The following is a 50,762-nucleotide window of genomic DNA, read 5'->3' on the forward strand; positions in this document are numbered from 1 at the left end:
TAGCAAGCAAGACCCGCCCCAGCAGGTGGTACGGGTCGGCCTTGTCAGCCACCTGGCGCATGCCTTTGCGAATACCCAGCAGGATGCAGACGAAGAAGCCCATGAACAGCCCCAACCCCACCAAGCCGACCCGCAGGGCCAGGCCGACGTAAGTGTTGACGATGTCGATGATGCCTTCGCCCTGGATCATCGATTGCATTTCCGGGGTATTGCGAAAATCGAAAGAGCCGAACAACGGATTGCGCTGGATGACGATCCAGGAATTTTCCAGCAGCCGCTCGCGGTAGGTGATGTTCTCGGCCTCGACCTTGCCGATGAAGGGCAGTAGATCGAGCACCTTGTCACCGCCCGGCAGCACGCTCAGCAGCGGGATGCTCAGCACCCCGGCCAGCGCCAGCAGCGCCAGGCGCGGCACTGCGCGTCGGCCGAGCGCGATGAACACCACGATGATGATGACCGCACCGATCCATGGGCCGCGCGACACCGGCGCAAATAAACCGGCAGCCAGCAGCAGGGCGCCCATATAGCGGTGTGCAGGTTTGCCCACGAAGTGCTGGACGAACAGGAACAGGCCGATGGCGACCGCCATCACGTAGCCGAGTACGATGGCCTGGCCGGTGGTTACGCTGGCGCGCAACGAGCCGCCACGGCTCAGATAGCCGCGCAGGTCCCACTGCAGGCCCAAGGCATCGAGCACGGCGTTATACAGCAGCCAATGGCGCACGTATTCGGTCACCCCCAGTAGCGCCAGGACGAACGCTACCAGCACGAAGGCAAGCAGCACGTCCTTGAAGTCAGCGAGCTCGCGCACGCCCCGGCTGGCCACGTAGTACGGCAACAGCACGTCGATGTACAGGCTGAGCATCTGGCGCAGCGTATCGGTCACAGTGGTTTCGCGCAGCGCCAGTGCACTGGTCAGCGCCAGGCCAGCGAGCAGCAGCTTGTCCGGCAGCAACCGCCCCAGGGGAACACGCCCAGGCTGCTTGCGCAGCGCCAGTGCTGCCGGTAGCAGCACGCACAAGGTCAACAGGCGTTGATGGTTGATGTCGAACAGGTAGTTGATCACGCCGAAGCCAGGAATGGCGGCAGTGGCTGGCGGGATCAGGAACAGCAACATGAAGAATAGCGCCAGCGGGTTGTGCTCGCGGCGCTGGGCGACCAGCAGGATGAGCGTTGCAGCAGCCGCATACAGCCAGAAACTGTGGGCCAGAAAAGCCACCAGGGTCAGGGCGAACCAAAGGTTACGACGCCGCTTGAAGTCCGCCAGTGGAATCAGGTCGGTTGCCGGGCGGCGGGCCATGAAAAAAACCGCGCTGGCCACAACCACGATGACGACCAGGGCTCTAAGATGTTCGGGCATGGAGTATTGGCACCTATCCCTCGGTGGGGTGGATGAAGGCTAGCATCATGGCTAAATGAAACTATAGTGACTTCTATCGATTCGGTCAGCGTTAAATGGCGTGCAGACGATTGAAGCCGTGGCACGGCAAAATTTCCAGCAAAAGCGCGTTGTAGTGCTACGCCTAAGCGTGCCGGACAGGCATTATGTGCCGTGCCGTCGATGCGCCTGGCGCTGGGCCCAGATGGTCTCCCGACAAAGCCCGCAGTGCATCGCAGGGGTATAAGAACATAATTGGTATGGGGCTGTGATCATGGGGAAGTTGCGGTTGTGCGCTCCGCTGGTGGGACGCAGGGGATTCATGCGCAATTGTGTTCTGCTGGGAGCCGGGCTGGCAGCGTTCGGCGCCGGCGCCAGCCCCACGCGCAAGCCGCCAGTGCCCACGGGTTTCGTCCTGATCAATGGCTGGGTATTGCCGGTCGAGTACTTCCAGGATGACAAGGCATGATCAAGGACTACCAGCGCGATAAATCGCTGCGCAGTGCTTATGATCTGTGCATCGTTGGCGCAGGGCCGGCCGGCATCACCCTGGCCTTGCGCCTGGCCCAGGCCGGCTGGCGCGTGGCCTTGCTCGAGGGCGGCGGGCATGAGTTCACGCCGCGCTCGCAACAGCTGTACACCTGCACCTCGACTGGGCTTGAAATGTACGCCCACGAAACCCGCCTGCGCTATCTGGGCGGCACCTCCAATCATTGGGCGGGGCGTTGCCGGCCATTCACTGCCTCGGATTTCGCCGTGCCGCCGCCGGTCGATGTACCTGGCTGGCCCATCAGCTACAGCGACATCGAGCCTTATCTGGCGGGCGCCATGGACATCGTCGACTTGCCGCAGGGGGCGCAGTTTCACGCCATCAATGAGGGTCTGGACGGTGGCGAGTTCGAGGCTGACCGCTTCTTGCTCAGCCCGCCGACGCGTTTTGCGCAAAAGTACGCCTCGGCGCTGGAGGATACCCCTGGTCTGGACGTGTTCATCAATTGCAACTGCGTCGACCTGCTGTTCGATGAGGGCGCGGGCCGCTTGCAGGCGGTGCTGGTCAGCGATTACGACGGCAAGCGCCAGCAGGTGAAAGCACGTAACTACATCCTGGCCATGGGCGCCATCGAGAATGCCCGGCAGTTGCTCAACAGTGGCTCGCTGGCCGCCGCAGGTGTGATGCGCAAGGATGGCCTGACCGGGCGCTGCTTCATGGAACACCTGAACATCGACATGGGTACGTTCATCCTCAAGAGTGGTGAAGGCACCGATCCACGCCAGTACTTCACCACCGATGCTTTCGTAGCCGAGTATCAGGCCGGCAAGGGCAATGTGCAGGCGGCAGTGTTGGCCGATGTGCAGACCTACGGCCGCACCGCCGAGGTGAAGCATTTTCTGGAAAATCTCGCCTGCGAGATGGGTGTATCGAGCAAGATCGAATTCGTCGCCAAGTTCAGCTGCCCGGGCGATGGCGTCATCAGTACCCTGATCGAGCAGTTCCCCAATGCGCAGAGCCGCATCTCGCTGCTCGATGAGCGCGACGAGCTGGGCGTGGCCAAGGTCAACGTGAACTGGGTGCTGAGCGATCACGACCGCCATACCATCAAGTGCATTGGCAGCGAACTGGCCAAGCAGTTCGCGGCCACGGGCCTGGGTTTCGTCAAGCTCAACGATTTCGTCTACGACACCAGCCTGCCGCTCAAACTGTCGCCGCACGCTCATCACATGGGCACCACGCGCATGGCGGCATCTGCAGAAACAGGCGTGGTGGACGCTGATTGCAAGGTCTTCGGCACCGATAACCTGTATGTCGCCGGCAGCAGTGTCTTCGCCACCGGAGGGGCTTCCAACCCGACCATGCCTTTGCTGCAGTTCGCCTTGCGCCTGGCCGAGCACCTCGACCAGAAGCTGCGACTGCAGCACGGTGCGGCGGCGTGATGGGGCAGGGCAGTGGTAGCGCTGTGAAAGAGTGAGTGCGACAGGGTCAGCATCAACAAGAACGAGACCGTGTTCGGCTCAGGGATAGTCCAAGGTCGCTTGAATTGCGAGGCTTGCCATATGTTTGGATGGATACGCAGTGCGATGGCGCATTACGCCAACACGACCGGGCGTGGGGTTTCTGCCTACAAGAAGATCTGCAACCCGACGCCCCGGCAGTGGGGTGAGTACCAGAGCCGCTGGGGACGGTTTTATTCGGTGGGCAACAACTTTCACATGAACGTCGGCTGCAACGTCACCGACCCGGCCCTGGTGCGCATCGGCAGCAACGTCGGTCTGTCCGACTGCACGCTGATCGGCCACGACGGCGTGGTGGCGTTGATCGAGCTGTGCTACGGCACACGCCTAGACTCAGTCGGCGTGATCGATATTCGTGACAACAGTTTCGTCGGCCACGGCGCGATCGTCATGCCGCGGGTGACCATCGGCCCTGATTCGATCGTCGCCGCAGGCGCCGTGGTGACCAAGGATGTGCCGCCTGGCACGGTGGTCGGCGGCAATCCGGCGAAATTCATCTGCACCACCGAGGACCTGATCAAGCGCGTCGAAGAGCGCTGCAACGCCTATCCTTGGATGGACCTGATCAAGCAGCGCCAGGGCTCGTTCGACCCCACCCTGGAACCGACCCTGGCCATGCACCGGCGCCGCTATTTCTTCGGAGACGGCAGCAATGGCTGATAAACCGGTGGATGTGATGGTCGTCAATTTCAACACCGCCTCCTTGCTGCAGCCGATGTTCGACGCGCTGCGTGCGGCCGGCGGTGAGACTTTGGCCAGTTATCTGGTGGTCGACAACGCCTCGAAGGATGATTCGGTGCAGCGTCTGGGCGAGGTGTGCCCGCAGGCGCTGTTGGTCAGCAATACCCTCAATGTCGGTTTTGGCCGAGCCAACAATCAGCTACTGTCGCACCTGACGGGCAAGTACGCGCTGCTGCTCAACACCGACGCCTTCGTCGCCACCGACAGCCTGCAAAAAACCCTCGACTACATGGACGCGCACCCCGAGTGCGGCATCCTCGGCGTGCGCCTGGTGGGCCGTGATGGCGATTTGCAGCCCAGTTGCCGGTACTTTCCCACGCCGGTGAACGTGTTCGTCGCACGCACCGGGCTGCGGCGCTTGTTCCCTGGCGTGAAGATGGTCGATGACATGGACTGGGACCACGCCTCGGTGCGCGAATGTGACTGGTTGCCGGGCTGTTTCTATCTGGTGCGCCGCGAAGTGCTCGAACAGGTGGGTTTGTTCGATCCGCGTTACTTTCTCTATTACGAAGAGGTCGACCACTGCAAGCGGGTCAAGGCAGCCGGTTGGAAAGTAGTGTTCTACCCCGATACCACCGTGGTGCATATCGGCGGGGAAAGCTCCAAGTCGGTGGCCGAGCTCGAAGCTGCAAGCCGGCAGATCTCCGCTTACCAGATCGAAAGCGAGCTGCTGTATTTTCGCAAGCACCACGGGCTCGCGGGCCTGGCCTTGCACATGCTGCTGGTGAGCGTGGGCGACCTGGTGCTGGCGCTCAAGGCGCTGCTCAAGGGCCGCGGCCTGGGGGCGATCACGGCCTGCTGGCGGCACACCCGTGCGACCTGGTCGTTGTTGTTCAAGACCCGATTGGCCCGCCAACCCACACGCTAGGTGAAATCATGTTCGATAACATCCGTGCCGATCTGCGCGCCCATGGCGGCGATTGGGGCGCCCAGGGCTTCTGGGTGCTGCTGGTCTACCGCTTCGGCCGCTGGCGCTACGGCGTGCGCCCGGCGTTGCTGCGCAAGCTGCTGTCGGTGATCTACAAGGTGTTGTTCAAGTTCGTGCAGATCATCACCGGGGTCGAGTTGCCCTGCGAAGTGGTGATTGGTCGCAATTTCGTCATCGACCATTTCGGCGGGATCGTCATCAGCGGCTATGCTCGGTTTGGCGATAACTGTCGGATCCGTAACGGTGTGGTGGTGGGCCTGAAGAACGTCGAAGAACCTATCGCACCGGTGTTCGGCGACAACGTCGACATCGGCGCAGGCGCCAAGGTATTGGGCAACATCCGCATCGGCAACAACGTGGCCATTGGCTCGAATGCCGTAGTGTTGATCGACGTGCCGGACGATTGCCTGGCCGTTGGGGTGCCGGCGACGGTCAAGCCGCGCAAGCGCGCACAGCCCATCGACACCCCTGTAGCAGCACAAGCCGCCGAGTGAGGCCCATGGAAACAGGCATTGGAGTGGTGGTGATCGGCCGCAATGAAGGGCAACGGCTGGAGCGCTGTCTGCGCTCGCTGTTGGGGCGGGCAGACCAGTTGGTCTATGTGGACTCCGGCTCCACCGACGGTTCGGTGCAGTTGGCGCACGCGCTTGGCGTCGAGGTTCTGGCGCTGGACATGACCTTGCCGTTTACCGCAGCGCGTGCGCGCAACGAGGGCTTCACCTGCCTGCAGGGCGTCTGCGCAGGTGTGCGGCATGTGCAGTTCGTCGACGGCGACTGCGAGGTGGACCCGGCTTGGCTGAGCAAGGCCCAGGCGTTTCTCGATCAGCACCCGCAGGTGGCGGTCGTCTGCGGGCGCCGCCGCGAGCGCTTCCCGGAGCGTTCGGTGTACAACCTGCTGTGTGACCTGGAGTGGGACACACCGATTGGCGAGACCAAGTCCTGCGGCGGCGATGCGCTGATGCGCGTGGATGCATTCATGGCGGTGTCTGGCTTTCGCCCGGATCTGATCGCAGGCGAAGAGCCTGAGATGTGCGTGCGCCTGCGTGCCCGCGGCTGGAAAATCTGGCGCCTGGCGGAGGAAATGACTCTGCATGATGCAGCCATCACCCGCTTCGGCCAATGGTGGCGGCGCAGCCTGCGCGCCGGCTATGCCTACGCCGAGGGCGCCTACCTGCACGGCGCCACGCCGGAGCGGCATTGGCTGCGCGAGTCGCGCCGCGCCTGGCTGTGGGGCCTGAACCTGCCGTTGGCGATCCTCGTCGTGAGCCTGGTGAGCGGCGGCTGGGGGTTGTGGTTGTTGCTGATCTACCCCCTTCAGGTCGTCCGCCTGGCGCGCCGTGGCACGCGTTCGGCGCGGGAAAACTGGTGGCAGGCGATATTTCTGGTGCTGGGCAAATTTCCCGAGATGCTTGGCCAGGCTCGGTTCCTGCTGAACCGGCGTGCAGCCGGCAAGCCGATGCTGATTGAGTACAAATGACATGTCGATGACGTTGAAGGCGCTGAGCAAGAGCGTGTTGACCCTGCAACCGGGCTATTCACCGCGCGCGCTCAACAACAAATTCAAGCTGTCGCTGGCGATGGCCAGGCAGTGGCCCGAGCTGCAGGCGTTCGCGCGGCGCATGACTGAGGCGCTTGGCCCTGTGCGCTTCGAGCGGCTGGGCGTCGATTGCATCGGCGTGGTGCAGTGGCCCTACATCAGCAAGACCTGGAGCGCAGTGCAGCGCTTGCAAGCGGTGGCTTCGCATTACGAAATCGTCACTGCCCTGTGCGCGCCGCTGCTGTTGCTGGGGCGTGAGGAGCAGCGCCTGCTGTGCGACCTGTCCGCTTACAGTGGCGGCTGTAGCCTGGTACTCGACCGGCCGATCTGGTTCAAGCGCGAAGGGGAGTTGGTGATCAACCTGTTTCAAGGAGATCTTCGCGTTGCTTCGCTGGCGTTCACCTTGTCTCGCGAGGACACCGGCGTGTGCCTGTTCATCGGCGCCGTGCAGGGCATTCACAAAGGCATCGACAGCGACACATCGCTGAACATCTACCGCGAGTTGACCAAAGATTTCGAAGGCTTGCGCCCGCGCAGTCTGCTGATCGAGGCCATCAAATGCGTGGCGCGCTGCCTGGGTGCCGTGAGCATCTATGCCGTGGGCGATGCACATCGCCATCACCGCCATGCCTACTTCGGCGCCGACAAGCACCAGGATCTGGCTGCCAACTACGATGTCATCTGGCAGGAGAACGGCGCCGTAGCGTCGCAGCGCGCGGACTTCTTCAGCATCCCGCTGGCGCCCGCGCAGCGCGCTGCCGAGCAGATCGCGGCGAAGAAGCGCGCCATGTACCGCCGGCGCCATGCCTTGCTCGACGATGTGTTCGACCAGATACACACCGCCCTTGCCGGTCGCCCGCTGCCCTCTGGCACGGCCGAGCTGGCCCTTCAGTAAACGGACACCGATTCGGGGCTTTATGCGTATCGCTTATTTCGTCAATCAATACCCCAAGGTCAGCCACAGTTTCATCCGCCGCGAAATCCTCGCGCTGGAGCGCCAGGGCCTGGAGGTGCAACGCATCGCCTTGCGCGGTTGGGACGCCGAGCTGCACGACCCGGAAGACCTCGCCGAGCGCGGCAAGACCCGCTACGTGCTGCAGGCGGGGATCAAGGGTTTGCTCGCGCCGACGCTGCAGGCGCTGCGCGCGCAACCCGGGCGGTTCTTCAAAGCGTTGAAGCTGGCACTGCGCCTAGGGCGTCGCGCCGATCGTTCCTGGCCTTACCACTTGGTGTATCTGGCCGAAGCGTGCCAGGTGCTGCAGTGGTTGCAAGCCTCGGCAGCCGAGCACGTACATGCGCATTTCGGCACCAATTCGGCTGAAGTCGTCATGCTCGCCCAGGCGCTCGGCGGGCCTGGCTACAGCTTCACCGTGCATGGCCCGGAAGAGTTCGACAAGGCGCAGGCACTGCACCTGGGCCACAAGGCGAGTCAGGCAGCTTTCGTCGTTGCGGTCAGTTCATATGGGCGCAGCCAGCTGTTTCGCTGGGTCGACCCTGCGCATTGGCCGAAGGTCAAGGTGGTGCACTGCGGTCTGGAGCGCAATTTTCATGAAGGCCAGGGATCGCTGGTGGCCCATGCCCCGCGGTTGGTGTGCGTGGGCCGCTTGTGCGAACAGAAGGGCCAGTTGCTGCTGATCGAGGCAGCCCATGCCTTGGCCAGCACAGGCGTGGATTTCGAGTTGGTCCTGGCAGGTGACGGCGAAATGCGCGGCCCGGTCGAGGCCCTGATCGCCCGTTACGGCTTGCAGCGCCAGGTGCGAATCACCGGCTGGATCGGCAGCGCGCAGGTGCGCGACGAAATCCTGGCCGCGCGGGCGCTGGTGTTGCCCAGCTTCGCCGAGGGCCTGCCGGTGGTGATCATGGAGGCCATGGCCCTGCGCCGGCCGGTGCTGTCGACCTATGTGGCCGGCATTCCTGAACTGCTGCGCCACGGCGAGAACGGCTGGTTGTTCCCGGCCGGCTGCGTTACGGCGCTGACCCAAGCCATGCGCGAATGCCTGCAACAGCCCGTGACAGTGTTGCAGGCGATGGGCGAGGCGGCTCATGCGCGGGTGTTGCAACGCCATGATATCGACCACGAAGCGGCCAAGCTGATCAGCCTGTTCAAGGGGGCGGCATGAGCACGTTGCTGAGCCTGTTGCTGGGCCTGGCGGCGCTGCTGGTGCTGTTGCCAGCAGCAGTGCTGTGCGCCCAGGTGGTCTTGGCCTGTCTACCGCCCAAGACCGGTCCCGGTGGACGGTTGCAACGAGCGCGGATCGCCGTGCTGGTGCCTGCTCAAAACGAAGCGTCGCTGATCGTTTCGACGCTCGCCAGCATTGCTGCGCAACTGCGCGACGGTGACCGCTTGCTGGTAGTTGCCGACAACTGCACCGACCAGACCGCGGCCTTGGCCCGCAGCGCTGGCGCCGAGGTGGTCGAACGTCAGGACCAACAACGGCGCGGCAAAGGCTATGCATTGGACTTCGGCGTGCGTCATCTGCAGCAGTCGCCGCCCGAGGTGCTGATCATCATCGATGCCGATTGCCAGGTCGGCGCCGCCGCTGTCGAGCATCTGGCGGCGACGGCGCTCGCCAACGCCAGGCCTGCGCAAGCGCTGTACCTGATGAATGCTCCGGCCGCTGCCGGGTTGAAGGTGCAGGTCGCGGCATTCGCCTGGCGCATGAAGAACCTGGTGCGCCCTACGGGCTGGGCGCGAGCAGGCCTGCCTTGTCAATTGATGGGCGCCGGCATGGCCTTCACCTGGGATGACCTGACCAGGGTTGACCTGGCCACCGCTCACCTTGTCGAGGACCTCAAGCTGGGGTTGGAATTCGCGGCCTTGGGCAAGGCGCCGCTGTTCTGCCCGCAGGCAGTGATCACCAGCCAGTTTCCCAGTAGCCAGGAGGGCCTGAACAGTCAGCGCAAACGCTGGGAGCATGGGCACCTGGGCATGGTCCTGGCCGAAGGGCCACGGCTGCTGGGACGCGCCGTGCTGCGGCGCAACTGGCCCTTGTTGGGCATGGCGGTAGACTTGATGATTCCGCCGCTGGCGTTGTTGACCTTGCTGAGCGTGGCGGTGTTCGCGATCAACCTGCTGGCCGGCGCCGTGTTCGGGCTGCTGTGGCCTGCGCTGCTGGCGGGCTTGGCGTTGTGCTTGCTGGGGGCGGCGGTGCTGTTGGCCTGGGCGCGCTTTGCTCGGGCGTCGATGCCGTTTTCGGTGCTGCTTTACGCCCCTTTCTATGCGGCCCGGAAGATCCCCCTGTACCTGGGGTTTCTTCTCAAGCGCCAGGTCGACTGGGTACGCTCCAAACGGGATGACAACTGATGGCTAACCGGGCTTGGCTTCACCGCTGGAAAACCCTCTTGGCCACGCTGCGAACCGTCGAGAATGATGCTGACGCACAGCGCTTGCTGCTGACCCTGAGCAACCCCCAGCGCAGCACCGTCCTGGGTTTCGTCAACGCCCATGCCATGAACCTGGCCGCGGTCGAGCCCGACTACTGCCAGGCACTGGCGAGCGCCGATGTGCTGCTGCGCGACGGCGCGGGCATGGCCATTCTGCTGCGCCGTCTGGGGCGCCAGCCAGGCCTCAACATGAACGGCACCGACTTCATTCCCCAGCTGTTGCACGCCTACAAGGGCAGGCCCGTGGCGTTTTGGGGAACGCGTGAACCATACCTGGCACAGGCTGCCCAGCACTGCGAGGCGGTGTACGGCGTGCGCATGGTGTCCCAGCATGAAGGTTTCGCCGACTTCCAGACCTACCTTGACCTGGCGCAGGCCCAGCGGCCGGCGTTGATCGTGCTGGGCATGGGCATGCCCAAGCAGGAACGACTGGCCGCACAGCTGGCGCAACTGCCGACCCCGTGTCTGATCATCTGCGGCGGAGCGATTCTCGACTTCCTCGGTGGCAAGGTGACCCGCGCCCCGCATTGGCTGCGGCGGTTGAACGCGGAGTGGCTGTTCAGGTTGCTCAAGGAGCCCAGGCGTCTGTTCGTGCGTTACGTCATCGGTAATCCGTTGTTCATCCTGCGCACGCTGTTGTATATCAGAGCAGGGCAGCACCGCGTCTGAGGTTGATGCCGGATGCAGGTGGTCGGCACGCGTGATCTGCTCCGCAGCGACCGTCCAGTGCTGCTACAGTGATATCAATTGCTTCAGCGCGCTGTACGAACGAAATTCAAGTGTTATCAGGTATCTGGGGCGAGTTGCTGGCGCCCCGCGGTGATCATCTGGCAGTTGGCATACACCTCGTGAGGCCTTACGCATGGTTTTTGAGCCCAGAAGCAGTCGGTCGTTGCTCCAACGAAGAAGTAGCGTGAGTAACGCCGTTCAAGCGGGCCTCGATGGAGTCGCAGTTACCGGTGTGGCGTGGTACCTGATTTACGATCAGTTCGGCTACATCACCTCCGACTACGTGATCATGCTCTTGTTGTTGATTGGCGCGTTGGCGGTGATCTACGACCACTACGCGATCTATCGCAGCAATGTCGGGCTGTCGGTCAAGGCGTTTCGCTTGTTCAAGGCCTGGTCTGCGACCTTCTGCTTTCTGGTGGTCATCGCCTTCCTGACCAAGCAGAGCGAGACCTACTCGCGGCTATTGGTGGTGCAGCTCTATGTCATTGGCTATGTCGTGCAGCTGTTCCTGCACGTGGCCATGCGTGAGTTGCAAAAGCGCTTCACTGCCCACGCGCGTTTGGACAATGCGCTGATTATCGGCAATGGCGACCTGGCCAACTTCCTCTACCAGAAAATCAGCAGCAACCCGTGGTTCGGCGAGCGGGTGGTGGGTTGCATCTGGGTCGACCAGGAGGAGGACCAGAGCCGCGATGGCTTGCGCATGCTTGGCAGCATCGCTGACCTTGACCGCATCATCGCCGAACATGGCATCCGTACCGTTTACCTGGTGACGCCGCTGGGCGGCTCGGCGGTGATTCAGGATGTTTACCTCAAGCTGCTGGACAAGTGCATCGCGGTCAATTGGGTGCCGGACATCTTCTCGCTGCGTCTGATCAACCACAGCGTGCGAGAAATCGCCGGCATCCCGGTACTGACCTTGTCGGAAACACCCCTGACCGGCACCAGCCTGTTTCTCAAGAACCTCGAGGACCGGGTGCTGGCTGCGCTGATTCTGCTCCTGGCCTCCCCGGTGCTGCTGCTGGTGGCCGTGGTGATCAAGCTCGACAGCCCAGGGCCGGTGTTCTTTCGTCAGGACCGCACCGGCTGGACCGGGGAATCGTTTCGGATCTGGAAGTTTCGCAGCATGCACGTGCATCAGCCCGAAGGCGGGGTGGTGGCCCAGGCCCAGCGCAACGACCCGCGCTTGACCCGCGTCGGCGCTTTCATTCGGCGGACCAGCCTGGATGAGCTGCCGCAGTTGTTCAACGTGCTGACCGGCGACATGTCACTGGTCGGGCCGCGGCCGCATGCCTTGCAGCATGACACCCTGTATTCCCAAGACATCGTCGATTACTTCGCCCGCCACAACATCAAGCCCGGCATGACCGGCCTTGCCCAGGTACGCGGTTACCGTGGCGAAACCAAGGACATCGAACAGATGATCCAGCGCGTCAACTCCGACATCGAGTACATCAACAACTGGTCGTTGTGGCTCGACTTCGTGATCCTGGTGCGCACGCTCAATGCCTTCACGGGCAAGCAGGCGTACTGAGCGCGGGGCGCAGCGGCCCGATCAGCTGGCCAGCGCCAGCGGGTGCAGCGCCCTGAAGCTCTGCGCTTCTTCGACCAGCCAATCATGCACGGCGCGGGCGCCAGGTTGGTTCAAGCCGCCAGGCGGGTAGTGCAGCATGTAGCGCTTGTGGTTGGCGATGGGATGGCCGAACGGCACGATCAGGGCGCCACGCTCGAGTTCATCGTTGAGCAGCGTGCGCCGGGCGATGGCCACGCCAACACCCGCGATGGCCGCCTCGATGGTCAGGTGGTTGCGGTTGAAGGTATGCCCCCGGCGCACGTCCAGGCCGCTTGCGCCGATGCCCTCCAGGTAGAACTCCCATTCTGCGTATTCCGAACTGCCGCGCCAGGCGGTGATGTCGTGCAGCAACGGATAATGCGCAAGGTCCGCAGGCCCGTGCAGGGGCGGACGGCCGCGCAACAGCCCCGGGGAGCACACCGGAAAGATCTGCTCGTCCAGCAAGGGCGTGGACAGCATGCCTGGGTAGCTGCCGTCATTGAGGTCGATGGCCAAGTCGAAATCGTGCGGGTCCAGTGCGTGGGCACTGTCCTCGGCCACCAGGCGCAGTTCGATGTCCGGGTAGCGCTGCTGAAAACGCGGCAAGCGGGGCGTCAACCATTTGGCCAGAAACGATGGGATCGAGCGCAGGCGCAAGGTACCGCGGATCTCCCCGGCATCCAGGCGCAGCAGCTCGGCTTCGATGCTGGCGTATGCCTCGGTCACCGTTTGCGCCAGGCGTTGGCCCTCGGCGCTCAGCTCCACCCCGCGCGCGCGGCGCAGGAACAGTCGATAGCCCAGGCGCTCTTCCAGCTGGCGCATTTGCTGGCTGACCGCTCCCGGCGTGATGTGCAGTTCTTCAGCGCAGCGGGTGAATGACAGGTGGCGCGCTGCGCAGGAAAACACGTGCAACCAGACGAACATCTGGCCGTTGAGCTGACGCATCGTTTAGCTCCGCTAAAGGCTTGCTTAGGAAGTTTCGTTGGTCATACCCGGATGACGGCGTCAGTATCGCGCCAATCGGCATTCCCGTACAAATTCTCCAGACAACCGTGCGACCGCTGCAAGCGTCGACGCGGTCAGGCATTAGCATGGCTATCAGTGTTTTCGACCTTTTCAAAATTGGTATTGGTCCCTCGAGTTCCCACACCGTCGGGCCGATGCGCGCCGCCGCGACCTTTGCCCAGGCCCTGCGCGAACAGGGGCTGCTGGCGCAGGTGAGGCGTATCGAGGTGCGCCTGTATGGCTCGCTGTCCGCCACCGGCGTCGGTCATGCCACTGACCGCGCCTGCTTGCTGGGCTTGATGGGGCAGTGGCCTGACCGCATCGACCCTGCCACGATCGAGCCGCGTATCGCGCAAGTGTTGCAGGAGCAGTGCCTGATCCTCGACGGCAGCCAGCCGCTGGCCTTCGACTACGCCCGCGACATGCTGCTGCTCGACGAAAGCCTGCCCTATCATCCCAATGCCATGGGCCTGGAGGCGCTGAGTGAGCAGGGCAGTTTGCTGCAGCAAACCTACTACTCGGTCGGTGGCGGCTTTATCGTCGAGCAGGGTGAGCTGGATGCGCCGCCAGCGGACAGCCATGCGGTTAGCCTGCCTTACGAATTTTCCAGCGCCGCCGAGTTGCTTGCCCTGTGCAAGGCCCATCAACTCAGTGTTGCCGAGCTGATGATGGCCAATGAGCGCGCCTGGCGTCCCGAAGCGGAAATACGCGAAGGGCTGCTGCGCATCTGGGCGGCCATGCGCGACTGCGTCGAAAACGGCTTGCGTCACGAAGGCGTGCTGCCTGGTGGCCTCAATGTGCGCCGCCGCGCTGCGCGCTTGCACCGCAGCCTGCAGGAAATCGGCAAACCCAACGTGATTGGCTCGACCCTGAGCGCCATGGAATGGGTCAACCTGTTCGCCCTGGCGGTGAACGAGGAAAACGCCGCAGGCGGGCGCATGGTCACCGCGCCCACCAACGGGGCTGCCGGCATCATTCCCGCCGTGCTGCACTACTACATGAAGTTCGATCCCGGCGCCTGTGACGACGATGTCGTGGCATTCCTGCTGGCAGCCGCTGCGGTGGGTATCCTGTGCAAGAAGAACGCCTCGATTTCCGGTGCCGAGGTTGGCTGTCAGGGCGAGGTGGGTTCAGCCTGTTCGATGGCTGCCGCGGGCCTGGCTCAGGTCCTTGGCGCAACGCCCCCACAGCTGGAAAACGCCGCCGAGATCGCCCTTGAGCATAACCTGGGGCTGACCTGCGACCCCGTGGGCGGGCTGGTGCAGGTGCCCTGCATCGAGCGCAACGCCGTCGCCGCGGTCAAGGCTATCAACGCCGTGCAGATGGCCCTGCGCGGCGACGGCGAGCATTTCATCTCCTTAGACCGGGTCATCCGCACCATGCGCGACACCGGTGCCGATATGCACGCCAACTACAAGGAAACTTCGCGCGCAGGGCTGGCGGTTGCGTTCGTTGAATGTTGAATTCGCTCATCCTCAAGCGCCTGCTTAGCCCAACTTCTCGCGCAGTCGATACCACAGCATGCCCAGCGCCAGCAGCGGTGAGCGCAGGGCCTTGCCGCCTGGAAAGGTCAGGTGCGGCACGGCACTGAAAATGTCCAGCCCCTGGCTTTGGCCAAGGGCGATGCCCTCGGCCAGCAACTTGGCCGTCCAGTGGGTCACATTCAGGCCATGGCCCGAGTAGCCTTGGGCATAGAAGACGTTCGGCTGCTGGCTGAGTCGACCCACCTGGGGAAAGCGGTTGGCCGTGATGCCAATCATGCCGCCCCAGTGGTAGTCGATGCGTACATCGCGCAGTTGCGGGAACACCTTGAGCAGTTTGGGCCGCATGTAGGCAGCGATGTCCTGAGGGTCACGCCCGGAGTAGTGACAAGCACCACCGAACAGCAAGCGGCGGTCGGCCGTCAGCCGGTAATAATCCAGGCCGACCTTCTGATCGCATAACGCCATGTTTTGCGGGATGAGCGTTTCTGCCAGGGCCTGTGGCAGGGGTTCGGTGGCCACAACGTAGCTGCCGGCAGGCAACACCTTGCCGCTCAGCCGTGGCTCCAGCTCATCGAGGTGCGCATTGCAGCCCAGCACCAAGTTGTGCGCACGTACTTTGCCCCGGGCCGTATGCAGCGTCACGCGGGGACCGTGTTCGATTCGCACGACCGGGCTTTGTTCGAAGATGCGTGCCCCCAGGCGCTGGGCAACGGCGGCCTCGCCTTGCACCAGATCCAGCGGATGCAGATGCCCCGAGCCCATGTCCACCAGACCGCCCACGTACTGGTCGCTGGCGACGACCTGGTGCATGTTCGCAGCCTCCACCAGCCGGGTTTCGTGGCGGTAACCGAGGCTCGCCAGGTCGTCCAGCTCGTCATTGAAGGCCGCGTACTGCGCTGGCGTGTTGGCCAGTTCGCAAAAGCCCCAGCGCAAATCGCAGGCAATGCCATGGCGCTCGATGCGCTGCGCCACCAACGCCACCGATTCGATGCCTGCCTGCTTGAGGTAGCGCACGCCGTCTTGGCCGACATGCCGGGCAAAGCCGCTGACATCATGGCCAATGCCGCGGATCAATTGCCCGCCGTTGCGGCCGCTGGCGCCCCAGCCGATACGCCGGGCTTCCAGCAGCACCACGTCGAGGCCGCGCTCGGCCAGTTCCAGCGCGGTATTGACCCCCGTCAAACCGCCGCCGACCACGCACACATCGGCCGTCAGCTCATCCTCCAGGCTCGGATAAGGCAGGGTATGGCGGGCGCTGGCGGCGTAGTACGAGGCTGTATGTTGGGTATCGAAAGGCATGGGGCGTTCTCGGTCAGCGGTTGGACTTGATCTTGGTCCAGGAACGGGTCATGACGCGCATGATCTTCGGGCTCGGGGTGCTGGAGATGTACAACTTGTCGAGCACCTCCTGAGGCGGGTAGATCTCGGGGTTGTCGACCAGCGACCGGTCCATGTAAGCCTTGGCGTCGGGGTTGGCGTTGGCGTAGCCGACCGTGGCGCTGACCTTGGCAATCACCTTCGGGTCGAGCAGGTAGTTGATGAAGGCCAGGGCCTGGTCGGGGTTGTTGGCGTCCTTGGGAATGGCCAGCAGGTCGAACCACAGGTTGCTGCCTTCCTTGGGAATGCTGTGGGCGATCTTCACGCCGTTCTTGGCCTCCACAGCACGGTTGGCCGCCTGGAACACGTCGCCGGAATAGCCGAACGCCACGCAAATGTTGCCGTTGGCCAGGTCAGAGACGTACTTGGAGGAGTGGAAATAAGTGATGTACGGGCGCAGCTGCAGCAAGCGCGCTTCGGCCTTGGCGTAATCGGCCGGCTTTTCGCTGCGCGGGTCCATGCCCAGGTAGTTGAGCATGGCAGGGAACAGCTCATCGGGTGAGTCCATGAAGGCCACACCACATTGCTTGAGCTTCTCCAGGTTCTGCGGCTCGAACAGCGTGGCCCAGGAGTCGATGCGCTCGATGCCCAGCGCTGCCTTGACCTTGTCGACGTTGTAACCGATGCCGTTGGTGCCCCACAGGTACGGCACCGCGTAGCGGTTGCCAGGGTCGTTCTGTTCGAGCTGCTTGAGCAGCTTGGGGTCCAGATGCTGCCAGTTCGGCAGTTTGCTGCGATCGAGCGGCAGGAATGCGCCGGCCTGTGCCTGGCGCGCGAGGAAATGATTGGAGGGGACCACCACGTCGTAGCCGGTGCGGCCGGCCAGCAATTTGCCCTCCAAGGTTTCATTGGAGTCGAACACGTCGTAGATGACCTTGATCCCGGTGCTGGCCTGGAAGTCGGCCAGGGTCGTATCACCAATGTAGTCGGTCCAGTTGTATACGCTGACACTGGGCGCTGCGTGGGCGGCGGCGCCGAACAGCAGGGCGCACGTGGCGGGAATCAGGGCTTGCAGATGACGCATGTCGACACCTCGTTGGTCTTGTTGTTCGAAGCAGTGCAAGGGGCGCACCGCGCCCCCTCAGGTCACACGCTCAGCAACAGGAACTCGCGTTCCCACGAGCTGATGACGCGCTTGAAGTTTTCGTGCTCGGCGCGCTTGACCGCCACGTAGCCCTGGACGAATTGCTTGCCCAGGTAACGCTGCACGGTCTGGCAGTCTTCCATGTGCTGCAACGCGTCCTCGATGGTGATCGGCAGGCGCAGGTTACGCCGCTCGTAGGCCCGGCCCTGCACGGGCGCGCTGGGCTCGATGCGCTCGATCATGCCCAGGTAGCCGCACAGCAGGCTGGCCGCGATCGCCAGATAGGGGTTGGCATCGGCGCCAGGCAGGCGGTTTTCCACGCGCATCGACTCGGGGCTTGAGGTCGGCACGCGCAGCCCGGCAGTGCGGTTTTCTTCGCCCCACTCGACGTTGACCGGGGCCGAGGTATCGGGCAGGAAGCGGCGGAACGAGTTGACGTTGGGCGCGAACATCGGCAGCAGTTTGGGGATGTACTTCTGCAGGCCGCCGATATGGTGCAGGAACAGCGCGCTCATGCTGCCATCGTCATTGGCGAACACCGGCTTGCCGGTGGCGATGTCGACCACGCTCTGGTGCAGGTGCATGGCGCTGCCAGGTTCGTCGGTGATCGGCTTGGCCATGAAGGTCGCGGTGACGTTGTGCTTGAGCGCCGCCTCGCGCATGGTGCGCTTGAACACGGTGATCTGGTCGGCCAGGTCCAGTGCGTCGCCGTGACGGAAGTTGATTTCCATCTGCGCCGGGCCGTCTTCGTGGATCAGCGTGTCCAGGTCCAGCCCTTGCAACTCGCACCAATCGTAGACGTCTTCGAACAATGGATCGAATTCGTTGGCCGCGTCGATGGAGAACGACTGACGCCCGCTTTCCGCGCGGCCCGAACGGCCCAGCGGCACTTGCAAGGGCAGGTCGGGATCTTCGCAGCGCTTGGTCAGGTAGAACTCCATCTCTGGCGCGACGATGGGCTGCCAACCTTTGTCGGCGTACAGCTTCAGGACTTTCTTGAGCACGTTGCGCGGCGACAGCTCGATCGGGTTGCCTTGTTTGTCGAAGGTGTCGTGTATCACGATCGCGGTGGGTTCGATGGCCCAGGGGATCTGGTACACCGCCGAGGGGTCGGGCCGGCAGATCATGTCGATGTCGGCAGCGTCGAGCAGGCTGTAGTAGATGTCGTCATCCACGTAGTCGCCGGTGACCGTCTGCAGCAGCACGCTCTCTGGCAGGCGCATGCCGCGTTCATGCAGGAACTTGGCAGTTGGCGCAATTTTGCCGCGGGCGATGCCGGTCAAGTCGCTGATCACGCATTCGACTTCGGTGATGCGGTGTTCTTTCAGCCACGTGGAAAGCTGATCGAAGGGGGCGTTCATACAGACCTCTTGGTTGGGTTTTTTATGGGGAAGCGTTTCATGCCGCTTCCCAGGTGCCGCGCTGCGGACTATCTTGGGCGCAGGACAGTATGGTGATCTATCCACTTTCTGCGACTATCAATGCACCAAAAGAGTGCAATAGGACTTTGCGTGACAAACTCCCAAGCGTTGCAGGTTCAGGCGTATCACACGTGCGATGTCACCGAGCAGGTACGTGCCACGCCTGGCTGGCATCAGCACTACCGGCAAATGTCGCCGGGGCTGTTCAGTGGTCACTTGCGCTGCCTCGGGCTTGACGGGGTAGAGGTGTACGAAGAGCGTCTCAACACGCGGGTCGAGCAGTTCTTCCGTGCCCCTAGCGGTTCTTTGGCATTCTGTTTCGATCAGAGCGATCACAGTCTGTATCTGCTCAATGAGCAGAGCCGCAACATCTGGATCACGCCGGAGAACTATCAAGAAGTGGCCGTGGTGTTCGACCAGGCTTTTCTCGCCCGTCATGGGGTGGATCCGCAGCGTCTTGAAGGGTTGTTCATGGTGCCGTTGGGCAGTGGCCAGAACGCGTTGTTCGGCAGTTGGCTGAGCGCAACGCTCACCCGCCTGGGGCAGGCTGATTGCCGGTTGCAATCGCAGGCGCTGGCCGAGCAATTGCTGGAGGACTGTCTGTTCATCCTTGATAACGCCTGTCAGCGGCTGCAGGGTGGCGCGCTGGGGCGACGGGATGAGGAGCGGGCGATCATGCGGCGGGTGAGTCAATGGGCTGCTGATTGCCCGGAGGAGACGCTCAATCTTGTCGAGCTGGCCGATGTGGCTGGGGTGTCGTTGCGGCAGTTGCAGCAGGCGTTCAAAGGGTTTACCGGGATGCCGCCTGGGCAGTGGCTGCGAATGCGGCGGCTTAATGGGGCGCGTCGGGATTTGCTGGTGGGTGAGGGTGTGACCGTGGCTGAGGTTGCCATGCGTTGGTCGTTTTGGCATTTGGGAAGGTTTTCAGAGAGTTATCGGCAGTTGTTCAAGGAGTTTCCGAGTGAGACTATTCGGCGGCGGGGTAGGGCTTCGGTTTGAGTTGGGCTGTGGTTCTGGTTCTGGTTCTGGATCCGGTTCTGATTCGAATTCTGGCATTGGCTTTCACGTACGGTGCGCATTCATTGGCGATGTGGGCGCATAGGCACCTTTTCGCCTTTACGGCGAGTCCCTTTTTGACGGGGCAAAAAGGAACCAAAAACCCCCTGCTCCTACATCCGGCCCCTGCGCTGCGCTCCGGGGTCCCCTCACTCCGGCGCCTTGCGGGCCCTGCGCGGCCACAACTTGCTACGCAAGTCGTACAGCTCGCGTCCTCCGGCTACGCCGTCGGGGGTGCTACGCACCCTGGGCCCTCCAGACGCCTACGTTCGGCCTCCTGAAGTCGCGATCTGCGTCGCTTGGACTATCGCGCGCTTAGAAGCAGAAGCAGAAGCAGAAGCAGAAGCAGAAGCAGAAGCAGAAGCAGAAGCAGAAGCAGAAGCAGAAGCAGAAGCAGAAGCAGAAGCAGAAGCAGAAGCAGAAAGTATTAAGTCGTGAACTTCAATTGATAACAAACGGCGTTAGCATATTGGACCTGCTTTTCTCGCAGCCTCTTTGCTTTGCTTTGCTTTGCTTTGCTTTGCTTTGCTTTGCTTTGCTTTGCTTTGCTTTGCTTTGCTTTGCTTTGCTTTGCTTTGCTTTTGATCCTAAGCGCGCGATAGTTCAGGCAACGCAAATTGCGACCTCAGGAGGCCGAGCGTAGGTGTCTGGAGGGCCCAGGGTGCGTAGCACCCCCGACGGCGTAGCCGGAGGACGCGAGCTGTACGACTTGCGAAGCAAGTTGTGGCCGCGCAGGGCCCGCAAGACGCCGAAGCGAGGGGACCCCGGAGCGCAGCGCAGGGGCCGGATGTGGGAGCGAGGGGTTTTTGGTTCCTTTTTGCCCCGTCAAAAAGGGACTCGCCGTAAAGGCGAAAAGGTGATTACGCGTCGCTATAGCAATTGAATACCGCAGCAGTGCTCAAGACAACCACGGCCTCACACTAGCAGTCACAAGTTCCAAGCCGCAAGTTCCAAGTAAAAGCAGACGGCATAGACACTAGGACCAAGTTGGCTTGCAGCGCACAGCTCGAAAGGCCAGCGCGGCAGTCAACATCACCCCAACCCAACCCCCAGCATCCAAAGCGGAAACTTGCTATCGTGCACACCAGTTTCCACCCGAGATAGCTGATGTTCTACCTGCCTCTGACCAGCGAGCAAGCCGACCACCTGGCCACCCCATCCGACGCCACCGATTTCTTCAAGGCCGCCAGCCTGCTCGAAGCCGCCGCCGTGTTGTTCGTGCAAAACGTCCCCCGCCAGCCGGCCAATGCCACCGCGGACACCCAGGAACGCCGTTTCGCCGAGATCGTGCGCATCGCCAATGACGTCGAACAAGCAGCCCCTGACCGCTTTCAGAGCCACGTCGCGCAGCGGTTCGACCGCGAGGCGTTCGCCATGGGCCTGGGCCTGCTCGGGGAGAACGGCGTCGCACTGGTATCTGCCGAAACCCAATACCAGCCCGCCGAATTTCTCGACCCCGACGGCCAGTGGAATTTCCAGTTCGCCAGCAGCTACCGGCAGCGCGTCACCCCGCTGCACCCGGTGCACCTACCCGCCCTGGCCAGCGACCTCACGCTCAGTGACCAGCAGCATCGCCTGCTGCGCGAGTTCCTCTGCGGCGTCGAGGAGTCGGTGGCCGTGCAGGGCTTCGCCGGTACCGGCAAGACCTTCCTCATTCACCAGTTCGCCCGCCTGCTCGAGCCCCAGCGCACCCTGTTGCTGGCCCTGACCGAAGGCCAATTACGGGCGCTGCGGGCACGCGTCAAAGACCCCGAGGCCTACACTGCATTGACATTCGGCCAATTGGCCGACGAAATCCTCAACCGCGACCTGACCAGTAATGGCTGGCGGCTGCGCGACCCGTATCGCACCAAGTTGTCCTGGCGGCCGCAGGAAGCGCAGGTGGTACGCTGGCTGAACATTCCCGACATTGGCCCGCTGGCCGCCTGCGACGTCGTCGCCCTGTGCATCAAGGCAGTGCGCAGTTTCTGCCGCAGTGGCGACAGCGACGTGCAACTGCACCACTTGCCATGGGCCGGGCCGGGCAGCACGCCGTTGGACCAGCAGGTGCTGTTGGAGAAGGCGCGGCTGTATTGGCAGGAACTGATACGCCCATCCGCGCGCGAGATCCAGTTACCGGTGCGTGATTATCATCGGGTCAAGCTGCTGTCGTTGACCGCTGAGGTGATCGACAGCCGCTACCGCCATGTCATCGTCGATGAAGCCCATGAACTGTCCGCGCCCATGCTGGCGTTGCTCGATCGCAGCCCGCAGTCGGTCATCGCCCTGGGCGACGAGCTGCAGAACCTCAACGGCCTGAGCCCCCACCATGGCAGCTTCATCCGCCAGCGCTGCATCGATCACTCGCTGCGCGCAGGCCCTGCCATGGACGGGGTGCTGAACCCGCTGATCCAGGCCCATCCGGCAGCGATTCAAGGTGCCTTCAGCGGCAGCGCCGAGCACTACACGCGGGTCAGTTTCTTCGACGCGGTGAGCGTTCCCGAGCAACCGACCGTGTTGATCGTCGATGACGAATGGGGCTTGTTCGGCTGGTTCCAGCGTCTGACCCATCAGGGCGTGCCGTTCGTGCTGCTCAAGGGCGCGCGCAAGGACTTCGAACTGTTCGTCGAAGACTGCATCGAGCTGTACCGCTACGGCACCCGAGCACGTCACCCGATGCTGTTTCGCTATCCGAGCTGGCAGGCCTTGGAGCAAGACAAGGGCGACGACAAAGCCTTCATTGCCGTGGCCGGCATGCTGCGCAAGGGCTATACCGCTGAACACTTCGCCAAGGCCAAGAGCCGTTATCGCTGGGACAAGGCGCCCAAGCTGTTCCTCGGCCGGGTCTGCGATGTGAAGAACATGGAGTTTGCCCGGGTGATGGTTTCGCCCGAGCTGATGGTCGCGCCGGGCGCCGCCGGCAACCGCAACGAGCGTGCGCGCATGCTGGCAGGGCTGTACACGGCCTGTTCGCGTGCCCGGCACGAACTGATCGTGCCGGGTGGGATGCTCGATTGGGTCAAGGACCAGACGCGCAGTTGAGCGTCGGGGCTGCCAGGCAGCCCCAAGGGCTGATCAGTTGCGATCCAGCCAAACGGTCTGGGCGTTGGTGAATTCACGCACACCAAAGTGCGACAGCTCACGCCCAAAACCACTCTTTTTCACGCCGCCAAAGGCGACCCGTGGGTCGGAGGCGCAGTAACCGTTGATGAACACCGCGCCGGTATCCAGCGCTGCTGTCATGCGCTCGGCCAGCGCATAGTCGGCGGTGTAGATGGTCGAGGCCAGGCCAAATTCACTGTCATTGGCCAGCTCCACGGCATGCTCGGCGTCACGCGCGGTGATGATCGCCGCCACCGGCCCGAACAGCTCCTGCTTGAACGCGGTCATGTCCGGCGTGACGTTGGCGAACACGGTGGGCGCGTAGAAGTTGCCCACGCCTTCGAGCTTGTTACCACCGAGCAGCAGCGTCGCGCCTTCGGCCAAAGTAGCCTGCACCTGGCCATCGAGCTCGTCGCGCAGGTCATAGCGAGCCATGGGGCCAATGTAGGTGTCGTCCTGCAACGGGTTGCCGATGTTCAGCTGGCGGGTGGCCGCGACGAATTTCTGAGTGAACGCCTCGGCAATGCTCTGCTCGACGATCAGGCGCTTGGCCGCCGCGCACACCTGGCCGGTATTTTGGTAGCGGCCGATTACCGCCGCCTGCACGGCCGCGTCCAGGTCGGCATCGGCGAGGACGATGAAGGGGTCTGAGCCACCCAGCTCCAGCACGCATTTCTTCAGCGCAGCCCCGGCTTGCGCGCCGATGGCCATGCCCGCACGGACGCTGCCGGTCAGGGTCACGGCGACGATGCGCGGGTCGTTGATGGCACGGGTCACGCCCTCAGGGGTCACGTTCAGCACCTCGAACACGCCGCTTGGCACACCGGCCTCCCTGAACAGCTCACCCAGCAGGTAGGCGCTGCCCATCACGTTTGGCGCGTGCTTGAGTACATAGGTGTTGCCCGCCAGGATCGCCGGTACCGCACCGCGCAGCACCTGCCAGATCGGGAAGTTCCAGGGCATCACCGCAAGGATCGGGCCCAGCGGGCGGTATTCGATACGGGCTTTTTCCACCTGCGTAGGTTCGGCAGCGAGCATCGCCGGGCCGTGTTCGGCGTACCAGCGGCACAGACCGACGCATTTGGCGACTTCACCGCGGGCCTGGGTGATCGGCTTGCCGATTTCACGGCTGATCATCTTCGCAAAGGCTTCGGTCTTGGCCTCAAGCGTGCTGGCCAGGGCAAGCAGGTATTCGCTGCGCTGACCCAGCGACACCTGCCGCCATTGGCCATAGCCAGCCTTGGCGCGTTGCAGCGCCGCTTCCAGTGCGGCGTCGGTGTCATAGGGATAGGCGCCAATCTGCTCGCCGCTGAACGGGTCGACGGAGATGGCGTGGGTCAGGCTGCTGATCGCGCTCATGGCTGGACACTCTCACTGCTTTGGTTAGTGAGTCCAGATTAGTGGGCTATGGGTTTGATGAAAACTGAATAATAATGAGCGAAACATTCACGTTTGGAGAATGACTGTGGACTTGGTGCAACTGGAAATCTTCAAGGCGGTGGCCGAGCAGGGCAGCATCAGCGCTGCCGCCCAGCATATCCACCGAGTGCCGTCCAACCTGACCACGCGGATCAAGCAGCTGGAGGAGGACCTGGGAGTGGCGCTGTTCATCCGTGAAAAGAGCCGCTTGCGCCTGTCTCCGGCCGGCTGGAATTTTCTTGAATACACTCGGCGCATTCTCGACCTGGTGCACGAGGCGCGCTTGACCGTGGCCGGCGAGGATCCTCAAGGCACTTTCGCCCTGGGCTCGCTGGAGAGCACCGCTGCAGTGCGTATCCCGGCGCTACTGGCCGCCTATAACCAGCGCTACCCTAAAGTCGACCTCGACCTGTCCACCGGGCCATCGGGGACCATGCTCGAAGGGGTTCTGGCCGGGCGCCTGGTAGCCGCCTTCGTCGACGGCCCGGTACTGCACCCCACGCTTGAGGGCATCCCGGTATTCGAGGAAGAGATGGTCGTCATCTCGCCGCTCAACCATGCGCCCGTCAGCCGTGCCCAGGACGTCAACGGCGCGAGCATCTATGCATTTCGCGCCAACTGCTCGTATCGCCATCATTTCGAGAACTGGTTCGTCCAGGATCAGGCAGTGCCCGGCAAGATTCATGAGATGGAGTCCTATCACGGCATGCTCGCCTGCGTCAGTGCCGGCGCGGGCCTGGCCATGCTGCCGCGCAGCATGCTCGACAACATGCCCGGCTGCAGCACCGTGTGTGCATGGCCCATGCAGGAAGATTTTCGCTACCTCAAGACCTGGTTGGTATGGCGCCGCGGCACGGTGTCGCGCAGCCTGAGCATGTTCGTGAAACTGCTGGAAGAACGCCGTGCTCAGTGAAGGTGTCCGGATGCGCTCAACATTGGGCAGAAATGGCCGATAAATATCAGACGATAGTGGCATTTCACTTTCATCTTTCTGATTAACTGGACAATAATCAAAAAAGTATTACGTCTTGTGACAGATGGCGACATCTGTCACTGAAAAATCGAGGGGCATGAGCCCCCAATTGCCAGCAGCCGTCACCGTACCGGTCACGGCTCTTTGGTATTGACCATCAGGAGAAGTCGTTGATGAAAACCCGTCTTGCCAGCACCCTGGCTGCTGCGCTATTGGCCTTGGCCGGCACAAGCTTCGCCCAGGCCGCGCAGATTTCCGGAGCCGTGGGTGTCACCAGCCAGGGCGACATGACCTACCGCGTCGGCATGTCGTTCGACTGGGACAAGAAATGGCTGCAAAGCGATGTAGGTTACGTGTCCGGCTACTGGGATGCGGCCTACACCTACTGGGAAGGCGGCGAAGCCAGCGCGGCGCACTCGCTGTCGTTCAGCCCCGTGTTCACCTATGAATTCAGCGGCTTCACCTACACCCCTTACATTGAAGCCGGTATCGGTATCGCTGCATTCTCCAAGACCGACGTCGGTGATCAGCGCCTGGGTTCCTCGTTCAACTTCGAAGACCGCATCGGCTTCGGCGTGAAACTGCCGGGCGAGCAGAAAGTGGGTGTGCGCGCCATCCATTATTCCAACGCCGGTATCAAGGAACCCAACGACGGTATCGAGTCGTACTCGCTGTTCTACAGCAAAGGCTTCTGATGCACAGGGGGCCGCCTCGCGGCCCCCGCTCATTCAGAAGGTGTAGGCAATCCCTGCCTGCACCGTGCGCGGCGCGCCGGGGTAGGCGTAGGTATTGAAGGCGCCTTCGTCATAGCCTTTGTTGAACAGGTTCTTGACGTCCAGGTTCAAGCGCACGTGCTCGTTGAGCTTGTAGAAGCTCAGCAGGTCGACCACGCTGTAGCGCTGCATTGTGTAGGTACTGGCGGCTGTCTGCCCAGCGCGGTCATCGACGTACTTCACCCCCATCCCCAGGCCAAGCCCTTTGGCCGGCCCATCCTGAAACTCGTAGGTATTGAGCAGGCTGAAGCTGCTGCGCGGGATGTTGGCCAAACGTGTACCGCTCGGTATGACGTTGTCCTTGGTCACCTCGGCATCGACATACGCGTAGCCCCCGATCATGCGCCATTCAGGCGTCAGGTTGCCGGCCACATTGATGTCCAGGCCGCGACTGCGCACTTGCCCGGCTGCCACGCTGTAAGTCCCGCTTGGGTCGTTGGGGTCGCGGGTCAGCACGTTTTCCTTGACGATGTGGTACACCGCGGCATCGATGCTCAGCTGGCGATCGAGCGCCTCCCACTTCACGCCGAGCTCGTATGACTTGCCTTTTTCCGGGTCAAAACCGCTGCCTTGCAGGCTGGCGCCACTGTTGGGCTTGAACGAGCGCGCGGTGTTGGCATAGATCGCCAGCGTATCGGTCAGATCAAAGATCAGGCCCAGGCGCGGGGTCACGCCGTTCTCGCCTTTGCTGAAATCGCCGGCATTGTTCAGTTTGTTGTCATAGTCGTGTTCGAAGCGTTCGAAGCGCACCCCGGCCAGGGCCTTGAGGCGATCGGTGAGCGCCACCTGGTCCTGCACGAACGCCGCCCAGGTCTTGAGGTTTTCCTTGTCGTGGGTGGTGGTGCGGGTGAGGGCAGGGCGCGCCTGACCCAGAACCGGGTCGAAAATATCGATCGGGTAGGCGCCGGCACCTGCCGCCGAACGCTGGATGATCGAGTTGTAGTCATAATCCTCGTACTCGATGCCGGTCAGCAGGGTATGAGAGAAACTGCCTGTGTCGAAGTAGCCGGTGAGGTTGAGCTGGTAGTCGCGGTCGGTCCATTGCAGCTTGCGGTAGTTGAAGTTGCGTCCCAGGGTACGGCCATCGGCCTGCAGGCCGTTGGCTTCCACCGCATTGCCCTTGAGCGAGCCGTCCAGCCACTGCATGCCACCGCCCAGTGTCCAGTTGTCGTTGAGCAGGTGCTCGAAGCGCAGCTGGGCCATGTTGTTGTCATTGTGCAGCAGGTTGTCGCTGCCTTTCTCCCAGATGTTGGTGTCGCGCGAAGCGTTGCCGCGCTGGCCGGGCAGGCGGGTCAAACCCCGGTCCAACGGGTGGTTGTTGCGCATGAAGTCGCCTTCGAAGATGACCTTGGTGGCCTCGTTGACTTGCCAGCTGAGCACCGGCGCGACGTCATAGCGTTCGCTTTCGACGTCGTCGCGAAAGCTCTCGCCGCCTTCGCCAAGTACATTCAGGCGATAGGCCAGCGAGCCGTCGGTGTTCAACGGGCCGCTGGCATCCAGGGTGGCGCGATGCATGCCTTGGTCGTTCAACTGACTGCCCAAGGTCACCTTCGGCTCGGCCAGTGGTTGCTTGCTGACCACGTTGAAGGTCCCGCCCGGATCGCCACGGCCATACAGACTGGTGGCGGGGCCGCGAATCACTTCCAGGCGCTCGACGGTATTGGCGTCAGGGGCATTGGGGTAGCCACGGTTGATCGGAAAGCCGTTGCGGTAGAACTCACCCGTGGTAAAGCCGCGTACGGTAAACGTGGTCAACCCCTGGCCGCCGAAGTTGTTGGCGCGGCCGACGCCACCGGCGTAGTCGAGGCCGTCTTGCAAGCGGGTGGCGCCGGTGTCTTGCAGCACGTCCTTGGGCACCACGCTGACCGATTGCGGGGTGTCGTGCAGGGCGGTATCGGTGCGCGTGGCAGAGGCCGAGCGGCTGGCTTTGTAACCTTCCACCGGGCCGTCGACGCGTTCGCTGTCAGCGGCGCTGGTGATGCTCAAGGCCTGGAGTTCGATGAGGCTTTGGCCGGGACGCAATTCGGGGTCGGCAAAAGCCAATGGGCAGACAGCGTGAAGCACACAAAGCGAGACGAATGTGCGGCGCATCGACGGTACGATCCTGATCAAGAACGCTAATGGGAAAGTAAAAGCGCCGCGAAAGTACTACGAATCATTATCAAACGCATTATTTTTATATGGCACGCGTGTGCCAGATAGCCCGCCGCTGTGCGCGTCGCGCCACCCCCCGCCCAGGGCGCTATACAGATTCACCTCGGCCACCAACTGGGCCAAACGGTCGCCGATCAAGTCCTGCTGGGCGCTGAACAACGAGCGCTGCGCATCGAGAAACGTCAGGCTGCTGTCCACGCCGATGCGGTAGCGGTGCTCGGCCAGTCGGTAGTAACGCTGATTGGCCGCCACCCGTTCGCGCTGCGCCTGTAACTGGCGCTGGTAGGTCGCGCGTGCGGCCAGGCCATCGGCGACCTCCTGGAAGGCGCTTTGTAGGGTCTTCTCGTAGTGCGCTATCTGGACGTCCTTTTGCACGGCGGCGTAGTCCAGGCTCGCTTGCAGGCTGCCGGCGTTGAAAATGGGCAGGTTTATCTGAGGCTGAAACAGCCAGGTGCCAGTGCCCGCATCGAACAGCCCAGCCAACTGCGGGCTGCTGCTACCGGCGTTGGCGGTGAGGCTGATGCTCGGAAAAAACGCTGCCCGCGCGGCGCCGATATTGGCGTTGGCAGCACGCAACTGATATTCGGCCTGGTTGACGTCCGGGCGTCGGCGCAGCAGCTCGGAGGGCAGGCCTGCTGGCAGGCCAGCGATCTGTTCGGCGGCCAGGGGAAGGGCAGCCAGTCGTTCGTTGACGTTGACGCCAACCAGCAGGGTCAGCTGGTTGAGGTCCTGGGCGGCCTGGCGCCGGTAACGTGCTACCGCAGCGCGCGTGCTGTCGACGCTGGTGCGCGACTGGATCTGCGCGAGCGCCGATACTGAACCTGCGCGGCGCTGGGCGCTGGTCAAGCGCAGGCTGCGCTCATCGGCGGCCAGGGTTTGCTGTGCCAGCACCAGCAGCTCCTGGTCGGCTCGCCACCTCAGGTAGGCGCTGGCCACGCTGCTCACCAGCCCGAGCTCAGTGGCGCGTTGCGCCTGTTCACTGGCCAGGTAGGTCAACAGCGCCTGATCGCTGAGGCTGCGTACCCGGCCGAACAGATCCAGCTCATAGGCACTGATGCCCAGCGTTGCGGTATGGGCCGAACTGACCACGCCCTGACCGGTGCCGGTCATGCCACGGGGCAGGTATTGGCGTTTGCCCTGCGCATTGGCCGCGATCTTCGGCAGCAGCTCGGCGCGCTGGATGCGGTACTGCGCGCGGTAGGCTTCGACATTCAAGGCCACTTGGCGCAGGTCACGGTTATGCGCCAGGGCGCTGTCGATCAACTGGCGCAGCGCCGGGTCGAGAAATACCTGGCGCCAGTCCTCGGCCTCTGCGCGCCTCGAGGCATCGCCTTGATAGGCCGGCCCCTGCGGGAACTGATCGGCAACGGGAGTCGCTGGGCGGTGGTAGGCGGGCGCCAGGGCGCAGCCGCCGAGCAGGGCGGCACAGAGCGTGAGGGCGGGTCTGAGCATCGCAGGGGTTCTCGTGCAATCAGGCGCCGGCCATCCATTTTGCCAGCCCGTGGCGGCCACTGACCCCGAGCTTGGCGGTGGCGCGCTTGAGGTAGGTTTCGATAGAGCTGTTCTTGACGCTGAGCTTCTGCGCCATCTGCGCCACGGTCGCGCCGGTCAGCAAGCCGATGCAGACCTCCTGTTCGCGGCTGGAGAGCTTGGCCCCTTCCTGTGCCAAACGCTCGTTGAAGGCGCAGCGCAGTGACCCAACCTGGATGTCGTCCAGTGCTGCGCCCGCTCGCCGTGGCAGGCCTTGGTCGAGCAATTGCCCGTGATGCTCGACCAGCGGCAGCAAGGTGTCGGAAAGGCTCTTGAGCTGCGACAGTTCCGTCAGCGAGAAGGCGCGTTGTTCAGGCAGTCGGTGGAAGCAGATCATCCAGCGACGGTCGCCACTGCAGGACACCAGGTGGCACTGATGGGCGCGCTGGGCGTCCAGCGGCGCCTTGAATTCTATGAGCAACGGGTCATCCATCTGCATGATGCTTTGCAGCAAAGGGTGGCGCAGGGTCTGCGGGCTGGGGCGCTGCGGTTGCACACCGGCAGTGCCCAGCAAGCGGATACGGCTGACACTGGCCTGGCGTGGGTCAAGCGTCCATTCGCTGATCTCGAGTCTGTGGATCGGCACCTGGGCATCGACCAGGCGCAGCATCTGCGAGGCAAACCTGTCAGCGCCGGTGCTGGCGATCAGTTCGCCCAATTGCAGGTAGAGTTGCGGATCGGCGTGGTGTGCGAGGCTGGCGGTCAGCTTCATGGAGGTTCTTCCTTGATTTAAAGCATTACGGCGGGTGATCTCGCGCACTCCGGGTTAGGGCTCTGTGCCGCTATTCAAGCGGTCGGCGGGGTTGCCGTCTGTAATGGAAAACCGGGACACAACATGCCAGCAAACTGGGCCTGCGGGCGTAGCCGTCACCTGTGCGGGCCTACGCACACTCTCCCCAAAGCCGGCAATTGCCGGCCCTGCGGCGGCCGTTCGGCGGTTTTCGCGTTGGGGCGGCAGGCAGGTAAGCCTTTCGAGGAGGCGGCCTATGGCTGTTTTCCTACACGGATTTCAGCCTCTGTAACTGCACGGTGCCGTGTCCGGGTTAATGGGGCCATACAGCGTGCAAGCGCGATGCTTGAATCCGCGGTTATTCAAGCCAACAAGGATGTGCCACCCCATGCATGCCGCCGAAACCTTCGCCCTGACCGCTGCCCAGCGTGACATCTGGCTGGACCAGATCGGCCATGGCGATTCGCCGCTGTACAACATCGGGGCTTACGTCGAGATCCATGCTGCTGTCGAGGTGCAGCGGTTACGCCAGGCGTTGGCACATCTGGTGGCGCAACACGAAGGCCTGCGCACGGTGTTGTTAGCAGGCGAAGGGCAGGCTGGCCTACCGCGACAGCGCTTTGCCCGAACGCTGGAAGCGCCCTTGAGCGAGCATGACCTGCGCGCCGAACCCGATCCGTTCGGCGCAGCGCAGGCGCTGCTCGCCACGCGCATGCAAAGGCCCTTCAGTCAAATGGCTGATGCCCTGTGGGCGACTCAGCTGATTCGCCTGGGCGAGCAGCGCTACCTGCTGGCGTTGCAGGCTCATCATCTGATCCTCGATGGCTGGGGCGTGGACCTTTGGTTCAAGGAGCTCGCCGATGGTTACGCCCGCCTGGGTGAGGGCCATGCGCTGTCCGACGAAGAGGCGCCGGCCTACCGCGCGTTCATCGAAGACGACAGCCGCTACCAGAACTCTGCGCGCCGTGACCGTGACAGAGACTATTGGTTGGCAAAGTTCCGCCAATTGCCCGATGCCTTGCTGGCGCCACGCGGGCGCACGATGACCGTGGGCGGCACGCCCAGCGCCGCCCTGGAACTGGCCTTCGATGGGCAACTGCTGGCACGCATGCGGGCGCTGGCGGGCGAGCTGCAGGCCTCGGTGTTCCATGTGTTGCTGGCGGCCATGCATGTGTGTTGCACACGCACCTGGCAGTGCGACGAATGGGTCGTCGGCATGCCGGTGCGCAATCGCGGCAATGCCCGTCACAAGGCAACGCTCGGCTTGTTTACCCAGGTCAGTGCCGTGCGCATGGATTTCGGCCGCGATCTATCCTTTGCCGCGCTGCTACGCCGCATTGGCGAGGCGCTGAAACAAGATTTTCGCCACCAGCGGTTTCCCCTCAGTGAGGTCAACCGCGCCCTCGGCACCTTGCGCGAACAACGCTCGCAGCTGTTCGAACTGATGGCGTCCTATGAAGAAGACAGCCATGCCCTTTGCTTTGGTGAGGAGTACGGGCACACGGTGATGACCTGCAACAGCCATGAGCCCACGCCGTTGAGCCTGCACCTGCGTTGCAACGTGCACAGTGGCGAGGCGCGCCTGCACCTGGTCCACAGCCTGGCCTGGTTCGGCGAAGCCGAGGTCGCCGCGTTTGCCGAGCGATTGCTGCAGGTGCTGGCGCAAGGGGTGCGACAGCCCGAACTACGCATCCGCGACTTCGAGGTGCTCACCCCTGGCGAACACCAGCGCTTGCAGCAGTGGAACCAGGCCGCCGTGGTCGCGGGCCAGCCAGATCAGTTGATCCACCGCCGTGTCGAGGCCCAGGCCCGGCAACGCCCCGATGCATCGGCGGCGCTACACGACGGTCAACAGCTCAGTTACGGCGAACTCGATAGGCGCGCCAACGGCTTGGCCAAGCGTCTCATCAAGCTGGGCGCCGGCCCAGAGCAGCGCGTGGCCGTGGTGGCCCAGCGCGGGCTGGATACCCTTGTCGGGCTGCTGGCGGTGCTCAAGGCCGGCGCTGCCTATGTGCCGATCGACCCGGCGCACCCCGCCGAACGTCTGGCCTACCTGCTCGAGGACAGCGGGCCGTGTGTGGTACTGACCCAAGCGCGTTTCAGCGCGCGCCTGCCCAAGCAGGAGGTAGTGCAGATCGAACTGGACCGCCTGGTATGGGAGGACATGGACCAGACCCCAGTGAGCCCGGCGCCTACCCCCTATAACCTGGTCTACGTGATCTACACCTCTGGTTCCACCGGCTTGCCCAAGGGTGTGATGGTCGAGCACCGCATGCTGGCCAACCTGGTCGATTGGCACTGCGCGACCTTCGACCTGGGCCCGGGCCGCCACCAGTCGAGCGTGGCAGGTTTTGGCTTCGACGCGATGGCTTGGGAAGTCTGGCCTGCACTGTGCAGCGGCGCCACGCTGCATCTGGCGCCTGCGCGCGAAGGCGCGGAGGATGTCGAAGCGTTGCTGCGATGGTGGCGCGCGCAGCCGCTGGACGTGAGCTTTCTGCCAACGCCGGTGGCCGAGCATGCCTTTGCTCAGGGCGAGTTGCACCCGACCTTGCAGACTCTGCTGATCGGCGGCGACCGTCTGCGCCGTTTGGCGCGTGAGCGCCGCTACCGGGTCATCAACAACTACGGCCCCACCGAGACCTGCGTGGTGGCGACGTCCGGCCAGGTGCAAGCCGGGCAGGCGCTGCACATTGGCAGCGCCATCGCCAATACCTGCTTGTATGTGCTCGATGAACAACGCCAGTTGCTGCCAATCGGTGCCAGCGGTGAGTTGTACATCGGCGGCAGCGGGGTGGCGCGCGGTTACCTGCACCGTCCGCAATTGAGCGCCGAGCGTTTCCTGCATGACCCGTTCAACCCGACGCCTGGCGCGCGCATGTACCGCAGTGGCGACCTGGTGCGCTGGCGTCCAGACGGTACCTTGGAATACTTGGGGCGCAATGACGACCAGGTGAAGATCCGCGGCGTGCGCGTGGAGTTGGCGGAGATCGAAGCCGCCCTGTGCAGTCACCCCGCACTGCGCGAGAGCGTGGTACTGCTGCGCGAAGGCCAACTGCAGGCGTGGTACCTCGGTACACCCTTGGCACCGGCCGACCTGCACGTCCACCTGCGTGAGCGCTTGCCCGCGGCGTTGCTGCCGGTGGCCTATGTGCATCTGCCGGGCTGGCCGCTGACCCCCAACGGCAAGCTCGACCGCCGTGCCTTGCCCAGCGCAGACGATGCGCACCGAGTGCGCGGCGAGCATCAAGCGCCGCAAGGCGACATCGAACAACGCTTGGCGGTGCTATGGCGCGAGCTGCTGCAGGTCGAGCAGGTAGGGCGCCAGGATCACTTCTTCGAGCTGGGCGGCCATTCACTGTTGGCCGTGCAGTTGATCGAACGCATGCGCGAGCAGGGTCTGCAAGCGGACGTGCAGGTGCTGTTTGGGCAATCGACCCTGGCTGCGCTGGCTGCGGCAGTGGTGCAGGGCGAGGCCGTGCATGTGCCCGCCAACGCGGTGCCACCTGGCTGTACGCGCATAACCACAGATATGCTGCGCCTGACCGAACTGGACCAGGCTGCCATCGACCAGATTGTCGCGCAGGTCCCGGGCGGCGCGGCCAACGTTCAGGAAATCTACCCGCTCGCGCCGCTGCAGCAGGGTCTGCTCTATCACCATGTCACCGACGCCCATGACCCGTACCAGCAACAGGTCTTGTTGGCCTTCGCCAGTGCCGCCCAACTGCAGGCGTTCGTCACCGCCTTGCAGCAGGTCATCGACCGCCACGACATCCTGCGCACGAGCCTTGCCTGGGAAGGCCTGGAGCAACCGCAACAGGTGGTCTGGCGCACGGCGCAGCTGCCGCTCGAGCATTGGGCGGGGGCCTCAGAACCAGGGGATTGCGCGACGCAGTTGTGCCAGGCCTACGCGCCCCGACGGCGGCCGTTGGATCTGCGCCAGGCGCCGATGATGGCCATGGTGAGCGCCGAGGATCCGGCCCACGCCCGCTGGCTCGGCTTGCTGCGCTTCCACCATCTGGTCAACGACGCGGTATCGCTGCAAGTCCTGCTCGGTGAACTGGACGCGCTGATGCATGGGCGCGCTGCGCACCTGCTGCCAGCAGTGCCGTATCGCAATTACGTTGCGCTGAGCAACGCCGCCAAGCGTCAGGTCCATCACGAGGCTTATTTCCGCGAGCGACTGGCAGGTGTGCAACCGGCGCCGGTGCTGGCCGGATTGGGCGCAGCGCCTGTCGACCACGCCGACCTGCATCGCCATGGCGCCGAACTTGACGCCGCACTCACCGCTCGCTTGCGCCGCCTGGCCCGCCAGCATGGCGCTAGCCTGGCCAGTGTCATGCACCTGGCGTGGGCACAGGTGCTGGGCAGTCTGGCCGGGGCCGATCAGGTGGTGCTGGGCACGGTGCTGCTGGGCCGCGCCACGGCTGGCGAGGGCGCCGAACGCGCCTTGGGCATGTTCGTCAACAGCTTGCCGCTGCGCCTGGAACTGGCCGGCTTGACCCTGCCTGAGGCGCTGACCCTGGCCCACGCAGGCCTGGCCGGCTTGCTCGCGCATGCCGATGCGCCGCTGCTGTTGGCCCAGCGCTGCAGTGGGCTGCCCGTAGGCACGCCCTTGTTCAGCGGCCTGATCAATTATCGGCAGGGGGCTTTGCCCGCCGGCGAGGTGCTGCCGGGCGTCACGTTGCTCCAGGCCAGCGAAGTCCATAGCCACGCGCTGGTGCTGAGCATCGATGACCTGGGTGACACGCTGCAGCTTGAAATACGGGCGCCGCGGGCGCTGGGTGCGGCTCGGGTTCTGGACTTTTTGCTGACCACGCTCGGCCAATTTGCCGATGCCCCAGAGGCAGCGCTGACTGCGTTGTGCAGCGTGCCGGCCAGCGAGCGCCAGCGCCTGCTGCACAGCTTCAACCAAAGCGATGATCCCCTGAGCCCGTTGAGCTGCACCTGGCCCGCGTTGTTCGAGGCGCAGGTACAGCGCAGCCCTACGGCGGTTGCCGTGCAGACCGACGCAACGAGCCTCGACTACCGCAGCCTCAACGCCCGGGCCAACCAACTGGCCCATGCGCTGATCGAGCGGGGCGTTGGCCCGGACGTACGGGTGGCAATCTGTGTCGAACGCGGTATCGAGCTGATGGTCGCCTTGCTGGCTGTACTCAAGGCGGGCGGCGCCTATGTGCCGCTGGATCCCGGCTACCCGACCGCGCGCCTGCGCTTCATGCTCGAGGACTGCACCCCAGCCGTGCTCCTGGTGCATGACGCGACCCAGGGGCTGTTCGACAGCCTACAAGCGCCGCTGCTGAACCTGGACACCGATGACTGGCGCACCGGCCGCGATGACAATCCGCGCGTGCAGGGTCTGGGCCCGAGCAACCTGGCCTACGTGATGTATACCTCAGGCTCCACCGGCACGCCAAAGGGGGTGATGATCGAGCACCGGGGCCTGTGCAATTTGATGCACTGGGGTTCCCAGATCTGCCCGCCAGGTACCGACGATGCCTTGCTGCAACGGGCGCCGTTCAGCTTCGATGGGTCGGTGTGGGAACTGTTCTGGCCTCTGGTCGCGGGCCTGCGTCTGGTACTGGCTCGGCCCGATGGCCACCGCGATCCGGCCTACCTGGTACAACGGGTGCAGGCTTGTGGCGTGACCACGGTAAAGTTCGTTCCGGCCTTGCTCCATGCGTTTCTCGACGAGCCTGGCGTGGAATGCTGTACCAGCCTCACGGATATCTTCTGCGGCGGGGGTGAATTGACCTTGGCACTGCTGCAGCGCGTGCGCCAGCGCTTGCCCCAGGTGCGCGTGCACAACGTCTATGGCCCGACCGAAGCCACGGTCGATAGCACAGCCTGGAGCGTGTTGCCTGATCAGCCGCTGCCGCAGCAGGCGCCACCGATCGGTCGGCCGATCGCCAACACGCGCCTCTATGTGCTCGACGCCCATGACCGAGCGGTGCCCTTGGGCGTGGTGGGGCAGTTGCACATCGGCGGTGTCGGCGTGGCGCGCGGTTACCTAGGCTTGCCGGCGCTGCAAGCCGAGCGATTCATCGACAGCCCTTTCGTCGCGGGCGAGCGTTTGTACCGTACTGGGGACCTGGTGCGTTATCGTCACGACGGTGAACTCGAGTTCATCGGCCGCAATGATTTTCAGGTCAAGCTACGCGGTTTACGCGTGGAGCTTGGTGAGATCGAAGCGGGCCTGGCGGCGCACCCGGCCGTGGCGCAAGGCGTGGTACTGATGCGTGAAGAGCGCCTGGTGGCCTATGTCACCTGCCGGCCAGGCGGTGTAGCGCCAACGCCCCAGGGCTTGCGTGCTCATCTGCTCGCGCGCATGCCGGAGTACATGGTGCCGCAGGCCTTCGTGGTCCTTGCCCAGTTGCCGCTCACTCCGAACGGCAAGCTTGATCGCCAGGCCCTGCCAGCGCCGGGCGCCGAGGCGATCATCAGCCGCGACTACCAGGCCCCCGAGGGCGAGCTGGAAACGGCGCTGGCTGCCATCTGGACCGAGGTATTGAAAATCGAGCAAGTCGGCCGCGAAGACAATTTCTTCGAGTTGGGCGGCCATTCCTTGTTGGCGGTAAGCTTGGTCGCGCGTATGCGCCAGGCCGGGCTGCATGTCGATGCGCGCACGCTGTTCAGCCAGCCGACCCTGGCAGAACTGGCCGCCAGCACCCAGCGCCAGCGCGCGGAGGTGGCCATTGCGCAAACCACCATCCCGACCCTGAGCAAACGCAGGCGCCTGTGAGGGGCAGCGCGAGGCTGCAAGCTTCAAGCTTCAAGCTTCAAGCTTGCAGCTTGCCGCCGCGCGCCCGGATAATGCCCGGCAATTCGTTATGCACGGCCAAAACACGGTACCCCTCGCATGGAAATCAAAGTCAACTTTCTCGACAACTTGCGCCTAGAGGCCAAGTTCGACGACTTCACCGTCATCGCCGACCAGCCCATTCGCTACAAGGGCGACGGCTCGGCGCCCGGCCCATTCGACTATTTCCTCGCCTCATCGGCCCTGTGCGCGGCTTACTTCGTCAAGTTGTATTGCCAGACCCGCAACATCCCGACCGACAATATCCGCCTGTCGCAGAACAACATCGTCGACCCGGAAAACCGCTACCAGCAGATCTTCAAGATTCAGGTCGAGCTGCCCGAGGACATCAGTGACAAGGACCGCCAGGGCATCCTGCGCTCGATCGACCGCTGCACCGTGAAGAAAGTGGTGCAGACCGGCCCCGAGTTCGTCATCGAGCACGTCGAGAACCTCGACGCCGATGCCCAGGGCCTGCTGATGCCGGTTGCCGATACCCGCACCTATATCCCTGGCAAGGACCTGCCCCTGGAGCAGACCATCGCCAACATGTCCGCCATCCTCGCGGGCCTGGGCATGAAGATCGAAATTGCCTCGTGGCGCAATATCGTGCCCAACGTCTGGTCGCTGCATGTGCGGGATGCGCAATCGCCGATGTGCTTTACCAACGGCAAAGGTTCGACCAAGGAAGCGGCGCTGGCTTCGGCGCTGGGCGAGTTCATCGAGCGCCTGAACTGCAACTTCTTCTACAACGATCAGTTCTGGGGCGAAGAAATCGCCAATGCAGCTTTCGTGCATTATCCCAACGAGCAATGGTTCAAGCCAGGCCCCGACGACGCGCTGCCGGTCGAGATTCTCGACCCGTATTGCCGGCAGATCTACGACGCCGACGGCGAGTTGCGCGGCTCGCACCTGTATGACACCAACTCTGGCAATACCGAGCGAGGCATCTGTTCGCTGCCATTCGTGCGTCAGTCCGATCAGCAGGTGGTGTACTTCCCCTCCAACCTCATCGAAAACCTGTTCCTGAGCAACGGCATGAGCGCTGGCAACACCCTGGCCGAAGCCCAGGTGCAGTGCCTGTCGGAAATCTTCGAGCGCGCGGTCAAGCGCGAGATCCTCGAAGGCGAGCTGTGCCTGCCGGACGTGCCGCAAACGGTGCTGGCCAAGTACCCAGGCATCGTCGCCGGTATTCAAGGGCTGGAGGAGCAGGGCTTTCCGGTGCTGGTCAAGGACGCCTCGCTGGGCGGTGAGTTCCCGGTCATGTGCGTGACCTTGATGAACCCCCGCACCGGCGGTGTGTTCGCCTCCTTCGGTGCGCACCCAAGCTTCGAGGTGGCGTTGGAGCGCAGCCTTACCGAACTGCTGCAAGGGCGTAGTTTCGAGGGGCTCAACGACCTGCCGCAGCCGACCTTCGAGAGCCATGCGCTGACCGAGCCGAACAACTTCGTCGAACATTTCATCGACTCGAGCGGGGTGGTGTCGTGGCGCTTCTTCAGCGCCAAGGCCGATTTCGAATTCGTCGAGTGGGACTTTTCAGGCCAGGGTGAAGATTCCAACGCCGAGGAAGCCGCGACGCTGTTCGGCATCCTGGAAGACCTGGGCAAAGAGGCGTACATGGCCGTATATGACAACCTTGGTGCCACCGCCTGTCGTATCCTGGTGCCGGGTTACTCGGAAATCTATCCGGTGGAGGACCTGATCTGGGACAACACCAACCGCGCCTTGGCCTTCCGCGCCGACATCCTCAACCTGCATAGCCTCGACAACCGCGCCCTGCGCGCGCTGCGCAAGCGCCTGGAGAACTGCGAGGTCGATGACTACACCACCATCACCACCCTGATCGGCGTCGAGTTCGACGACAACACCGTGTGGGGCCAGCTCACCATCCTTGAACTGAAATTGCTGATCTGCCTGGCGCTCAAACGTTTCGAGGATGCCAAGGAATTGGTCGAAGCGTTCCTGCAGTTCAACGACAACACTGTCGAACGGGGGCTGTTCTACCAAGCGCTGAATGCAGTGCTCCAGGTGCAGCTCGATGACGAACTGGAACTGGCCGACTATGAGGCCAACCTGCGGCGGATGTTCGGCAACCCACGCATGGACGCGGTGTTGGGTTCGCTCGACGGCAGCGTGCGCTTCTACGGCCTGACCCCCACCAGCCTCAAGCTAGAAGGCCTGGATCGCCATCAGCGCCTGATCGAGAGCTACAAGAAGCTGCATGCTGCTCGGGCCAGGATGGCCTGACCGAGCGCTCGCCAGGGGTGTCGCTCAGTGCTTGCACTTGGCCAACACCACCTGGCAGGTGTTTGGCGTGCCACCGGAGCGGCCGGCATAGCGAATGCAGTTGTTCAGCGATTTCTGCCGCGCGACGCTCAGGCTGTTGCCCCATGCCAGGCCGCCTTCGCCAGAGCGCGGTACGGCCTTGGCGTAGCAGTTGGCGGCAGGCACGGCAGCGTAATGCCGCGCCTTGTTCGCCTTGCTCGCGCACCCAGCGGTGAGCGCCAGGGCCAGTACCAGCAAGGCCGGCGCGGACAGGCGCGGGAGGAAGGTCGAGCGGTGACGGTTCATGCTGGCGTACTCGCTGTGGCGTGGCAAATTTTTCAGAATGTTTCTATCAAGCCAAGCGCTGAACTATCCGAACGTCAAGGTGATCCTTTCTTAAGCGCACCCCGCGCATGCCTGATGGACCAGACCCTGTCCCGGTCCGCCAGCCCGGGTCACCGACTGATTAAGGAGGCGCCGTGACCGCTACCGAGCAATCCCTCTACCGATGCACGCCCAGTCCGCTGCATGCCATTCTGCTGGCCGGCACGGTTCCGCTGTTTCTCGGCGCCTTGCTGAGCGACATCGCCTACTTCAAGAGCTACCAGATCCAGTGGAGCAATTTCGCCGCCTGGCTGATTGCCGGGGGCCTGCTGTTCTGCGGCCTGGCCCTGCTGTTCGCGCTGGTCAACCTGATCCGTGCCCGGCGCAAAGGTGGCCGGCCAACCCTGTACTTCCTGCTGTTGCTGGTGACCTGGGGCCTTGGCCTGGTCAATGCCTTCGAGCACGCCAAGGACGCGTGGGCGGTGATGCCTGCCGGACTGGTGCTGTCGATCATCGTCACGGTCCTGGCCTGCGTCGCGGCCTGGCTGGGCATGAGCAACCTGCGTTCGGGAGATGAAGCATGAAGCCACTGCATGGTCTGTCGATGTTGAGCGTGGCGCTGCTGCTGGCCGCGTGTGGCGGGGAAGGCGAGCCTAACCAGGCATTGGGCCCTGACCCGAAGTTGCCGGCGCCTGAGCGCGGCCTGTTGCCGAGCATGAAGATCGCCGAACCTGTGTTGTGGGGCGATCAGAAACCCACGGTGCCTGAAGGGTTCAACATCACTGCGATCGCCACCGACCTGAAGATCCCGCGCCAGACCCTGGTGCTGCCCAACGGCGATATTCTGGTGGCCGAAGGGCGCGGCGGCAGTGCCGCCAAACTCAAGCCCAAGGACGTCATTGCCAGCCAGATCAAGGCCAAGGGCAACACCCAGGTCAAGGGCGGCAACCGCCTGACCCTGTTGCGCGATGCCGACGGCGATGGCACCTACGAGGTCAAGACGGTGTTCGCCGAGGGCCTGAATGCACCCTACGGCCTCGCGTTCGCCGACAACAAGCTGTACGTCGCCAACCAGGACGCGCTGGTACGCTTTGACTACACCGAAGGGCAGACCAAGGCAGGTGGCCCGCCCACCAAGCTCACCGACTTGCCGGCCGAGGTCAATCATCACTGGACCAAGGCGCTGACCATCAGCCCTGATGGGCGCTACCTGTATGTCGGTATTGGTTCGAACAGCAACATCACCGAGCGCGGCATGGAGGTTGAAATCGACCGCGCCATGGTCTGGCAGATCGACGCCGTCAGTGGGGCGCACAAGCCCTACGCCACAGGCCTGCGCAACCCCACGGCGCTGGCGATCCAGCCAGACACCGGGCAACTGTGGACCGTGGTCAACGAGCGCGATGAGCTTGGCCCGGACCTGGTACCGGACTACCTGACGTCAGTGCGCGAAGGTGGCTTCTATGGCTGGCCTTACAGTTACTGGGGGCAGAATGTCGATGAGCGAGTCAAGCCGCAGAATCCGGACAAGGTCGCTGCAGCCATCAAGCCTGATTACAGCCTGGGTTCCCATGTTGCCGCGCTGGGCGTGGACTTTTCCATCGCCGCCATGGGCGAGCGCTTTGCCAATGGTGTGTTCGTCGGCGAGCATGGCAGCTGGAACCGACCCAACCCGGTGGGCTACAAGGTGATCTTCGTACCATTCAGCGGCGGCAAACCGTCGGGCGAGCCGGTCGACTTCGCCACCGGCTTTCGCGGTGAAGACGGCAAGACCCGGGGCCGCCCGGTGGGCGTGACGGTTGACCCACGCGGTGCGCTGATCATCGCCGACGACCTGGCCAACACCCTCTGGCGCGTGACCCCCAAATGATCGGCTGAGTCACGCCGCATCAGCGCCGCTCCCGCAATTGCTGCCGGAGCGGCGTCATTCGCCAGCGCCAGGGCGGCTCCCACGCCCGCTCGCACATGGGTATACTCGCGCCCCTGTTCTACAGTAATCCGAGTATTCCAATGGGTCTTTCCACCACCGCCACACCCGAACCGCGCCGTCTGGGCGCGCCACTGATCGCGCTAGCCTTGCTGCTGGCCGGTGCCTGTTTCCTCAATCTCAACGTCGGCTTCAAGCACGTGTTGCTGCTCGTGCTCGGCGCCGCGCTGGGCCTGACGCTCTACCATGCCGCCTTCGGCTTCACCTCGGCGTGGCGCGTGTTCATCAACGAACGCCGCGGTGCCGGTTTGCGCGCGCAGATGCTCATGCTGGCCTTGGCCGTGCTGCTGTTCTTCCCGGCGCTTTCGGCCGGCAGCCTGTTCGGTAATCCGGTAACCGGACTGGTGGCCCCGGCAGGCGTGTCGGTGATCTTCGGCGCGTTCATTTTCGGCATCGGCATGCAACTGGGCGGCGGCTGCGCGTCGGGCACCTTGTTCACTGTGGGTGGGGGCAACGCGCGGATGTTGGTGACCTTGCTGTTCTTCATCATCGGTTCCGTGGCTGCCACGCACCACGCCGACTGGTGGTTTGCCTTGCCGTCGCTGCCGGCCACCTCGATCGTCCAGGCTTGGGGCTTGATCCCCGCGCTGCTGGTAAGCCTGGCCGTATTCGCTGTCATCGCCTGGCTTACGCTGGTGTTGGAAAAACGCCGCCACGGAGCCTTGCAAACGCCGGTGAGCAGCGCGCACCCCGGGCTGCGCCGCCTCCTGCGCGGGCCCTGGCCGCTGGTGTGGGGCGCCATCGCCCTGGCCGTGCTCAATTATGCGACCCTGGCGCTGGCTGGTAGACCCTGGGGGATCACCTCGGCCTTCGCCTTGTGGGGGGCCAAGACGCTGTCCAGTTTCGGTGTCGACGTGGGCAGCTGGGTGTTCTGGCAGGCCCCGGCCAATGCCAAGGCCCTGGCTGCACCGGTATGGCAGGACGTCACCACGGTCATGGATATCGGCATCATCCTGGGCGCCCTGCTGGCGGCCGGGCTGGCGGGTCGATTCGCGCCGAGCTTGAAGATTCCACTGCCGTCACTGATCGCCGCGGTGCTTGGTGGCCTGCTGCTGGGCTATGGTTCGCGATTGGCCTACGGCTGCAACATCGGGGCCTACTTCAGCGGCATCGCCTCGGGCAGCGTGCATGGTTGGCTGTGGCTGATCGCCGCCTACTGCGGCAACGTAGTCGGTGTGCGCCTGCGCCCGCTGTTCTTTGCCGGTGAGCGGCCAGCGACCGCATTGAGCGGCTGTTGAGCGCAATCTAGAAATTGTTTAGATAGGCCTTATAAACAACTGATTTATAAGGCTTACCGCTTGGCGACTGCATGTTGGACGCATTGCTCGTAGTAGGTTGTCTTGATCGCTGCAGGCTTGAGGCGTGAGCGACTGTTGTAGGTCTGCTCGGTGATGCCGAAAGCCGTCATGCGCATCCACGGTTTGGCGAACCTGCGCACTTGGAGTTTTTTCCGCGTGGCGTACAAGGTCACGCCCGACAGCTTGGCCTGCTGGGCCTCGGCCGCGATCTGCGAGCCCCAGCTGCAGGCCTGGCGATCGTTCGCACTGAGCGCCTTGGCCTGGGCGCTGCAGCCGGCCATGGCCAGTACACAACCGGCTATCGCACCTAGAATGTTTCGCATGTTGCTGTCCTAAGCATCTGAAGAGGCTCGAAGTTTGCCTTCACTCTCGATGCCTAGGGGCCATTATTTTCCCATCAGTCAGTCGCCCTCTGCAGGCGCGCCGTCGGCGCCCCGCGCATGCTGCTGACCGCCAGTGCCGCCACCCAGAGCACACAGATGCCATAGTTGAGGCGCTGGTACAGGCCGAACAGCTGGCCGCTTTCGGCCGCCTGGGCCATCATCATCACGGTGAGCAGCGAGCCGATCAGGCATACCAATGACCCTACGCTAAGCGCTCCGGAGCCCGCGAGGCGCGCCCCTAGCCAGACCCATAGCGCGCTGGCCACCGTCAGCGAGAGAAACATCACCAGCCCGCTCAGATTGTGCAGGAGCTGCGAGGTGGAGGGATGTACTGGCGCGCAGCCTTGATCGCAGGCGAACACACCGGTGCCAAGGCTGCCGATACCGTGCAGGAGCACCAGCAGCGCGCTGGCCTGGGCAAGCCTGGAGCCCTGCCAGCGGCGCGCCAGCCCCCAGGCTAAGGCGATGAACAAGACGGCCAGCGGAAAGTTGTTGAGCGCCGCCGACCATGAATGGGTCGGCGCACCCACCGCGCCAAGCTGGCTCATCGCCTGTTGCAGGTGGTCGTAGCCAGGGTAGAACCTGGCGGTGAGCCAGACGCCTAGCAGCAACCACACTGGTATGAACAGGCCAGCGGCGAGCAGGACGCGGTCGAGCGCTTTCATAGGGGACTTCCTTCCTTGGAAAAGCGCCCACAGTACGTGAGAATGCTGGCGCCTGCATGCAAATAAATAGCGCGTTGCGCGTATGTGATCGTACAACTGCATGCGCTATGATGGCGGTTGTCTTTCAAGGTGAAATACAGGGCATGACAGAGCAGCAGGTACAGGCCAGGGTCCGGCGCAAGCCGCGCAGTCTGGCCCAGGAACTGGTCACGGTGCTGACCGAGCGCATCCGCAGCGGGCAGATCAAGCGCGGCGAGAAGCTGCCGACCGAGTCGCAGATCATGGCCGAAGAGGGCGTCAGCCGCACGGTGGTGCGTGAGGCCATCTCGCGGCTGCAAGCGGCCGGTCAGGTGGAAACGCGGCACGGCATCGGCACCTTCGTGCTGGACGCACCCACCACCGGCGGTTTTCGCATCGACCCCGCAACGGTGGTGACGTTGCGCGAGGTGCTGGCGGTGCTGGAACTGCGGATCGCGCTGGAAATCGAGTCAGCCGGGCTGGCCGCGCAGCGCCGCAGCGATGAAGCGCTGGCTGGCATGCGCGCGGCGCTGGATGAGCTCAACGAGGGCGCGGCCCATGCCACTGACGCGGTGTCGGCGGATTTCCAGTTCCACCTGCGCATCGCCCAGGCCAGCGGCAACCATTACTTCGCCGACATCATCAATCACCTGGGCACCAGCATCATTCCCCGGACCCGTTTGAACTCGGCGCGTCTGGCCCATGACGACCAGGCGCATTACATGAGCCGCCTGAGGCATGAGCACGAAGCGATTTATGAGGCGATCGCGCGAGGCGACAGTGAAGGGGCGAAGATGGCCATGCGCATGCACCTGAGCAACAGCCGCGAGCGCTTGCGCCAAGCCCATGAGCAGGCGCAAGCGCAGCCGGATTGAGTCATTGACGATCGCTGGGGCTGCACAGCGCCCGCAGCGATCTCTCTACTTCACAGCCATCAGACCGCTGCTTCGCTCCACTGGCCATTGACCAGGCGACGCAGCCCCAGCGGGTTTTCGTCGCGCAGCGCTTCAGGCAGCAGTGCCTGCGGGTAGTTCTGGTAGCAAACCGGGCGCAGGAAACGGTCGATGGCCAAGGTGCCGACCGAGGTGCCACGGGCATCGGAGGTGGCTGGGTAGGGGCCGCCATGGACCATGGCGTCACACACCTCAACCCCGGTTGGATAGCCGTTGACCAGAATCCGGCCAACCTTTTCTTCCAGCAGCGGCACCAGCCAGGCGTAGGCCTCGAAGTCTTCCGCCTCGCCGATCAAGGTGGCGGTCAACTGGCCGCGCAGGCCGAGCAGCGCCGCGCGCAGCTGAGCATCATCCTTGGCTTCGACCGCGACCGTGGTTGGGCCGAACACCTCTTCCTGCAACAGCGGGTCTGAATCCACCAGCAGCCGCGCATCGGCCTTGAACAGCTGGGCGCGCGCCTGGTTGCCCTGTTGCGTCTGGCCGGCCAGGTGCTCGATACCGGCGTGGGCTTGCAGGTGCTCCAGGCCGCCCACGTAGCTGCGCAGACCCCCAGCGTTAAGCATGGTCTGGCCGGCCTGTTGGTCCAGGTGCTCGCCCAGATCGCTCAGCAGCTGGCTGAATTCTGCCGATTGCAGGCCGATCACCAAGCCTGGGTTGGTGCAGAACTGCCCAGCGCCCATGCACACCGAGCCTGCCAGTTCACCGGCAATGGCCTTGCCACGCTTGGCCAAGGCGCCAGGCAGGACGATCACCGGATTGATGCTCGACATCTCGGCAAATACCGGGATTGGCTGCGCACGCTCTGCGGCCATGCGGCACAACGCATCGCCGCCCTTGAGCGAACCGGTGAAGCCTACGGCCTGGATGGCCGGGTGCTTGACCAGCGGCTCACCGACGCCTGCGCCGAATACCATGTTGAATACACCCATGGGCATGCCGGTGCGCTCGGCGGCGCGCTGGATGGCGCAACCCACCAGGTCGGCGGTCGCCATGTGCCCGCTGTGCGCCTTGAACACCACCGGGCAGCCGGCGGCCAGGGCTGCGGCGGTGTCGCCACCAGCCGTAGAGAACGCCAGCGGGAAGTTGCTGGCGCCAAATACCGCGACCGGTCCGACACCGATGCGCATCTGGCGCAAATCGACCCGCGGCAGCGGCTGGCGGTCTGGCAGGGCAAGGTCGATGCGTGCGCCAAGGAAGTCGCCACGGCGCAGCACGTGGGCGAACAGGCGCATCTGGCCGCTGGTACGCCCGCGCTCGCCTTGGATACGGGCGGCGGGCAGGGCGGTTTCACGGCAGACGATGGCGACGAAGGCGTCGTCCAGTTCGTCGAGCTCGGCGGCGATGGCGTCGAGGAATTCAGCGCGGCGGGCCGGGGCTAGCTGACGGTAGGTGACGAAGGCCGCCTGGGCCGCCTTGGCAGCCTGGTCGACTTCCGCCTCGGTCGCTTGCGCGAAGCTGTACGGCAGCGCTTCGCCAGTGGTGGCGTCCAGGCTCTGCAGGCGTTGCGAACCAGCGGCGCTGCGCTGGCCGGCGATGAAATTGTGGCCGAGGATCTCAGGCATGGGGTTACTCCTGTAGATGAGTGAAGGAAGAATCAGCAACGGGCATCAGGTAATCGGTGCCGGGTTGAACAGCGTGATGTCGTTATGCAAGCGGTGTCGTTCGGCCCAGGTCTGTTTGCGGCCACTGGCGACGTCCAAGTAGTAGTGGAACAGCTCCCAACCCAGCTCCTCGATACTCGAGCGGCCGCTGGCGATGCGCCCGGCGTCGATGTCGATCAGGTCCGGCCAGCGCTGCGCCAGTTCGGTACGTGTGCACACCTTGACCACAGGGGCCATGGCCAGGCCATAAGGTGTGCCGCGCCCGGTGGTGAACACGTGCAGGTTCATCCCGGCGGCCAGTTGCAGGGTGCCGCAGACAAAGTCGCTGGCCGGCGTTGCGCAGAAGATCAGGCCTTTGCGCTCGACGCGCTCGCCCGGTCCGAGCACGCCCTGAATGGCGCCACTGCCAGACTTGACAATGGAACCGAGGGACTTTTCGACGATGTTCGACAGGCCGCCTTTCTTGTTGCCTGGCGTGGTGTTGGCGCTGCGATCGGCCGCGCCTTGTTGCAAGTAGCGGTCGTACCAGTCCATCTCACGCACCAGCGCCTCGGCGACCTGCTGATTCTCGGCGCGCGAGGTCAGCATGTAGATGGCATCGCGCACCTCGGTGACTTCCGAGAACAATACCGTGGCACCTGCGCGCACCAGCAGATCGGCGGCAAAACCGAGCGCAGGATTGGCGGTGATGCCGGAAAACGCATCGCTGCCACCGCATTGCATGCCCAGGATCAGTTCGCTGGCAGGCACCGTCTCGCGGCGGCGCTGATCGAGCTTGTTCAGGCGCGTTTCGGCCAGCGCCATGATCTGCTCGATCATCTCGGCAAAGCCCAGGCTGGCGTCCTGCAGGCGATACAGCCAGGGCTCGCTGAGGTCGACCGAAGGGTCGTTGTCATGCATCACCTGGCCCGCCTGCAGCTTCTCGCAGCCCAGGCTGATCACCAGCGCTTCGCCACCCAGGTTGGGGTTGCGCGCCAGGTTGCGAACCGTGCGAATGGGGATGTAGGCATCGCGCGCATTGATCGCCACGCCGCAGCCATAGCTGTGGGTGAGGGCGACCACGTCGTCGACGTGCGGGTATTTGGGCAGCAACTCGGCGCGGATGCGCTTGACCGCGTGTTCGAGCACGCCAGTCACGCACTGCACGGTGGTCGTGATGCCGAGAATGTTACGCGTGCCCACCGTGCCGTCGGCGTTGCGGTAACCCTCGAAGGTGAAGCCTTGCAAAGGTGGCAACGCATCGGGCACCGCATCGCAGCGCGGCAGGCTATCCAGCTCGGGCGCAGCAGGCATGGCCAACTGGCTTTCCTGCACCCAGCTGCCTTGACGCAGGTCTTGCAGCGCATAGCCGATGATCTGGCCGTAGCGGCGCACCGCTTCGCCCTTGGCGATCGGCACGGTGGCGACCTTGTGGCTCTGTGGCACGCCCTCGACCAGGGTCAAGCCGTCGGCGAAGCGGGCGCCTTCGCCCAGGCCGCCATCGTTGACCACCACCACGACATTGTCATCGTCGTGCAGGCGGACGTAGCGGGGCGAGTCGGAGTGTTCGATCAACTGCATGTGTGGGCCCTACTTGTCAGGTTCTCAGGCTTTTGTACATCCGCCCGCGGCGGCAGAGGCCGGCGCGGGCGTGTCACTTCAGGGTCGCGAGCTGGCCAGTTGCGTGGCGGCTGGCTCAGGCTCGGGCTTAGGGTCATCCTCGCGCAGCTCGATGCGCTTGATGGGACCTACGATCACCAGGTAGCTGAACACCGCTACCAAGGCATTGGCGCCCACATACACCAACGCCCATTTGAACGAGCCAGTGGCGCTGATGATGTAGCCGATGACGATCGGTGTAGTGATCGAGGCGATGTTGCCGAAGGTGTTGAACAACCCCCCGGACAGCCCGGCGATCTGCTTGGGCGAGGTGTCGGCGACCACCGCCCAGCCCAGCGCACCGATGCCTTTGCCGAAGAAAGCCAGGGTCATGAAGCCCACCACCATCCATTCGGCGTCGACATAGTTGCAGAACACCATGGTGGTGGAGAGCATCAGGCCGCAGACGATCGGCAGCTTGCGCGAGAAGGTCAGCGAATTGCCGCGACGCAGCAGCCAGTCGGAAATCACCCCGCCCAGTACCCCGCCGATGAAGCCGCACACGGCCGGCAAAGAGGCGATGAAGCCCGCCTTGAGGATGGTCATGCCGCGCTCCTGCACCAGGTACACCGGGAACCAGGTGAGGAAGAAGTAGGTAATGGCGTTGATGCAGTACTGCCCCAGGTAGACGCCCAGGAGCATGCGGCTGGTCAGCAATTGCTTGATGTAGCCCCACTTGGGGCCGTCGTTGCCGCGCTTCTGGTCCATGTCGACCAGGCCGCCGTTGTGTTCGATGTGCTCGAGTTCGGCGGGGCTGATGCGCGGATGCTGTCGCGGGTTGTAGATGGTTTTGAGCCAGACCATGGAAAACACGATGCCCAGTGCGCCCATGACCACGAACACGTGCTCCCAGCCGAAGCTGAACACGATCCAGCCCATGATCGGTGCGAACAGGGCGGTGGCGAAGTACTGCGCCGAGTTGAAGATCGCCGACGCGGTGCCGCGTTCCTGGGTCGGGAACCAGGCGGCGACGATGCGCGCGTTGCCGGGGAACGAAGGTGCCTCGGCGAAACCAACCAGAAACCGCAAAGTGAACAGCGTGACCACGGCCCAGGCCACGGGCAGACCGCCGACGAAGCCCTGCAGCAGGGTGAACAGCGACCAGGTGAAGATGCTGAAGGCGTAGACGTTTTTCGAGCCGAAGCGGTCCAGCAACCAGCCACCGGGGATCTGCCCGGCGACGTAAGCCCATCCGAAGGCGGAGAAAATATAACCAAGGGTGACGGCGTCGATGCCGAGGTCTTTCTGCAGGCTGGAGCCTGCAATCGCGATGGTTGCTCGGTCTGCGTAGTTGATCGTGGTCACCAGGAACAGCATGAACAGGATCAGGTAGCGCACATGCGTCTTTTTAGTCGCTTGCATGCTGTAAATCTCCCACTAGTTATTTTTGTGCGGGCTCACGAGTTGTAGCCGGAGCGGGCTGGCCCACTCCGGTTGCGGCATTGGCAGGCCGCGGGGTGCGCTTATTGCGGACCCATCTTGTCCATCAGTGCGGCGAGCATTTCGTATTCTTCGCCGGTCAGGTCGGTCAGTGGCGTGCGTACTGGGCCTGCGTCGTAGCCGGCCAGCTTGGCCCCGGCCTTGACGATGCTGACGGCGTAGCCGGCCTTACGGTTGCGGATGTCCAGGTACGGCAGGAAGAAATCATCGATCAGCTTGGCCACGGTGGCGTGATCGTCCCGCGCGATGGCGTGGTAGAAGTCCATCGCGGTCTTGGGTACGAAGTTGAACACGGCCGAGGAATAGACCGGCACACCCAGCGCTTTGTAGGCCGCAGCATACACTTCGGCGGTCGGCAGGCCACCCAGGTAGCTGAAGCGATCACCCAGGCGGCGACGGATCGACACCATCAGCTCTATGTCGCCCAGGCCATCCTTGTAACCAATCAGGTTCGGGCAGCGCTCGGCCAACTGCTCGAGCAGGTTGGCATTGAGGCGGCAGACGTTGCGGTTGTACACCACCACGCCGATGTTGACCGACTTGCACACCGCCTCGACATGGGCGGCGACGCCGTCCTGGCTCGCTTCGGTCAGGTAGTGCGGCAGCAGCAACAGACCCTTGGCGCCCAGGCGCTCGGCCTCTTGAGCGTATTCGATGGCCTGGCGGGTCGAGCCACCGACGCCTGCCAGGATGGGTACCGAGGTCGCGCAGGTGTCGACGGCAGTCTTGATCACCTGGCTGTACTCGCTGGCCGCCAGGGAGAAGAACTCACCGGTGCCACCGGCGGCGAACAGCGCGCTGGCGCCGTACGGGGCGAGCCATTCCAGGCGCTTGATGTAGCCTGCCTGGTTGAAATCGCCTTGGGCGTTGAAGTCGGTGACCGGGAAAGACAGCAGGCCGTGGGAGAGGATGGATTTCAGTTCTTGTGGCGTCATTGTTATTGGCATCCTGTGGCGCTTGGGAGGTAGGTGATGTGCTGTGGTGGAGGTAAGTTATCGTACAACCTCGGCTGTGGCTAGTCCCTGCGGGAGAAAATTTTCTGCAA

General features: G+C 63.5%; 39 protein-coding genes (1 of these 39 only partly in view). 23 read left to right on the plus strand and 16 right to left on the minus strand.

What is annotated here, in order from left to right; all coding sequences use genetic code 11:
• Nucleotides 1–1,360, minus strand: the 5' portion of a protein-coding gene (locus ACLEJW_RS20990; protein WP_440778189.1) for an O-antigen ligase family protein. 167 nt of this gene lie to the left of the window's left edge; only the first 1,360 of its 1,527 coding nucleotides appear in the window; it begins with the start codon at nt 1,358–1,360; its stop codon lies off the left edge, out of view.
• A gap of 340 nt (nt 1,361–1,700) precedes the next feature.
• Here ACLEJW_RS20990 and ACLEJW_RS20995 point away from each other — a divergent pair, with 340 nt between their 5' ends.
• The 11 genes from ACLEJW_RS20995 to ACLEJW_RS21045 all read left to right on the plus strand — a co-directional run bounded on the left by ACLEJW_RS20995 (nt 1,701) and on the right by ACLEJW_RS21045 (nt 12,244).
• Nucleotides 1,701–1,847 (plus strand): hypothetical protein, encoded by a 147-nt coding sequence (locus tag ACLEJW_RS20995; protein ID WP_256675115.1) that lies wholly within the window; start codon nt 1,701–1,703, stop codon nt 1,845–1,847.
• Nucleotides 1,844–3,310: an FAD-dependent oxidoreductase gene (locus ACLEJW_RS21000; protein WP_145192444.1), complete on the plus strand. Its 1,467-nt coding sequence runs from the start codon at nt 1,844–1,846 to the stop codon at nt 3,308–3,310. Before ACLEJW_RS20995 ends, ACLEJW_RS21000 begins: the two co-directional genes overlap by 4 nt.
• A 120-nt stretch (nt 3,311–3,430) precedes the next feature.
• Nucleotides 3,431–4,048, plus strand: coding sequence for an acyltransferase (locus ACLEJW_RS21005; RefSeq protein WP_145192446.1), 618 nt, complete (start codon nt 3,431–3,433; stop codon nt 4,046–4,048).
• Nucleotides 4,041–4,997 (plus strand): glycosyltransferase family 2 protein, encoded by a 957-nt coding sequence (locus tag ACLEJW_RS21010; RefSeq protein ID WP_313645836.1) that lies wholly within the window; start codon nt 4,041–4,043, stop codon nt 4,995–4,997. The genes ACLEJW_RS21005 and ACLEJW_RS21010 overlap by 8 nt, the downstream gene beginning before the upstream one ends.
• Before the next feature lie 8 nt (nt 4,998–5,005).
• On the plus strand, nt 5,006–5,551 hold the full coding sequence (locus tag ACLEJW_RS21015) for a serine O-acetyltransferase (RefSeq protein ID WP_145192453.1): 546 nt from the start codon (nt 5,006–5,008) through the stop codon (nt 5,549–5,551).
• A gap of 5 nt (nt 5,552–5,556) precedes the next feature.
• Complete coding sequence (locus ACLEJW_RS21020) at nt 5,557–6,534, plus strand: glycosyltransferase (RefSeq protein WP_145192455.1); 978 nt, start codon at nt 5,557–5,559, stop codon at nt 6,532–6,534.
• A 7-nt stretch (nt 6,535–6,541) separates the two neighbouring features.
• Nucleotides 6,542–7,489: a DUF535 family protein gene (locus ACLEJW_RS21025; RefSeq protein ID WP_440778206.1), complete on the plus strand. Its 948-nt coding sequence runs from the start codon at nt 6,542–6,544 to the stop codon at nt 7,487–7,489.
• A 22-nt stretch (nt 7,490–7,511) separates the two neighbouring features.
• Entirely contained in the window at nt 7,512–8,714 is a 1,203-nt protein-coding gene (locus tag ACLEJW_RS21030) for a glycosyltransferase (protein ID WP_440778190.1), read from the plus strand.
• A complete protein-coding gene (locus ACLEJW_RS21035; protein WP_440778191.1) occupies nt 8,711–9,898 on the plus strand; it encodes a glycosyltransferase family 2 protein in 1,188 nt (395 codons plus the stop codon). The genes ACLEJW_RS21030 and ACLEJW_RS21035 overlap by 4 nt, the downstream gene beginning before the upstream one ends.
• Nucleotides 9,898–10,647 carry a WecB/TagA/CpsF family glycosyltransferase gene (locus tag ACLEJW_RS21040; RefSeq protein WP_440778192.1) on the plus strand — a complete coding sequence of 250 codons (750 nt, stop codon included), beginning with the start codon at nt 9,898–9,900 and terminating at the stop codon, nt 10,645–10,647. Before ACLEJW_RS21035 ends, ACLEJW_RS21040 begins: the two co-directional genes overlap by 1 nt.
• A 193-nt stretch (nt 10,648–10,840) precedes the next feature.
• The gene (locus ACLEJW_RS21045) at nt 10,841–12,244 is read left to right on the plus strand and encodes an undecaprenyl-phosphate glucose phosphotransferase (RefSeq protein ID WP_440778193.1); all 1,404 of its coding nucleotides are present in this window, start codon (nt 10,841–10,843) and stop codon (nt 12,242–12,244) included.
• Nucleotides 12,245–12,265: 21 nt separating this feature from the next.
• On the opposite strand, the gene ACLEJW_RS21050 is transcribed toward ACLEJW_RS21045, so the two are convergent.
• Nucleotides 12,266–13,186: a LysR substrate-binding domain-containing protein gene (locus tag ACLEJW_RS21050; protein ID WP_145192611.1), complete on the minus strand. Its 921-nt coding sequence runs from the start codon at nt 13,184–13,186 to the stop codon at nt 12,266–12,268.
• Nucleotides 13,187–13,353: 167 nt separating this feature from the next.
• Here ACLEJW_RS21050 and ACLEJW_RS21055 point away from each other — a divergent pair, with 167 nt between their 5' ends.
• Nucleotides 13,354–14,730, plus strand: coding sequence for an L-serine ammonia-lyase (locus ACLEJW_RS21055; RefSeq protein WP_440778194.1), 1,377 nt, complete (start codon nt 13,354–13,356; stop codon nt 14,728–14,730).
• A 24-nt stretch (nt 14,731–14,754) separates the two neighbouring features.
• Here ACLEJW_RS21055 and ACLEJW_RS21060 read toward each other — a convergent pair whose 3' ends face one another.
• From ACLEJW_RS21060 to ACLEJW_RS21070, 3 genes are all read right to left on the minus strand, one after another.
• Complete coding sequence (locus tag ACLEJW_RS21060; protein ID WP_440778195.1) at nt 14,755–16,050, minus strand: NAD(P)/FAD-dependent oxidoreductase; 1,296 nt, start codon at nt 16,048–16,050, stop codon at nt 14,755–14,757.
• Between the two features lie 13 nt (nt 16,051–16,063).
• Entirely contained in the window at nt 16,064–17,152 is a 1,089-nt protein-coding gene (locus ACLEJW_RS21065; RefSeq protein ID WP_440778196.1) for a polyamine ABC transporter substrate-binding protein, read from the minus strand.
• Between the two features lie 62 nt (nt 17,153–17,214).
• A complete protein-coding gene (locus tag ACLEJW_RS21070; protein WP_145192478.1) occupies nt 17,215–18,573 on the minus strand; it encodes a glutamine synthetase family protein in 1,359 nt (452 codons plus the stop codon).
• Nucleotides 18,574–18,723: 150 nt separating this feature from the next.
• On the opposite strand from ACLEJW_RS21070, the gene ACLEJW_RS21075 reads away from it, so the two are divergent.
• From ACLEJW_RS21075 to ACLEJW_RS21085, 3 genes are all read left to right on the plus strand, one after another.
• Nucleotides 18,724–19,632 carry a helix-turn-helix domain-containing protein gene (locus ACLEJW_RS21075; protein ID WP_313299852.1) on the plus strand — a complete coding sequence of 303 codons (909 nt, stop codon included), beginning with the start codon at nt 18,724–18,726 and terminating at the stop codon, nt 19,630–19,632.
• 291 nt (nt 19,633–19,923) lie between these two features.
• The gene (locus tag ACLEJW_RS21080; protein ID WP_440778197.1) at nt 19,924–20,127 is read left to right on the plus strand and encodes a hypothetical protein; all 204 of its coding nucleotides are present in this window, start codon (nt 19,924–19,926) and stop codon (nt 20,125–20,127) included.
• Between the two features lie 669 nt (nt 20,128–20,796).
• Entirely contained in the window at nt 20,797–22,710 is a 1,914-nt protein-coding gene (locus tag ACLEJW_RS21085) for an AAA family ATPase (RefSeq protein ID WP_440778198.1), read from the plus strand.
• Nucleotides 22,711–22,743: 33 nt separating this feature from the next.
• On the opposite strand, the gene ACLEJW_RS21090 is transcribed toward ACLEJW_RS21085, so the two are convergent.
• Complete coding sequence (locus ACLEJW_RS21090) at nt 22,744–24,129, minus strand: aldehyde dehydrogenase family protein (protein WP_145192490.1); 1,386 nt, start codon at nt 24,127–24,129, stop codon at nt 22,744–22,746.
• A gap of 106 nt (nt 24,130–24,235) precedes the next feature.
• Here ACLEJW_RS21090 and ptrR point away from each other — a divergent pair, with 106 nt between their 5' ends.
• Together ptrR and ACLEJW_RS21100 are read left to right on the plus strand one after the other, a co-directional pair.
• Nucleotides 24,236–25,102 (plus strand): putrescine utilization regulator PtrR, encoded by an 867-nt coding sequence (ptrR, locus tag ACLEJW_RS21095; RefSeq protein WP_145192617.1) that lies wholly within the window; start codon nt 24,236–24,238, stop codon nt 25,100–25,102.
• 233 nt (nt 25,103–25,335) lie between these two features.
• Nucleotides 25,336–25,857: an acyloxyacyl hydrolase gene (locus tag ACLEJW_RS21100; protein WP_145192492.1), complete on the plus strand. Its 522-nt coding sequence runs from the start codon at nt 25,336–25,338 to the stop codon at nt 25,855–25,857.
• A gap of 33 nt (nt 25,858–25,890) precedes the next feature.
• On the opposite strand, the gene ACLEJW_RS21105 is transcribed toward ACLEJW_RS21100, so the two are convergent.
• Genes ACLEJW_RS21105 through ACLEJW_RS21115 form a run of 3 tightly spaced genes read right to left on the minus strand, consistent with a single transcriptional unit; the run spans nt 25,891 to nt 30,331 of the window.
• Complete coding sequence (locus ACLEJW_RS21105) at nt 25,891–28,026, minus strand: TonB-dependent siderophore receptor (RefSeq protein ID WP_440778199.1); 2,136 nt, start codon at nt 28,024–28,026, stop codon at nt 25,891–25,893.
• A gap of 57 nt (nt 28,027–28,083) precedes the next feature.
• Nucleotides 28,084–29,541: an efflux transporter outer membrane subunit gene (locus ACLEJW_RS21110; protein ID WP_440778200.1), complete on the minus strand. Its 1,458-nt coding sequence runs from the start codon at nt 29,539–29,541 to the stop codon at nt 28,084–28,086.
• Nucleotides 29,542–29,560: 19 nt separating this feature from the next.
• Nucleotides 29,561–30,331 (minus strand): helix-turn-helix transcriptional regulator, encoded by a 771-nt coding sequence (locus ACLEJW_RS21115; protein WP_145192500.1) that lies wholly within the window; start codon nt 30,329–30,331, stop codon nt 29,561–29,563.
• 406 nt (nt 30,332–30,737) lie between these two features.
• Between ACLEJW_RS21115 and ACLEJW_RS21120 the strand changes: the two genes are divergently transcribed.
• Together ACLEJW_RS21120 and ACLEJW_RS21125 are read left to right on the plus strand one after the other, a co-directional pair.
• On the plus strand, nt 30,738–37,088 hold the full coding sequence (locus tag ACLEJW_RS21120) for an amino acid adenylation domain-containing protein (RefSeq protein WP_440778201.1): 6,351 nt from the start codon (nt 30,738–30,740) through the stop codon (nt 37,086–37,088).
• A 117-nt stretch (nt 37,089–37,205) separates the two neighbouring features.
• Nucleotides 37,206–39,392 carry an OsmC domain/YcaO domain-containing protein gene (locus ACLEJW_RS21125; protein ID WP_440778202.1) on the plus strand — a complete coding sequence of 729 codons (2,187 nt, stop codon included), beginning with the start codon at nt 37,206–37,208 and terminating at the stop codon, nt 39,390–39,392.
• Between the two features lie 24 nt (nt 39,393–39,416).
• Here the strand turns inward: ACLEJW_RS21125 and ACLEJW_RS21130 are convergent, their stop codons facing one another.
• A complete protein-coding gene (locus ACLEJW_RS21130) occupies nt 39,417–39,716 on the minus strand; it encodes a hypothetical protein (RefSeq protein WP_145192509.1) in 300 nt (99 codons plus the stop codon).
• Between the two features lie 173 nt (nt 39,717–39,889).
• Here ACLEJW_RS21130 and ACLEJW_RS21135 point away from each other — a divergent pair, with 173 nt between their 5' ends.
• From ACLEJW_RS21135 to ACLEJW_RS21145, 3 genes are all read left to right on the plus strand, one after another.
• Nucleotides 39,890–40,318 carry a DUF2231 domain-containing protein gene (locus tag ACLEJW_RS21135; RefSeq protein ID WP_145192512.1) on the plus strand — a complete coding sequence of 143 codons (429 nt, stop codon included), beginning with the start codon at nt 39,890–39,892 and terminating at the stop codon, nt 40,316–40,318.
• Nucleotides 40,315–41,604, plus strand: a complete 1,290-nt coding sequence (locus tag ACLEJW_RS21140; RefSeq protein WP_313299187.1) for a PQQ-dependent sugar dehydrogenase — start codon at nt 40,315–40,317, stop codon at nt 41,602–41,604. Before ACLEJW_RS21135 ends, ACLEJW_RS21140 begins: the two co-directional genes overlap by 4 nt.
• A 140-nt stretch (nt 41,605–41,744) precedes the next feature.
• Complete coding sequence (locus ACLEJW_RS21145) at nt 41,745–42,959, plus strand: YeeE/YedE family protein (protein ID WP_313646112.1); 1,215 nt, start codon at nt 41,745–41,747, stop codon at nt 42,957–42,959.
• 53 nt (nt 42,960–43,012) lie between these two features.
• Here the strand turns inward: ACLEJW_RS21145 and ACLEJW_RS21150 are convergent, their stop codons facing one another.
• Both ACLEJW_RS21150 and ACLEJW_RS21155 read right to left on the minus strand, forming a co-directional pair.
• On the minus strand, nt 43,013–43,342 hold the full coding sequence (locus ACLEJW_RS21150) for a hypothetical protein (protein ID WP_440778203.1): 330 nt from the start codon (nt 43,340–43,342) through the stop codon (nt 43,013–43,015).
• Between the two features lie 74 nt (nt 43,343–43,416).
• Nucleotides 43,417–44,067 carry a DUF998 domain-containing protein gene (locus ACLEJW_RS21155; RefSeq protein WP_440778204.1) on the minus strand — a complete coding sequence of 217 codons (651 nt, stop codon included), beginning with the start codon at nt 44,065–44,067 and terminating at the stop codon, nt 43,417–43,419.
• A 143-nt stretch (nt 44,068–44,210) separates the two neighbouring features.
• Between ACLEJW_RS21155 and ACLEJW_RS21160 the strand changes: the two genes are divergently transcribed.
• Entirely contained in the window at nt 44,211–44,960 is a 750-nt protein-coding gene (locus ACLEJW_RS21160; RefSeq protein ID WP_145192527.1) for a FadR/GntR family transcriptional regulator, read from the plus strand.
• A 59-nt stretch (nt 44,961–45,019) separates the two neighbouring features.
• Here the strand turns inward: ACLEJW_RS21160 and ACLEJW_RS21165 are convergent, their stop codons facing one another.
• The 4 genes from ACLEJW_RS21165 to kdgD form a co-directional block, all read right to left on the minus strand.
• Nucleotides 45,020–46,600, minus strand: a complete 1,581-nt coding sequence (locus tag ACLEJW_RS21165; protein WP_440778205.1) for an aldehyde dehydrogenase (NADP(+)) — start codon at nt 46,598–46,600, stop codon at nt 45,020–45,022.
• Nucleotides 46,601–46,645: 45 nt separating this feature from the next.
• Nucleotides 46,646–48,199 (minus strand): galactarate dehydratase, encoded by a 1,554-nt coding sequence (gene garD / locus ACLEJW_RS21170; RefSeq protein ID WP_145192533.1) that lies wholly within the window; start codon nt 48,197–48,199, stop codon nt 46,646–46,648.
• A gap of 78 nt (nt 48,200–48,277) precedes the next feature.
• Entirely contained in the window at nt 48,278–49,639 is a 1,362-nt protein-coding gene (locus ACLEJW_RS21175) for an MFS transporter (RefSeq protein WP_145192536.1), read from the minus strand.
• 101 nt (nt 49,640–49,740) lie between these two features.
• Nucleotides 49,741–50,652, minus strand: a complete 912-nt coding sequence (gene kdgD, locus ACLEJW_RS21180) for a 5-dehydro-4-deoxyglucarate dehydratase (protein WP_145192539.1) — start codon at nt 50,650–50,652, stop codon at nt 49,741–49,743.
• Nucleotides 50,653–50,762 lie beyond the last annotated feature (110 nt).

Origin of the sequence: Pseudomonas sp. SMSB3, assembly GCF_052041965.1 — a bacterium.
Lineage (GTDB): Bacteria > Pseudomonadota > Gammaproteobacteria > Pseudomonadales > Pseudomonadaceae > Aquipseudomonas.

Bases quoted from the DNA above. Each gene is read 5' to 3' on its own strand.
- ACLEJW_RS20995 (WP_256675115.1), top strand. From the start codon at position 1,701: ATGCGCAATTGTGTTCTGCTGGGAGCCGGGCTGGCAGCGTTCGGCGCC.
- ACLEJW_RS21000 (WP_145192444.1), top strand. From the start codon at position 1,844: ATGATCAAGGACTACCAGCGCGATAAATCGCTGCGCAGTGCTTATGAT.
- ACLEJW_RS21005 (WP_145192446.1), top strand. From the start codon at position 3,431: ATGTTTGGATGGATACGCAGTGCGATGGCGCATTACGCCAACACGACC.
- ACLEJW_RS21010 (WP_313645836.1), top strand. From the start codon at position 4,041: ATGGCTGATAAACCGGTGGATGTGATGGTCGTCAATTTCAACACCGCC.
- ACLEJW_RS21015 (WP_145192453.1), top strand. From the start codon at position 5,006: ATGTTCGATAACATCCGTGCCGATCTGCGCGCCCATGGCGGCGATTGG.
- ACLEJW_RS21020 (WP_145192455.1), top strand. From the start codon at position 5,557: ATGGAAACAGGCATTGGAGTGGTGGTGATCGGCCGCAATGAAGGGCAA.
- ACLEJW_RS21025 (WP_440778206.1), top strand. From the start codon at position 6,542: ATGACGTTGAAGGCGCTGAGCAAGAGCGTGTTGACCCTGCAACCGGGC.
- ACLEJW_RS21030 (WP_440778190.1), top strand. From the start codon at position 7,512: ATGCGTATCGCTTATTTCGTCAATCAATACCCCAAGGTCAGCCACAGT.
- ACLEJW_RS21035 (WP_440778191.1), top strand. From the start codon at position 8,711: ATGAGCACGTTGCTGAGCCTGTTGCTGGGCCTGGCGGCGCTGCTGGTG.
- ACLEJW_RS21040 (WP_440778192.1), top strand. From the start codon at position 9,898: ATGGCTAACCGGGCTTGGCTTCACCGCTGGAAAACCCTCTTGGCCACG.
- ACLEJW_RS21045 (WP_440778193.1), top strand. From the start codon at position 10,841: ATGGTTTTTGAGCCCAGAAGCAGTCGGTCGTTGCTCCAACGAAGAAGT.
- ACLEJW_RS21050 (WP_145192611.1), bottom strand. From the start codon at position 13,186: ATGTTCGTCTGGTTGCACGTGTTTTCCTGCGCAGCGCGCCACCTGTCA.
- ACLEJW_RS21055 (WP_440778194.1), top strand. From the start codon at position 13,354: ATGGCTATCAGTGTTTTCGACCTTTTCAAAATTGGTATTGGTCCCTCG.
- ACLEJW_RS21060 (WP_440778195.1), bottom strand. From the start codon at position 16,050: ATGCCTTTCGATACCCAACATACAGCCTCGTACTACGCCGCCAGCGCC.
- ACLEJW_RS21065 (WP_440778196.1), bottom strand. From the start codon at position 17,152: ATGCGTCATCTGCAAGCCCTGATTCCCGCCACGTGCGCCCTGCTGTTC.
- ACLEJW_RS21070 (WP_145192478.1), bottom strand. From the start codon at position 18,573: ATGAACGCCCCCTTCGATCAGCTTTCCACGTGGCTGAAAGAACACCGC.
- ACLEJW_RS21085 (WP_440778198.1), top strand. From the start codon at position 20,797: ATGTTCTACCTGCCTCTGACCAGCGAGCAAGCCGACCACCTGGCCACC.
- ACLEJW_RS21090 (WP_145192490.1), bottom strand. From the start codon at position 24,129: ATGAGCGCGATCAGCAGCCTGACCCACGCCATCTCCGTCGACCCGTTC.
- ACLEJW_RS21100 (WP_145192492.1), top strand. From the start codon at position 25,336: ATGAAAACCCGTCTTGCCAGCACCCTGGCTGCTGCGCTATTGGCCTTG.
- ACLEJW_RS21105 (WP_440778199.1), bottom strand. From the start codon at position 28,026: ATGCGCCGCACATTCGTCTCGCTTTGTGTGCTTCACGCTGTCTGCCCA.
- ACLEJW_RS21110 (WP_440778200.1), bottom strand. From the start codon at position 29,541: ATGCTCAGACCCGCCCTCACGCTCTGTGCCGCCCTGCTCGGCGGCTGC.
- ACLEJW_RS21115 (WP_145192500.1), bottom strand. From the start codon at position 30,331: ATGAAGCTGACCGCCAGCCTCGCACACCACGCCGATCCGCAACTCTAC.
- ACLEJW_RS21120 (WP_440778201.1), top strand. From the start codon at position 30,738: ATGCATGCCGCCGAAACCTTCGCCCTGACCGCTGCCCAGCGTGACATC.
- ACLEJW_RS21125 (WP_440778202.1), top strand. From the start codon at position 37,206: ATGGAAATCAAAGTCAACTTTCTCGACAACTTGCGCCTAGAGGCCAAG.
- ACLEJW_RS21130 (WP_145192509.1), bottom strand. From the start codon at position 39,716: ATGAACCGTCACCGCTCGACCTTCCTCCCGCGCCTGTCCGCGCCGGCC.
- ACLEJW_RS21140 (WP_313299187.1), top strand. From the start codon at position 40,315: ATGAAGCCACTGCATGGTCTGTCGATGTTGAGCGTGGCGCTGCTGCTG.
- ACLEJW_RS21145 (WP_313646112.1), top strand. From the start codon at position 41,745: ATGGGTCTTTCCACCACCGCCACACCCGAACCGCGCCGTCTGGGCGCG.
- ACLEJW_RS21150 (WP_440778203.1), bottom strand. From the start codon at position 43,342: ATGCGAAACATTCTAGGTGCGATAGCCGGTTGTGTACTGGCCATGGCC.
- ACLEJW_RS21155 (WP_440778204.1), bottom strand. From the start codon at position 44,067: ATGAAAGCGCTCGACCGCGTCCTGCTCGCCGCTGGCCTGTTCATACCA.
- ACLEJW_RS21160 (WP_145192527.1), top strand. From the start codon at position 44,211: ATGACAGAGCAGCAGGTACAGGCCAGGGTCCGGCGCAAGCCGCGCAGT.
- ACLEJW_RS21165 (WP_440778205.1), bottom strand. From the start codon at position 46,600: ATGCCTGAGATCCTCGGCCACAATTTCATCGCCGGCCAGCGCAGCGCC.
- garD (WP_145192533.1), bottom strand. From the start codon at position 48,199: ATGCAGTTGATCGAACACTCCGACTCGCCCCGCTACGTCCGCCTGCAC.
- ACLEJW_RS21175 (WP_145192536.1), bottom strand. From the start codon at position 49,639: ATGCAAGCGACTAAAAAGACGCATGTGCGCTACCTGATCCTGTTCATG.
- kdgD (WP_145192539.1), bottom strand. From the start codon at position 50,652: ATGACGCCACAAGAACTGAAATCCATCCTCTCCCACGGCCTGCTGTCT.